Annotated in this window: 50 protein-coding genes; 23 read left to right on the top strand and 27 right to left on the bottom strand. The window is 70.6% G+C overall.

The features are described from left to right. Positions 1-52 precede the first annotated feature (52 nt). Genes VFV67_RS33625 through VFV67_RS33605 form a run of 5 tightly spaced genes read right to left on the bottom strand, consistent with a single transcriptional unit; the run spans position 53 to position 4,148 of the window. Positions 53-1,078, bottom strand: a complete 1,026-nt coding sequence (locus VFV67_RS33625; RefSeq protein WP_326474751.1) for a hypothetical protein — start codon at positions 1,076-1,078, stop codon at positions 53-55. A 15-nt stretch (positions 1,079-1,093) separates the two neighbouring features. Beyond that, positions 1,094-2,146 (bottom strand): ABC transporter ATP-binding protein, encoded by a 1,053-nt coding sequence (locus VFV67_RS33620; protein WP_326474750.1) that lies wholly within the window; start codon positions 2,144-2,146, stop codon positions 1,094-1,096. Further along, positions 2,143-2,958 carry a molybdate ABC transporter permease subunit gene (modB, locus tag VFV67_RS33615; protein ID WP_326474749.1) on the bottom strand — a complete coding sequence of 272 codons (816 nt, stop codon included), beginning with the start codon at positions 2,956-2,958 and terminating at the stop codon, positions 2,143-2,145. The genes VFV67_RS33620 and modB overlap by 4 nt, the downstream gene beginning before the upstream one ends. Then, a complete protein-coding gene (gene modA, locus VFV67_RS33610; protein WP_326474748.1) occupies positions 2,955-3,749 on the bottom strand; it encodes a molybdate ABC transporter substrate-binding protein in 795 nt (264 codons plus the stop codon). The genes modB and modA overlap by 4 nt, the downstream gene beginning before the upstream one ends. After that, positions 3,750-4,148 carry a helix-turn-helix transcriptional regulator gene (locus tag VFV67_RS33605; protein WP_326474747.1) on the bottom strand — a complete coding sequence of 133 codons (399 nt, stop codon included), beginning with the start codon at positions 4,146-4,148 and terminating at the stop codon, positions 3,750-3,752. A gap of 121 nt (positions 4,149-4,269) precedes the next feature. Here VFV67_RS33605 and VFV67_RS33600 point away from each other — a divergent pair, with 121 nt between their 5' ends. Beyond that, a complete protein-coding gene (locus tag VFV67_RS33600; protein WP_326474746.1) occupies positions 4,270-5,430 on the top strand; it encodes a VanZ family protein in 1,161 nt (386 codons plus the stop codon). Here the strand turns inward: VFV67_RS33600 and VFV67_RS33595 are convergent. Continuing rightward, entirely contained in the window at positions 5,331-8,414 is a 3,084-nt protein-coding gene (locus VFV67_RS33595; RefSeq protein ID WP_326474745.1) for an AfsR/SARP family transcriptional regulator, read from the bottom strand. The genes VFV67_RS33600 and VFV67_RS33595 overlap by 100 nt on opposite strands. Positions 8,415-8,696: 282 nt before the next feature. Between VFV67_RS33595 and VFV67_RS33590 the strand changes: the two genes are divergently transcribed. Both VFV67_RS33590 and VFV67_RS33585 read left to right on the top strand, forming a co-directional pair. Beyond that, positions 8,697-10,646, top strand: a complete 1,950-nt coding sequence (locus tag VFV67_RS33590; RefSeq protein ID WP_326474744.1) for a hypothetical protein — start codon at positions 8,697-8,699, stop codon at positions 10,644-10,646. After that, entirely contained in the window at positions 10,633-12,423 is a 1,791-nt protein-coding gene (locus tag VFV67_RS33585; RefSeq protein WP_326474743.1) for an alpha/beta hydrolase family protein, read from the top strand. The genes VFV67_RS33590 and VFV67_RS33585 overlap by 14 nt, the downstream gene beginning before the upstream one ends. Positions 12,424-12,471: 48 nt before the next feature. Here VFV67_RS33585 and VFV67_RS33580 read toward each other — a convergent pair whose 3' ends face one another. After that, positions 12,472-13,572, bottom strand: a complete 1,101-nt coding sequence (locus VFV67_RS33580; protein WP_326474742.1) for a hypothetical protein — start codon at positions 13,570-13,572, stop codon at positions 12,472-12,474. A 181-nt stretch (positions 13,573-13,753) separates the two neighbouring features. Next, positions 13,754-14,308, bottom strand: coding sequence for a hypothetical protein (locus VFV67_RS33575; protein WP_326474741.1), 555 nt, complete (start codon positions 14,306-14,308; stop codon positions 13,754-13,756). Between the two features lie 429 nt (positions 14,309-14,737). On the opposite strand from VFV67_RS33575, the gene VFV67_RS33570 reads away from it, so the two are divergent. After that, the gene (locus VFV67_RS33570; RefSeq protein ID WP_326474740.1) at positions 14,738-15,166 is read left to right on the top strand and encodes a hypothetical protein; all 429 of its coding nucleotides are present in this window, start codon (positions 14,738-14,740) and stop codon (positions 15,164-15,166) included. Positions 15,167-15,244: 78 nt separating this feature from the next. Here VFV67_RS33570 and VFV67_RS33565 read toward each other — a convergent pair whose 3' ends face one another. Then, on the bottom strand, positions 15,245-15,541 hold the full coding sequence (locus VFV67_RS33565) for a YiaA/YiaB family inner membrane protein (protein WP_326474739.1): 297 nt from the start codon (positions 15,539-15,541) through the stop codon (positions 15,245-15,247). Positions 15,542-15,877: 336 nt separating this feature from the next. On the opposite strand from VFV67_RS33565, the gene VFV67_RS33560 reads away from it, so the two are divergent. From VFV67_RS33560 to VFV67_RS33540, 5 genes are all read left to right on the top strand, one after another. Next, on the top strand, positions 15,878-16,639 hold the full coding sequence (locus tag VFV67_RS33560) for a DUF2306 domain-containing protein (protein WP_326474738.1): 762 nt from the start codon (positions 15,878-15,880) through the stop codon (positions 16,637-16,639). A 281-nt stretch (positions 16,640-16,920) separates the two neighbouring features. Then, positions 16,921-18,375: an MFS transporter gene (locus VFV67_RS33555; RefSeq protein WP_326474737.1), complete on the top strand. Its 1,455-nt coding sequence runs from the start codon at positions 16,921-16,923 to the stop codon at positions 18,373-18,375. A gap of 13 nt (positions 18,376-18,388) precedes the next feature. Beyond that, on the top strand, positions 18,389-19,603 hold the full coding sequence (locus VFV67_RS33550; RefSeq protein ID WP_326474736.1) for a cytochrome P450: 1,215 nt from the start codon (positions 18,389-18,391) through the stop codon (positions 19,601-19,603). 24 nt (positions 19,604-19,627) lie between these two features. Next, a complete protein-coding gene (locus tag VFV67_RS33545; protein WP_326474735.1) occupies positions 19,628-21,268 on the top strand; it encodes a hypothetical protein in 1,641 nt (546 codons plus the stop codon). A 43-nt stretch (positions 21,269-21,311) separates the two neighbouring features. Next, complete coding sequence (locus tag VFV67_RS33540; RefSeq protein ID WP_326474734.1) at positions 21,312-22,877, top strand: carboxylesterase/lipase family protein; 1,566 nt, start codon at positions 21,312-21,314, stop codon at positions 22,875-22,877. Between the two features lie 59 nt (positions 22,878-22,936). Here VFV67_RS33540 and VFV67_RS33535 read toward each other — a convergent pair whose 3' ends face one another. Beyond that, entirely contained in the window at positions 22,937-24,187 is a 1,251-nt protein-coding gene (locus tag VFV67_RS33535) for a S8 family peptidase (protein ID WP_326474733.1), read from the bottom strand. A 106-nt stretch (positions 24,188-24,293) separates the two neighbouring features. On the opposite strand from VFV67_RS33535, the gene VFV67_RS33530 reads away from it, so the two are divergent. Further along, a complete protein-coding gene (locus VFV67_RS33530; RefSeq protein ID WP_326474732.1) occupies positions 24,294-25,274 on the top strand; it encodes a class I SAM-dependent methyltransferase in 981 nt (326 codons plus the stop codon). A gap of 50 nt (positions 25,275-25,324) precedes the next feature. Continuing rightward, a complete protein-coding gene (locus VFV67_RS33525; RefSeq protein WP_326474731.1) occupies positions 25,325-25,789 on the top strand; it encodes a helix-turn-helix domain-containing protein in 465 nt (154 codons plus the stop codon). On the opposite strand, the gene VFV67_RS33520 is transcribed toward VFV67_RS33525, so the two are convergent. The 7 genes from VFV67_RS33520 to VFV67_RS33490 form a co-directional block, all read right to left on the bottom strand. Then, positions 25,758-26,381 carry a DUF6239 family natural product biosynthesis protein gene (locus VFV67_RS33520; protein WP_326474730.1) on the bottom strand — a complete coding sequence of 208 codons (624 nt, stop codon included), beginning with the start codon at positions 26,379-26,381 and terminating at the stop codon, positions 25,758-25,760. The genes VFV67_RS33525 and VFV67_RS33520 overlap by 32 nt on opposite strands. A gap of 16 nt (positions 26,382-26,397) precedes the next feature. Further along, positions 26,398-26,973, bottom strand: coding sequence for a hypothetical protein (locus tag VFV67_RS33515; protein WP_326474729.1), 576 nt, complete (start codon positions 26,971-26,973; stop codon positions 26,398-26,400). Positions 26,974-27,098: 125 nt separating this feature from the next. Further along, the gene (locus VFV67_RS33510; RefSeq protein ID WP_326474728.1) at positions 27,099-27,827 is read right to left on the bottom strand and encodes an AraC family transcriptional regulator; all 729 of its coding nucleotides are present in this window, start codon (positions 27,825-27,827) and stop codon (positions 27,099-27,101) included. Further along, complete coding sequence (locus VFV67_RS33505) at positions 27,820-28,665, bottom strand: helix-turn-helix domain-containing protein (protein WP_326474727.1); 846 nt, start codon at positions 28,663-28,665, stop codon at positions 27,820-27,822. Before VFV67_RS33505 ends, VFV67_RS33510 begins: the two co-directional genes overlap by 8 nt. A 104-nt stretch (positions 28,666-28,769) precedes the next feature. After that, positions 28,770-30,005 (bottom strand): bifunctional 3,4-dihydroxy-2-butanone-4-phosphate synthase/GTP cyclohydrolase II, encoded by a 1,236-nt coding sequence (locus tag VFV67_RS33500; protein WP_326474726.1) that lies wholly within the window; start codon positions 30,003-30,005, stop codon positions 28,770-28,772. After that, positions 30,002-30,439 carry a hypothetical protein gene (locus VFV67_RS33495; RefSeq protein WP_326474725.1) on the bottom strand — a complete coding sequence of 146 codons (438 nt, stop codon included), beginning with the start codon at positions 30,437-30,439 and terminating at the stop codon, positions 30,002-30,004. The genes VFV67_RS33500 and VFV67_RS33495 overlap by 4 nt, the downstream gene beginning before the upstream one ends. A gap of 22 nt (positions 30,440-30,461) precedes the next feature. Further along, positions 30,462-32,000 carry a hypothetical protein gene (locus VFV67_RS33490; protein WP_326474724.1) on the bottom strand — a complete coding sequence of 513 codons (1,539 nt, stop codon included), beginning with the start codon at positions 31,998-32,000 and terminating at the stop codon, positions 30,462-30,464. A 171-nt stretch (positions 32,001-32,171) separates the two neighbouring features. Between VFV67_RS33490 and VFV67_RS33485 the strand changes: the two genes are divergently transcribed. The 5 genes from VFV67_RS33485 (at position 32,172) to VFV67_RS33465 (ending at position 36,884) form a co-directional block, all read left to right on the top strand. After that, positions 32,172-32,756, top strand: coding sequence for an FHA domain-containing protein (locus tag VFV67_RS33485; RefSeq protein WP_326474723.1), 585 nt, complete (start codon positions 32,172-32,174; stop codon positions 32,754-32,756). Positions 32,757-32,839: 83 nt separating this feature from the next. Next, positions 32,840-34,459 carry a beta-propeller fold lactonase family protein gene (locus VFV67_RS33480; protein WP_326474722.1) on the top strand — a complete coding sequence of 540 codons (1,620 nt, stop codon included), beginning with the start codon at positions 32,840-32,842 and terminating at the stop codon, positions 34,457-34,459. Between the two features lie 73 nt (positions 34,460-34,532). Beyond that, on the top strand, positions 34,533-35,963 hold the full coding sequence (locus VFV67_RS33475; protein ID WP_326474721.1) for a cation:proton antiporter: 1,431 nt from the start codon (positions 34,533-34,535) through the stop codon (positions 35,961-35,963). Positions 35,964-36,015: 52 nt separating this feature from the next. Next, positions 36,016-36,267: a hypothetical protein gene (locus VFV67_RS33470; RefSeq protein ID WP_326474720.1), complete on the top strand. Its 252-nt coding sequence runs from the start codon at positions 36,016-36,018 to the stop codon at positions 36,265-36,267. Beyond that, positions 36,264-36,884, top strand: a complete 621-nt coding sequence (locus VFV67_RS33465; RefSeq protein WP_326474719.1) for an RNA polymerase sigma factor — start codon at positions 36,264-36,266, stop codon at positions 36,882-36,884. The genes VFV67_RS33470 and VFV67_RS33465 overlap by 4 nt, the downstream gene beginning before the upstream one ends. Before the next feature lie 68 nt (positions 36,885-36,952). On the opposite strand, the gene VFV67_RS33460 is transcribed toward VFV67_RS33465, so the two are convergent. After that, the gene (locus VFV67_RS33460) at positions 36,953-37,387 is read right to left on the bottom strand and encodes an SgcJ/EcaC family oxidoreductase (protein WP_326474718.1); all 435 of its coding nucleotides are present in this window, start codon (positions 37,385-37,387) and stop codon (positions 36,953-36,955) included. Positions 37,388-37,406: 19 nt separating this feature from the next. After that, positions 37,407-38,591 (bottom strand): acyl-CoA dehydrogenase family protein, encoded by a 1,185-nt coding sequence (locus tag VFV67_RS33455; RefSeq protein WP_414636397.1) that lies wholly within the window; start codon positions 38,589-38,591, stop codon positions 37,407-37,409. A 219-nt stretch (positions 38,592-38,810) separates the two neighbouring features. On the opposite strand from VFV67_RS33455, the gene VFV67_RS33450 reads away from it, so the two are divergent. Together VFV67_RS33450 and VFV67_RS33445 are read left to right on the top strand one after the other, a co-directional pair. Further along, the gene (locus tag VFV67_RS33450) at positions 38,811-39,554 is read left to right on the top strand and encodes a DUF2306 domain-containing protein (RefSeq protein ID WP_326474717.1); all 744 of its coding nucleotides are present in this window, start codon (positions 38,811-38,813) and stop codon (positions 39,552-39,554) included. A 41-nt stretch (positions 39,555-39,595) separates the two neighbouring features. After that, positions 39,596-40,822: a cytochrome P450 gene (locus VFV67_RS33445; protein WP_326474716.1), complete on the top strand. Its 1,227-nt coding sequence runs from the start codon at positions 39,596-39,598 to the stop codon at positions 40,820-40,822. A gap of 3 nt (positions 40,823-40,825) precedes the next feature. Here the strand turns inward: VFV67_RS33445 and VFV67_RS33440 are convergent, their stop codons facing one another. Together VFV67_RS33440 and VFV67_RS33435 are read right to left on the bottom strand one after the other, a co-directional pair. Then, positions 40,826-41,197 carry a VOC family protein gene (locus VFV67_RS33440; RefSeq protein WP_326474715.1) on the bottom strand — a complete coding sequence of 124 codons (372 nt, stop codon included), beginning with the start codon at positions 41,195-41,197 and terminating at the stop codon, positions 40,826-40,828. A 62-nt stretch (positions 41,198-41,259) separates the two neighbouring features. Further along, entirely contained in the window at positions 41,260-42,639 is a 1,380-nt protein-coding gene (locus tag VFV67_RS33435) for an aspartate aminotransferase family protein (protein ID WP_326474714.1), read from the bottom strand. Positions 42,640-42,842: 203 nt separating this feature from the next. Here VFV67_RS33435 and VFV67_RS33430 point away from each other — a divergent pair, with 203 nt between their 5' ends. The 3 genes from VFV67_RS33430 to VFV67_RS33420 are packed head-to-tail and all read left to right on the top strand — an operon-like array spanning position 42,843 to position 46,605. Continuing rightward, complete coding sequence (locus VFV67_RS33430) at positions 42,843-44,411, top strand: GMC family oxidoreductase (protein ID WP_326474713.1); 1,569 nt, start codon at positions 42,843-42,845, stop codon at positions 44,409-44,411. A gap of 28 nt (positions 44,412-44,439) precedes the next feature. Further along, on the top strand, positions 44,440-45,165 hold the full coding sequence (locus tag VFV67_RS33425; RefSeq protein WP_326474712.1) for a DUF2306 domain-containing protein: 726 nt from the start codon (positions 44,440-44,442) through the stop codon (positions 45,163-45,165). A 30-nt stretch (positions 45,166-45,195) separates the two neighbouring features. Then, the gene (locus VFV67_RS33420; protein ID WP_326474711.1) at positions 45,196-46,605 is read left to right on the top strand and encodes an FAD-dependent oxidoreductase; all 1,410 of its coding nucleotides are present in this window, start codon (positions 45,196-45,198) and stop codon (positions 46,603-46,605) included. Between the two features lie 61 nt (positions 46,606-46,666). Here VFV67_RS33420 and VFV67_RS33415 read toward each other — a convergent pair whose 3' ends face one another. The 3 genes from VFV67_RS33415 to VFV67_RS33405 form a co-directional block, all read right to left on the bottom strand. Next, the gene (locus VFV67_RS33415) at positions 46,667-47,368 is read right to left on the bottom strand and encodes a phosphotransferase (protein WP_326474710.1); all 702 of its coding nucleotides are present in this window, start codon (positions 47,366-47,368) and stop codon (positions 46,667-46,669) included. 137 nt (positions 47,369-47,505) lie between these two features. Further along, positions 47,506-48,960: an MFS transporter gene (locus tag VFV67_RS33410; protein ID WP_326474709.1), complete on the bottom strand. Its 1,455-nt coding sequence runs from the start codon at positions 48,958-48,960 to the stop codon at positions 47,506-47,508. A 65-nt stretch (positions 48,961-49,025) separates the two neighbouring features. After that, positions 49,026-49,817, bottom strand: a complete 792-nt coding sequence (locus VFV67_RS33405; protein WP_326474708.1) for a TIGR03084 family metal-binding protein — start codon at positions 49,815-49,817, stop codon at positions 49,026-49,028. A gap of 150 nt (positions 49,818-49,967) precedes the next feature. On the opposite strand from VFV67_RS33405, the gene VFV67_RS33400 reads away from it, so the two are divergent. Next, positions 49,968-50,720 carry a class I SAM-dependent methyltransferase gene (locus VFV67_RS33400; RefSeq protein ID WP_326474707.1) on the top strand — a complete coding sequence of 251 codons (753 nt, stop codon included), beginning with the start codon at positions 49,968-49,970 and terminating at the stop codon, positions 50,718-50,720. Between the two features lie 110 nt (positions 50,721-50,830). Further along, the gene (locus VFV67_RS33395; RefSeq protein WP_326474706.1) at positions 50,831-51,301 is read left to right on the top strand and encodes a UDP binding domain-containing protein; all 471 of its coding nucleotides are present in this window, start codon (positions 50,831-50,833) and stop codon (positions 51,299-51,301) included. A 36-nt stretch (positions 51,302-51,337) separates the two neighbouring features. On the opposite strand, the gene VFV67_RS33390 is transcribed toward VFV67_RS33395, so the two are convergent. The 3 genes from VFV67_RS33390 to VFV67_RS33380 all read right to left on the bottom strand — a co-directional run bounded on the left by VFV67_RS33390 (position 51,338) and on the right by VFV67_RS33380 (position 54,550). Beyond that, positions 51,338-52,879 carry an acyl-CoA carboxylase subunit beta gene (locus VFV67_RS33390; RefSeq protein ID WP_326474752.1) on the bottom strand — a complete coding sequence of 514 codons (1,542 nt, stop codon included), beginning with the start codon at positions 52,877-52,879 and terminating at the stop codon, positions 51,338-51,340. A 110-nt stretch (positions 52,880-52,989) separates the two neighbouring features. After that, positions 52,990-54,024 (bottom strand): NAD-dependent epimerase/dehydratase family protein, encoded by a 1,035-nt coding sequence (locus tag VFV67_RS33385; protein WP_326474705.1) that lies wholly within the window; start codon positions 54,022-54,024, stop codon positions 52,990-52,992. Between the two features lie 10 nt (positions 54,025-54,034). Continuing rightward, positions 54,035-54,550 carry a flavin reductase family protein gene (locus tag VFV67_RS33380; protein WP_326474704.1) on the bottom strand — a complete coding sequence of 172 codons (516 nt, stop codon included), beginning with the start codon at positions 54,548-54,550 and terminating at the stop codon, positions 54,035-54,037. Between the last annotated feature and the right edge of the window lie 158 nt (positions 54,551-54,708).

The raw sequence follows: 54,708 nt of genomic DNA, 5'->3' as shown, positions 1-54,708 counted from the left end.
GCGCGCGCCGGGGCCGGGCCGCGCTGCGCGCGGCCCGGCCCCGGCTTGGGTGTCATGGGGTGGAGGTCGATGACAGGTAGGACCAGGCGGGGGTGCCGGAGGCCAGGTGGGTGCGGGTGCGGCGGTAGGCGTCGACTTCGTAGGTGTCGGCGGCGGCGAGTTCGGTGGTGGTGAGGTGGAGCAGGGTGCCGGGGGTGGTGTCGGCGGGGTTGCCGGTGTTGCGGACGATGGGGTGGCGGTCGGTGCCGCTGGTGGTGATGACGGCGGGGTCGGTGATGGTGATCCAGTCGGTGCGGTGGCCGGGCAGGGCATCGGGGGTGCCGGTGAGCCTGCGGCCGAAGCGGTCGAGTTGGACCTGGGGGAGTTGCAGGGTTCCGTAGGAGAACAGGGCGACGGTGTCGTTCTTGGTGCCGCCGATGCGGTGCAGGAGCGGGTGGTCTAGGTCGTCGTTGGCTACGACGATGGTGGCGTTGGTGGCGGGGTCGTGCTCGTCGAGGTAGTGCCGGCAGGCGGCGTGGTAGCGGTTGGCGTAGGCAGTTTCGGCATTGGCGAGGCCGCCGAGGAGGGTGGCGTCGCGGTGGGTGCCGCGGTGCCGGGCGATCGGGAACGAGGTGTCGAGGAACAGGGTTTCGTCCCAGAGGCCGGCGAGGCGTTGCAGGAAGCTGCCGTCGACGAGGAGGACGGTGTCCGGTGTGGCGCGGATCGGGGGTTCATCGATGGGTTCGTCGGTGGCGAGGTCGAGGATCCCGGCGCGGTAGGTGCGGTCGCCGCCGGGGCCGAGTGGGGTGAGCACGGTGTGGGCGAAGGTGTCGAAGTCGTAGGCGTCCTGGTAGTAACCGATCGCCGAGTTGCGGCCCTGGCGGTGGCGGTGGGCGCGGCGGTGATGGAAGCCGTCCATGGACAGGTGCACCGCGGGGCGGCCGCGGGTGCGGATGGCGGCGGTGAGTTCGGCGGCGAGCGTGGTCTTGCCGGCGGCGGTGATGCCGTCCACCGCCACCCGCACCGGATGACCGAGTCGTTGTGCCGCCAGATGATCGGCGACGCGGCCGATCACCCGGGCCCGGTCGGAGTTGATCATCAGTCGATGGTAGTGCTAGGCGGGGTAGGCGGTTGTTTCGGTGGCTTTGACGGTGGCCCAGAGTCGGGTGCCGGGGGTGAGGCGGAGTTCGGCGAGGGTGGCGGGGGTGATGTCGGCGAGGACGGAAGGGGTGCCGTCCAGGCGGACGCGGATGGTGTGGGCGTGTTGCTCGATGGTCGTGATGGTGACCGGCCAACTGTTGCGCGGGCTGCCGGCCGGGTTTTCCGGGTGCAGGCTGACCGCGGACGGGGGGAAGGCGACGTGCACCGGGCCGGTGCCGGGTTCGGCGATGGTGAGCGTGCCGCCGTCGCGCAACCGCACGGTGGTGCCGTCCGCGGTGCCGCGGTAGAGGTTGAGGCCGACGAGGTGGGCGACGTAGTCGGTGCGGGGCTGCCGGGCGATCTGGGCGGGGGGTCCGGTTTGGACGACGGCGCCGTCTTCGATGATCACGAGATGGTCGGCGAGGACCATGGCGTCCAGCGGGTCGTGGGTGACCAGCAGGGTGTGGCCGGGGTAGTCGGCGAGGTGGTGGGCGAGGTCGGCGCGGATGTGGATGCGGGTGCTGGCGTCCAGGGCGGCGAGGGGTTCGTCGAGCAGCAGCAGGGCCGGGTCGGTGGCCAGGGCGCGGGCCAGGGCGACGCGTTGGGCCTGGCCGCCGGACAGCGCACGGGGCCGGGTGCCGGCGTGGTCGGTGAGGCCGACCTGGTCGAGCCAGCGGCGGGCGGTCGCCCGCGCGGTGGTCCGGTCGGCGCCGCGGGCGCGGAGTCCGAACGCGACGTTGTCCAGCGCGGTCAGGTGGTTGAACAGCAGGTAGTCCTGGAAGACCACGCCGATCGGCCGGTGTTCGGCGGGCACGAACACCTCGGGTGGCCGGTCCCAGATGTGCTCGTCGAGCCGCACCAGGCCGGCCGAGATGGGCAGCAGCCCGGCAAGGGCGCGCAGCGCGGTGGTCTTGCCGGCGCCGTTCGGACCGAGCAGGGCGAGGACCTGGCCGGGTTCGATGCGCAGGTCCAGCTCCAGCTGGAAACCGGAGTCGCGGGCGATGGTCAGCTCGGCGTGCAGGGTCATGACGGCGTCGAGATCCAGCGGTCGCGCAGGCTGACCAGGACGGCGATGGACAGCACCAGCAGCACCAGGGACAGCACGATCGCGGCGCCGGGATCGGTTTCCAGGGCGAGGTAGACGGCCAGCGGCATGGTGGTGGTCCTACCCGGGAAGTTGCCGGCGAAGGTGATGGTGGCGCCGAACTCGCCGAGCGCGCGGGCCCAGCACAGTACGGTGCCGGCGACCAGGCCGGGGGCGATGGACGGCAGGGTGACCCGGCGGAAGGTCAACCAGCGGGAGGCGCCCAGGGTGGCGGCGGCGTCCTCGTAGCGCGGGTCGGCGCCGCGCAGCGCACCCTCGACGGAGATCACCAGGAACGGCATGGCCACGAAGGCCTCGGCGACCACGACACCGGCGGTGGTGAACGGCAGCGAGATGCCGAACCACGCGTCCAGGTACTGGCCGATGATCCCGCGCCGGCCGAGCACCAGCAGCAGTGCCACCCCGCCGACCACGGGCGGCAGCACCAGCGGCACGGTGACCAGGGCACGCAACACCCCGCGCCCGGGCAGGTCGCCGCGAGCGAGCAGCCAGGCCAGCGGGACGCCGAGCACCAGGCAGATCGCGGTGGCCAGGCTGGCGCAGACCAGCGACAGCACCAGCGCCTGGCCGACCGCTGGGCTGAACAACTGATCGGTCAGGGTGCCCCACGGTGCCCGGATCAGCAGCCCGGCCAGCGGGACGACCAGGAACGCCAGGCCGACCAGCGCCGGGACGGCGAGGACGAGCGGGACGCGCCGTCGCCGTCGGCCGCCGCGCCGGACCGCGGTCGTCACGGAGCTGCGAAACCGGCCTGGGTCAACACGGCCGTGCCCTTGTCGGAACGTACGTAGTCGACGAACGCCTTGGCGCCCGCGGAGTTGGGCGCCTTGGCGCAGGCGGCGATCGGGTAGTCGTTGACCGCCTGGTCGGCCTCGGCGAACGGCATGCCGGCGACCTTGTCACCGGCGGCCTTGACGTCGGTCCGGTACACCAGCGCGGCGTCCACCTCGCCGAGCGAGACCTTGGTCAGTACCGCTTTGACGTCCTGCTCAAGGGTGTCCGGGGCGGGGGTGATGCCGGCGATCTGGAACACCTTCCTGGCCGCGGCGCCGCACGGCACCTGCTCGGCGCACAGCGCGATCTTCAGGTCCTGCTTGGCGAAGTCCGCCAGCCCGGTGACCTTGCCGGGGTTGCCGGCCGGGGTGGCGATCTCCAGCTTGTTCCTGACGAAGACCGCCGGGGTGTCGGTGATCGCGCCGGTGTCGGTGACCTGCTTCATGTTGGTGGGGGCGGCGGAGGCGAACACGTCGGCCGGGGCACCCTGGTTGATCTGCTGGGCCAGTGCCGAGCTGCCGGCGAAGTTGAACGTGACCTTCGCCCCGGGGTTGGCCGCCTCGAAGTCCTTGCCGATCCGGGTGAACGCCTCGGTCAGCGAGGCGGCGGCGAACACCGTGATGTCCCCGCTGACCGTCGGCGCGGTCGAGCCGGAGCCGGCCGGCGCGGCCGGGGTGTCGGTGCCGCCGCACCCGGCCAGCGTGCCGGCGGCGACGGCGGCCAGGGCGAGCGCGCGGAACGAGCGGGACATTCACGCCTCCGGTATCTCGACGACGACATGGGTGGACTTGATCGAGGCGACGGCGACGCTGCCCACCTCGAGGCCGAGTTCGTCGGCGGCCTCCCGGCTCATCAGCGAGACGATCCGGAACGGCCCGGCCTGCATCTCGACCTGTGCCATCACCCCGTCCTTGCGCACGCTGGTCACGATCCCCCTCATCCGGTTCCGTGCGGACCGGGCGACCACGACCCCGGACTCCGGGGCCTCGGCCTGCCGCTGCACGAACGCGGCCAGCTCGCTGCCCTCGACGGCCATGCGGTTGTTGTCCCCCTGCACGGCGGGCAGCCGCCCCTGGTCGACCCACCGGCGCACGGTGTCGTCGCTCACGCCCAGCAGGGTGGCGGCCTCGCTGATCCGCAGCTTCGGCATGGTTGGCGAGTCTAGTCACGCAGACGCGGTAATCAACGTATCGGATGGGAGCTGTTGCGGATCCGTGCCCGGATGCGTGAGGGGCGGCTTGGACCGAGCGTCCACTGGGTACTAAGAGCGCGTGATCGAGACGTTTCTGCTGCCGGTCACCACGGCGCTCCTCTGGTTCCCCGTGGTGGTGCTGCTGGTGATCCTGCCGGTGGCGGTGCTCAGCTACCGGCGCCGAGGGCGGGCCGGTGGGTGGACGACGCTGGTGGTGTACGGGTTTCTGTTCTACCTGCTGGCGGCGGCGTTGCAGACGGTGATTCCGTTGCCGAGCAACCCGAACGCGTACTGCGCGACGCAGACGTATGCGAGCACGCCGCAGCTGCGGCCGTTCTACTTCGTGGAGGTGGTCTCGCAGCGGGCCCGGGGGGACTGGAGTCCGGCGGCGTTGCTGCGGAACGCGCCGCTGATGAGCACGGTGCTCAACGTGGTTCTGCTGGCGCCGTTGGGGTTCTTTCTGCGGTATGTGGGCAGGGTTCGGTTCCTGGCGGCGACGGCGATCGGGTTCGGGGTGTCGCTGCTGTTCGAGCTGTCCCAGCTGACCGGGTTGTGGGGGATCTATCCCTGTGCCTACCGGTTGTTCAGTGTGGACGACCTGATGCTCAACACGGTGGGGGCGGCGTTGGGGTGGGGGGTGGCCGCGGCGACCGGGCGGTTCCTGCCGGAGTTGGATCACGAGCGGGAGCGGCTGCGGTACGGCGGGCGGGTGACGCCGAGCCGGCGGCTGTTCGCGTTGCTGACCGATGTGGTCGGGTGCGCGGTGCTGATCGGGTTCGTGCTCGGGCTGATCATTCTGTTCGGGGGTACGCCGGTGGGCAAGGCACCGGTGGTGGCGGTGCTGGCCGGGATCTGGTTCCTGGCGGTGCCCATGGTCACCGGTACCACGCTGGGCAAGCGGGCGATGCTGCTGCGGATCGGGCGGACCGATGGCCGGCCGGCGGGACCGCTGTCCGTACTGGTGCGCAACGGGGTGCTGTTCTCGCCGGTGTGGTTGGGCTGGATCGCCCTCCAGGTCGAGCACTGGTCGGTGTTCGAGCGGCCGAGCCAGCTGCTGATTCCGTTGGGCCTGCTCGTGTCCGGGTTCGTGGTGGGGATCTGGTCGCCGCTGGCGGTGTTCTTCGGCGACGACCGGGCGCCCTACGAGCGGCTGTCCCGGACGGTGAACGTGGCGGTGTCGTCCAGGGCGGAGCGTTCGGCGCGGATGGACTCCACGATGGTCATGCCCAGCTCGGCGTAGGTCTCGGTGGCCTGTTCGTAATGCCGGCGGGCTGACGAGAGGTCGTCGGCGGCGCGCGCGGCCCGGGCCAGACCCAGGTGCGCGCGGGCCTGCTGGTGCCGGGCGCCGGTGCGGACCGACGCGTCCAGCGCGTCGGCGTGGTGGGCGCGGGACCGCTCGACCTGGCCGGCGGCGCCGCAGGCCTCGCCGAGGCCGTTGAGCGACCAGGCCTCACCGTCCCGGTCGCCGTTCTCCCGGAACAGGGTCAGCGCCTGCTGGTGCAGGGTGGCGGCGCGGGTGTAGCGCCCGCGCAGGGTCTCGGTGATCCCGAGGCCGTCCATCGCCCAGGCCTCCGAAGTCCGGTGGCCGAGCTGGCGGAACAGGGCCAGCGCCTGGCCGTGCAGGTCGGCGGAGCGGTCCAGCCGGCCGGCGCCGGCCTCCAGCTCGCCGAGACCGGCGAGCGCCCAGGCCTCGCCGAACCGGTGGCCGGCCTGCTGGTGCAGGGCGAGCGCCCGGCGCAGGTGCTCGAGCGCGGCGTCCTCCCGGCCGAGGCGGGCCTCGACCGCGCCGAGCCGGGTCAGCGCGTGCGCCTCGCCGGTCCAGTCCCCGGTGGCGCGGAAGCCGGGCAGGGACTGCTCGAGGTGCTCCGCGGCCGGCCCGTACCGGCCGGTCCGTTCGTCGACCTGGCCGATGTTGCCGAGTGCCCGGGCCTGGCCGAGCTGGTCGTCGGTCTCCAGGAACAGCGTGTACGCCTGCCACAGGTGCACCTCGGCCAGCTCGTGCCGGCCGGCCTGGGCGTGCGTGCCGCCGACCGCGATCAGCGCGACCGCCTCGGCGCGCCGGTCGCCCAGTGCCTTGGCGGCGTCCCTGGCGTGCTCGTGCAGGGTCAGCGCCGAGGTGGTGTGGCCGCCGTCCAGGTAGCGGAACAGGATCGCGGACAGCCGCACGGTGTGTTCCGGCCAGCCGTGCGCGACGCTGTGCGCGGCCGCCGACTCCAGGTTGGCCAGCTCGGCGTCCAGCCAGTTGCGCGCGGCCACCGGATCGGCCAGGTCCGGCGCCGGGGTGGCCGGCGCGGGCACCGCGGGCCGCCGGTCCGACTCGCCCGGGTGCAGCCGTTCCATCGCCAGCGCCGCGGTGGCCAGGTAGTAGTCGTGCCAGCGGCCCAGCGCGGCCCGGGCGTCCACGTCGATCGGATGCGGCCGGTCCGCCGGGGTGCCGGCCAGGTGTGCCGCGTACGCCCGGAGCAGGTCGTGCATCCCGTACCGGTCCGCACCGGCCGGGTGCACCAGGTGCGCGCGGGCCAGCGCGTCGAGCAGCCTGCGCACCTCGGGCAGGTCGCCGTCCAGCAGCGCGGCCAGGGCATACACATCGAACGTGGGTGCCGGATGCACGCCGAGCACGACGAAGGCGCGCGCCGCCGCCGGCGTCAGATGCTGGATGGACCAGGAGAACACCGCGCTGATCGCGGCCCGCCGGTCGCTGCCGCCGCTGAGCAGGTCCAGCCGGCTCTGCTGCTCGCCCAGCTCGGCGACCAGATCGGCGAGCGCGGTGGCCGACCGGGACACGGCCAGCTCGGCGGCCAGCCGCAGGGTCAGCGGCAGCCGCACGCACCGCTCGGCCAGGGCCGCCGTCGCGGCCGGGTCGGCGTCCACCCGCTGCCCGATCAGCCTGCGCAGCAACGTGATCGCGTCCGGCACCGGCAGCATGTCCAGCCCGACCCGCCGGGCACCGTGCAGCGCCACCAGCCCGGCCAGCGAGTCCCGGCTGGTCACCACCGTGACGCAGGTTGCGGTGCCGGGCAGTAATGGCCGCACCTGTTCCACGGTGGCCGCGTTGTCCAGCACGATCAGCATCCGCCGGCCGGCGATCTCGGTGCGGTACCAGGCGGCCCGCTCCTCGAGGCCGAGCGGAATCTCCGGCCCGTTCGGCGCCACCGCGGACAGGAACGCGGCCAGCCCGTCCCCCGGCGGCACCGGCGCCTCCGGGTCGTAGCCGCGCAGATCGAGGTAGAGCTGCCCGTCCGGGAACCGGTCGGCGACCCGGTGACCCCAGTGCACCGCCATCGCGGTCTTGCCGACCCCGGCGGTCCCGGTGATGCACACGATCACCGGTGCCGGCGGTTCGGCGCCGCCGCCGCCGAGCAGATCGTCCAGTTCGGCCAGTTCGTCGCTGCGGCCGGTGAACGCGGCCACGTCGCCGGGCAGTTGGGCCGGCGCCGGCCGCTTGGCCAGCACCGGCGCGGTCCGCGGCGGGGCGCCGACGACCATCGCCAGGTCGTGCCGGAGCACACCCTGATGCACCATGTGCAGCTCCGGGCCGGGGTCGGTGCCGAGCTCGTCGCGCAGGCTCTTCCGGATCCGGTCGTAGTGGCTCAGCGCGTCCGACGGCCGGCCGGCCGCGTACAGCGCGCGCATCAGCGTCGCCGCGGCCACCTCGAGCAGCGGCTGCTCGTCGGCCAGGTCGGTGAGTGGGCCGACCGCGGCCACCGCGTTGCCGATCCGGATCTCCGCGCGGGCCCAGGACACCACGGCGTCGATGTACTCCTGCTGCAGGGTTCGGCGCACCCGCCCGGCCCAGGTCCCGCCCACCCCGGACAGCGGCTCGCCCCGCCACATGGCCAGCACCTCGCGCAACCCGGCCGCCCTGGCATCGTCGGCGAGCTCGACCGTCCGCCACCGGGCCAGCTCCGCGCGGAAGCGCAGCAGGTCGACCCGGTCCGGGGCGATGTCCAACCGGTAACCGCCGGCGTCGCGGACCAGCGAGCTGTCCCCCTCACCGGCCTGCTCGAGTGCCCGCCGGATCCGAGCGATGTGCGCCTGCAGCGAGCGCCGGACCTGGCGCGGCGGCGCCTCCCCCCAGACCCGGTCCACGAGCGCGTCCACACTCACCGTTCGCCCGGCGTCGACCAGAAGCACGGCCAGGACCGCCTGCTGACGCGGCTCGCCGACCGGGAAGCTACGCCCGGAGGCCCATATCTGAACGGGTCCGAGTAGTCGGAACTCCACTCCTGCCGCCCCTCCCTGAGCGAGCAACGCCGCAATGGTACAGCTCGGGCATTCTGCCCAGAACGTTCCAGCGCCGGGCCACAACGTTTCCACAACTTCTTCGCGTGACCCGGCTGCGAGACTTCCGTCCGGATCGAGGGGGATAGGCAACCGTCACCGTCGGTCCAAGGGTTTCCGCACAGCGGCGGACAATGGGAGCCGCCGCTCGTACCCGCCGCTGTGTGGGAATCCGTTTGCCGCCGCCAAAGCTTGTTTCCACGAGGGGAGAGAGGGGCGATCGCCGTGCGGCGGGGGGACCATGCCACCGAACCGATCCGCGAACTCGCGGTCGGACTCGCGACCGGGTGCGCATCGTCCGCCGCTCCGCACGGCGATCGGGTCGCGGTGGAAACCGGGCTGGACGACGTGCTGCGCAGTGACTACGACTCGCCTGCGTTGCACATCGCGACCCGGCCGTCCGAGGAGACCATCGGCAGGGTCCGGTCGTTCGCCGGCCGGGACGACGTGCGGTACTACCTCGCGGCCGGCTCGCCCGGTTTCCACCGTCCACTGTGGTCGATGCGACCCTGGACCGGGTCCGCCCGGGTGCCCCGGTGGGGCCCGGGCATGGCCGGCCGCGTGCTGTCCGGCGCGGACGAGCGCAGCGCCGCCGTCGAGCGGGAGATCGAGCTGACCGAGCGGTGGCTGGGCACCGGCACCACCTCGCCCCGGCTCCTGGTCACCGAGGTGTTCGGCCGGCCGAACCCGCGCGACGTGCGGTTCTGGCAGACCTGCCTGACCCGGCTCGGCCGGCGCCGGCTGTGGCCGCCGCGGCTGCTGGTGCTGCGGCACGAGTGTGCGCCGGCCGGACCGGTGCGGGACGGCGCGTCGGACCGGCAGGACGAGCAGATCCTGATCGCCCTGCTGCTGGCCGGCGGGTACGCCTGGCGACCGGAGTTCGACCGCTGGACCGCGCGGCTGGGCTGGACCGGGGACCGGATCGACGCGATGACGTCCGTCCGGGACTGTCCGGAGGAAACGCTGTACACCTACCGGGACGCCCACCGGTGGGCGCAGGCCCGGGCGGCGCACGCGGCCGCCGGCCGGGAAACCGTGGCCGAGCTGGCCGCGGTGGTGGTGACGGCGGCGCCGAACCCGCTGGTCGCCACCGCCGCCCTGGCCACCGACCCGGCGGTGATCCTGGCCGCCTGCAAGGGATCGGGCTTCGCCGAGGCGGAGCCGGAACCCGGCGAGCTGCTCCGGTACGGCCGCACGCTGTTCCGGGCCAGCCGGGCCGGCGGATGGGCGGCGGTGCCGCGCGGCACCGCCGGTGCGGTCTACCTGGCGACGCTGGTCGCCGGGCTGGACGAGGTGTCGCCCGCGGTCGCCGAGCTGGCCCTTGACAGCGCCGACCGGCTGGGGATCGAGCCGGACGTCCGGGCTCAGCTGGCCTACCAGCTCGGGCTGGTGCTGGCCAGGGGGCACACCGCGCAGGCGTGGGCGGCCAGCGCCCGGTGCTTCGCGGCGGCCCGGGAAACCCTTGCCGCCACACCGAAGCCGGACCCCGAGACGACCGGCGACCGGGTCGCCGCCGCGTTCAACGGGGCCGCCCTCGCCGCCTACCGGGCCGGCGACCACGCCGAGGCCGTGCGGGCCGAACTTGCCGCGCTCGACGCGCTCGGCGGGTCGGGCCGGTCGAGCGTGGTCGAGCACCGGGTGCTGATCCTGGCCAACCTGGCCACGGTGTACGGCCGCGAACCGGACGCCCGGGAGCGTGCGCTGGCCGCGTTCCGGCAGGCCTGGCGGCTGGCCGCCGGCGCCGGATCGCTGACCGGGATGGGCTATGTCGCAAGCGGTATGGTCCCGGCGCTGATCGAGGCCGGCGGGCACGCCGAGGCCGAGGACGTCACCAACGACCTGTTGCGCCATTACGACGCGACCCCGGCGCCGCCGCGCGCGGTCGAGCGCGCCCTGGTCGCGTCCTGCTGGCGGCTGGCCGACGTGCGGCTGGCCGCCGGAGCGGTGCGCACGGCGGCCGGCTGGTACGTCACGGCGGTCCGCCGGATGCGGCGCGCGGCCCCCGGGGTGGTGCGCACGGTGCTGCGGGACCTCAACGCCGAGCCGCCCGACGGCTGCCCGGGCTTCGCCCGGGAGGTGCTCACCGAGGAGCTCGCCGCGCACATCACGCTGGCCACCGACCTGGCAGCGCTTTCGTCCTTTGTGGAGGGTGGGGAACGGGATGGCCGAGGGTAAGGTTTCCGCCTGGAACCTCAGCCCGCAACGGACGCTGATCGCGTTGCGGCTGACCGGAGAGCACGTCCGGATCGGCTGCTGGTGGCTGGACCCGAGCGGCCGGATCCCGGACTCCGCCCCGGTCTGGACGCTGACCGACGAACAGGCCGCGGCCTGGGAGGTGCTCGGCTGGGCCGGTCCGACCCTGCTGGTGCTCTGGCGCCGGCACCCGGACCGCAACGAGGTGCGCATCGTGGACCAGCGCGACGGTTCCGAGACGCTGCGGCTGGACGTGGTCGGGCGGCCGGTCGCCGCCCGGGTGAACCGGTCCGGCCGGGTCGAGATCCTGCTCGCGGTGTCCGACGGCCGGCGGCCGGTGCTGTGCGCCTTTCTGCCGGACAGTGACTCCTACCTGGTGCTCGCCGAGACCGACGGCCTGCGCGACCTGGCCGCGTGGGACGCCGACGCCGGCCATCTGGTGGTGAACATCGATCCGCGCTACGACGCCACCGACGCGGTCCGGCTGTTCCGGTGGGACGGCCACGGTTACGCGCGGGCCGACGTCGGCTGGCCGGACGGGGTGATCGCGGCGCGGGCGGCCGGGCACGGCGGCGACGTGGTCGGCCTGACCGGCACCGGCGCCGGCGGAGCATCGGTGCCGGGCCTGCTGCACCTGCCGGACCGGACCGTGCGGTGGTTTCCCGAACACACCGGCTACAGCACCGTCGACGTCGCACCGACCGGTGCCCATGTCCTTGCGGCCACCTGGATCGACGAGGGGTTCCGGTACCGGATGCTGGACGGGGCCGGCACCCGGACCGGGGAGCTGAACTCGTTCGCCGGCCTGGCCACCTCCCTGTCCTACACGCGGGACGAGCTGCACCTGATCGGTTCGTTCCAGTCACCGGTGCTGCGCCCGGCGCTGGGTCGCTGGCTGTGGCGCGACGGCGACTGGCTGCCGCTGCGCGCCGAGAGTGGCCGGACGCCGACCGGTGACATGCGCTGGGCGCACCGGTGGATTCCGCACCAGGGCGACCGGCGGCTGCCGGAGTGGGTGTTCGAACCGGCCGGCGGCGGCAGCCGGGGCACCGTGCTGTACCTGCCCGGGGGGCCGCGCGGCCGGCTGAACCAGGGCTACGAGCCGGTGATCGCCGCGCTGGTCGATCGCGGTTGGTCGGTCGTCGGCATGAACTACCCGGGCAGCACCGGGTACGGGCCGGAGTATTCGGAGCTGTCCCAGGGGGACTGGGGCGGGGTGGACGCCGAGGCGGTGGAGCGCCGGGCGCGGGCGCTGCACGCCGAGACCGGGGGCCCGCTCTGCCTGTACGGCCACGGCTACGGCGGCTACCTCGCGCTGCTGGTGGCGTCCCGGGTGCCGCGGCTGGTTTCCGGCGTCGCCGTGCTGTCCCCGATGGTGGACCTGATCCGGCTGCTGGCCACCGCGACCGGGGCGCGCAGGCGCTGGCTGGAGGACGAGCTCGGCGAGCTGCGCTACCGGCCCCGGGAGCTGCTCGCCCGCAGCCCGGTCAGCCGGCTGACCGAGCTGGCCGAGCTGCCGCTGCTGGTCGGCCACGGCCGGCGCGACGAGCGCTGCCCGGTCGCCCAGTCCCGGCAGCTGGTGCGGCTGCTGGAGATCACGCCGTCCTCGGGCATCGGCCAGGTCCGGTACCTGGAGGACCCGGACGGCACGCACGTGCCGTCGAGCTGGTGCCGGTGGATCGAGGCGGTGCTCGCCCACTTCGAGCCGGCCGCACCGCGGCTGGCGATGTCCGCGGGCGGGGTCGCGGGCAACTCCTGAGCGGTCGTGGCCCGGCCGGGGGAGCGGCCGGGCCACGGTGGGACCCGCTCAGAGCAGAGTGGGCTTCCAGATGGCCACCGCGTCGGCCGGGTTGTGCGTGCCGATCTGCAGGTTCGCCGGAACGTTGGCGACGCTCTGCACGGTGCTCGCGGCCTGCGTGTCGTGGGACTGGTCGGTCGGGTCGATGTCGACGACCAGGTCGTGCGCCGCGGTGGGCCACGACGCCTTGCTGGATCGGGGCTGCATGCCGTCGCAGATGATCGCGTAGCCGCCGATCTGCGCCTCGACGCCGTAGGCCGGCTGCAGGGACATCCCGCACGAGGTGACGAGGTGCACGTCGATCTCCGGCCAGGTCGGGAAGCTGGTGCGCAGCGCGCGCAGGATGCCGAACTGGGGAACCTGCCCGGCGTAGGCCTTCACGTGCTCAAGGCACACCTCGAGGCCGAAGACCAGCGGGTGGCCGGTCGGGCCGTTGACGCCGTGCACCTTGAAGGTGTGCCAGCGCCACCATTCCCAGTCGCCGAGAATCGGCTGGAACATCGGGTTGATCGCCGCGTCCCACTGCCGGTTGTCGATGTTGAGCGCGTAGTCGATGCGCGACATCAGCGCCTTCTGGTTGGTGGACGAGGGTCCCATGGTCGGCACGGTCATCGGGTCGGCGTTGGCGTTGCGCTCCTCGGGGGTCAGCGCGGTGTCCGTGCCGCCGTGCAGAGCCAGCACGGTGTTGAAGTAGGTCGGATGCGTGGTACCGGAGTCCTGGGCCGACTTGTGCCAGAACATCGTCCCCGGGATGATCAGCCAGTCGTTGTACTCCTTCTTGCCGAAGCGCGGCTTGAGGATCTCCTCGTTGACGTTCGGCAGCAGCAGTTCCCCGTTGGGGTAGCTGTCCTCGAGGGTGTTGGGCGGGTCGGACGGGCCGCCGTAGCGGAAGTAGAACTCCGGCGCCACGAACACCTTCAGGGTGGACGGGTCGGACAGCGCCGCGGTGTTGTTGGTCCGCACCCAGTCGGCGACGTCGCACAGCCGGGTGGCCCGGGCCCGGGCGTCGGCCGTGTAACTGTTCGGGGCGGCGGTGTCGGGCAGGATCTGGGTCGGTGCCGAGGTGACCACGCCGTAGGCGATCAGCTGGACGTTCTTGTAGTTCGGCATGGGATCTCCTTTCGGGGAACGGGGTTCCGCAGGGCGGGGCGCGCGGTCATGGGATCCGGGGGGACCGCGCGCCCCGCAGTGATGGCGGCCATCGGGCCGGCGCCCGGAGGACAGGACGGGCTGCGGCGGCCGCCGCCATCACCTCCGGGGTGCGTCCAGGGCAGAGACGCACCGCAGGGGGTTATTCGGCCGCGGAGCTGGACACGGTCCAGTTGTTCTGCGAATCGAGGACGGCCGACATCGCGAACGTCGCGTCGAACGGAACCCCCACCTCGTTGGTGATCTGCTCGATGTCGAGCACCTCGCCGTGGGTGAAGGTGCCGGCCGTGATCCAGTACTCGGGGTGCGGGGTGAACACCAGGTTGGTGTTCGGCTGCGCCGGCACGGCGAAGGTGCCCGCGTTGGACATGCCGATGCCGACCATGGCGGTGTTGGCCGGAATCCCGCTCAGCTCACGGATGTAGAGCGAGCCGAGTTGCGGGGTGCCGATCGCGTTGCCGGGCAGGAAGGTGAAGGCGTTCTGCAGGTAGTCGAACTGGATCTGGTTGGAGTTCAGGCTCTCCGGGTCGGCCGGCCGGATCTGCTGGGCCCGGAACACCACGCCCGGTTTCAGCGTGCCGGTCTGCGACCACTGGAAGCTGTAGTCCAGGGTCCACTCGAACGTCACCGTGGTGCCCGGCCAGGCCGGCGCGACCAACCACGCCAGCGACACGGCGTTGGGCACACCGAGGTCCACCTGCTTCTGGTATACACAAAGGTCTTGGAACTGGGTTGAATTGTTCGTGACGACGAGAGAGTACTGTGTGGACATGATGATTGCTCCAATTAGAGGTGCTATTTTCGGCTGGTCGAGACGTGTGGCGGTGTTCCTCGACGACCGAAGTAGACAGTCGCAGGCGGCGCGGTGCCGACCGGGGAGTTCGCGGTATGGCTGCTGGATTGCCGCTGGCGCCTATGCGACCTGTGCGGATTTGATAACCGCTGGGCAACGTTTTCATTTGGTAGCGAACTCGTTCGCCACTTCAGTAGACTCGACAGGTGTGGCCGAGTCAAGGAAAATGAGATCGCACGATCGGGCAACGTTCTTTGGTACGCAATGTAGCTTCAGACCGGCGACGCAAAGCAATTCCGTAACGCGTCTCAATGCCCGAAGGTAGCGGCCCCATTGCTCTGTTTACAGTGTCATGCCCCGCTGGAACCGGCCGCATCCGGCCGTCCCCGCCTGTACTGCTCCTCGCGCTGCCGCCAGCGCGCCTACCGGGAACGCGCCCGCACGGGACCCGGCGACGACGGCGGCGAACTGGTGACCTTGGCCAGGCATCTGCGGGACAACGTGGACCGGTTGTGGATGCTCGCGCAGGGCTGGCATCCGCCGCCCGATGACCACGGGCTGGCGTCGATTCCGGACCTGGCCGCCGATACCGCCCAACTGGCCGCCCGGCTCGCCGATCTCGACGAGTTGCACCTGCCAGAACCGAGAACCGGTGACGAAACCCACGACGAAACCCGCCCGCGGCCATCACCCGACCGGGGAGGGGACGCGGCCCGGCCCTGTGCGGGCGACTCCTATGAGCCGGGCTTCGGCCTCGACTGAGGGGTGCGACGCCGACCGGGCCGCCAACCCCGCCTGGACGGGATTTGCGGCCCGGTATCGATTTGCCCGCAGTCTGGCTCAGCCGACCTCGAGCTTGAACGGATCGTGCTCGGCCAGCAGCTTGTCGACCCTGGCCCGGTCGACCCGGCTGTGCACGAACGCCTCCTCCTGGCGGTCCCGCACCACCTTCGCCAGCGTGAAAGCCGAGGACACGGTGTAGAGAACGCCTAAGCCGAGGAATGCTCGCACCCAGGGATCCACGGGCAGGTAGATGATTCCGATGATGACGGTGATGCCGGCGATGCCGAACGAGATGGCGGCCTGCGCGAAGAAGGCTCCGGTGGTCGGGGACTTGGCATGCACTGGAGAGGTCATGGCATCAGGATCGCGCCGGAGCGGCCGCGTGTCGTGAGTACCTCTACTCAACCCGAATCACGAAGCGGTCACCGGCTGAACCGGTTCCCGTGACGACGGCGTAATGCGGTGCATGAGGTGGCTGTCGGTTTCCGAGTAAGGGGGAAGCGCCCCGGCCGCGGGGATCAAGGCGGATGCCGCGGCCGGGGCACGCCCTGCCGGCTGGTTCTCCTGGTTTGCCCATTTCCGGTGGCGCACTGTGCAACATTGCTTCACGTTCCGGCGCGCTGCACCGTGAGTGGCAGTGCTCAGCACAGCGGAGATTTCCTGCCCTCCAGCCACAGATCGGAACCAGCCGTGACGCTAACCCCGGAGATGGCCCGGACGCCGAACCAGGCCGAGATTCCAGCCCCACCGCAGGCCGACCGCAAGCCATGGTGGCGCCGCCCTTGGGTGGTGCCCGTGTGGATCATCGTGATCTCGTTCATTCTCTACGCGGTACCCAACTACCTGACCTTCGACCCGGCGACGGCGGACATTCCTTATCTGCGACAGGACCTCCCGCTGCACTACGTCATGCTGGTCGGGCATGTCTGGTTCGGCACGCTCACGATGCTGACCATGTGCATCCAGATCTGGCCGTGGGTGCGCCAGCACCATCCCGCGGTACACCGGTGGTCCGGCCGGGTCTACGTTTTCGCCGGAGTGATTCCCACCGGACTGCTCGCCCTTGCCATCGTTCCGTTCGCGGCCGGTCCGCCCGGAAACGCCATCGGTGGTCTGTTGTGGCTGGCCGCGACGATCGCCGGGTTCCGCGCCGCGCGCCAGCGCCGGTTCGCCGCGCACCGCCGCTGGATGATCTACAGCTTCGCGCTGACCCTGCAGATCGTCTGGGGTCGCGTCCTGCTGCTCGTGTTGCCGCTGGTTCCCGGCTACGACGCCGCCGACCCGCACACCCAGGACATCGTGGTCGAGGCGATCAGCTGGCTCGGCTTCGTGATCAACCTGCTCGCCGCCCAGTTCTGGCTGGAATGGACGGCGCGCAAGGAACAGCGCAAGGCCGCGCTGCTCGAAGTCGGTGCGCACCACGAGGAATCGCCCGCCCGTGCGGCGGTCTGACCCCCTGCCGGACCACATCGTCGGCGCGGATACCGGGAATCACCTGATCAGGGGACGGGTTCGGGGCCACACCGCAATCTCGAAGATGCATGGCCCAGGCCCCGGCTGGCACGTTCGGATCGTTCGGACGTTGGCCGCGCAGGCGGCTGGAAACGATACGGAATCATGTGCCATAACAGCTGCGGTCAATTCCCCGTTCCGGATCACCGCGACCGGTTGAGAACCCGATTACCGAGCCCGGTCGCACCGGTATCCGCACGCTATCAACGACAGGAGGGGAAATGACCGACACGATCAATACCGCTGCCTCGACCGGCGAGGCCGCCCATCGGAATCTCGATCCACGCCGGTGGAAGGCCCTCGCGCTGCTCTGCTCGGCTTCCTTCATGGTGATTCTGGACGCCCAGATCGTCATCCTCGCGGTGCCGTCGATCGAGGCGGAGCTGGGTTTCTCCAAGGGTGGCGCGCAGTGGGTGCTGAGCGCCTACCTGCTCACCTTCGGCGGCCTGCTGCTGCTCGGCGGCCGCTCGGCCGACCTGCTCGGCCGGCGCCGGATGTTCATGATCGGGACCGGACTGTTCCTGGTCTCGTCACTGGTCTGCGGGCTGGCCTGGACCAGCGGCCTGCTGGTCGCGGCCCGGGCGGTGCAGGGTGTCTCGGCGGCGATCATGGCCCCGACCGCACTGTCCATCCTGTTGACCACATTCGAGGACGGAGCCGAACGGAACAAGGCACTCGGCATCTGGTCCGGCATCGGCGGAGTCGGTGCCACCGCGGCGCTGCTGATCGGCGGCACGCTCACCGACGGCCTGGGCTGGGAGTGGATCTTCTACATCAACGTTCCGGTGGCCGCCGTGCTGATCGCGCTCAGCCCGGTGCTGCTGCGGGAGAGCCATGACCGCGACCGCACCCGCTCGTTCGACGTCGCCGGCGCGGTGACCGTGACCGTCGCCGCGGTGCTGCTGGTCTACGCTCTGGTCGAGGCGCCGGAGGTCGGCTGGCTGGACATCCAGACGGTGGGCCTGTTCGCGGTGGGTGCCCTGCTGATCGCGCTGTTCCTGCGAATCGAGCGCCGGTCGGTGTCCCCGCTGGTCCCGCTGCGGATCTTCCGGTCCCGCACGCTGGTCGGCGGAAACCTGGGCATGCTGATGCTCGGCACCATCGGCTTCGGCTCGTCGTTCCTCGTTTCCCTGTACGCACAACAGGTGCTCGGCTACTCGGCCATCCTGTTCGGGATCGGCACGGTCGTGATGACCGGCATGGCCGTGGTCGGGTCGTACACCGGTCAGGCGCTGGTGACCAGGATCGGCACCCGGACGGTCGCGGTCGTCGGGTTCACCCTGTGTGCGATCGGCCTCGTCCTGCTGATCGGCGTGTCGGTCGGCGGCACCTACTTCGGTGACATCTTCCTCGGTCTGCTGATCTTCGGGCCTGGCCTGGGAATGACCTATGTGGCCGGCTCGATCGCCGCGCTCACCGGGGTGGTCGAGAGCGAGTCCGGCCTGGCCTCCGCGCTCAACACCGCGGCGTTCCAGTTCGGCGGTGCGATCGGCGTTGCCGTCCCGTCGACGATCGTGGTGGCCTACACGGCCGGTTCCGACGGGCTCGACCCGCTGAACACGGCGCTGCAGGCCGGCTTCGTCACCTGTGTGATCTTCGCCGTGCTCGGCGGTCTGATCACGCTCGGACTGCTGCCGCGGCGCCGGGCCGCGGCACCGGAAACCGTTGCCGGATGAGATAAGGACCTCAATGGACAGACGTACCCTGCTGCGCGGCGCCCTGGCACTGTCCGGGTTGAGCCTGCTGTCTGCCTGCGACTCGCTGCCGGCCTCGGCCGGTCGCACCGTCGGTCTGGTGTCGTTCAGTGAAAAGTACGGCGTGTTCATCGCCTCTTCCTATGCGGACGTGGCGAAGGTCCTGCACGGCGAGGGGTGGAGCAACGACATCAGGACCAACCTGGCGTTGCTCGACGCGGTCGGCGGAGCCGGTGGGTTGCCGCCGGTGCTGACGAAGATGGCGCTGTTCTCCGATGCGCCCGCCCACACCCGATTACGGGAGCTGGTCGCGCCGACGGTGACCGGGGACGCCCTGGCGCGGTTCCGGCCGCGTGTCGTGTCCATTGTGGATTCGGTGCTGGCCGGACGCTCCGGCCGGATCGACGTGCTCGCCGAACTGGGCTATCCCATCTCGACCGCGGTGTCCACCGAGCTGTTCGGTCTCGGCCCGGCCGGCGCGGCCCTGATCAGCAAGGAGTTACCGCGGCTGAGCGGCATGCTGGAGCTGGGCGCCGGCAAGCCGATCCTGCTCGAGGCGATGGACGCGGTGGGCGCCTTCACCCGGTTCCTGATGCCGATCGTCGCCGAGCGCCGGGCCCGCCCCGGTTCCGATCTGCTGAGCGACATTCTGACCGCGGCGAACGGTGGTGACCGCCTCGATGACGAGGAGGCGGTCGCCACCGTGCTGCTCATGCTGCTCGGCCAGGAGACGACCGCCCAGGTGATCGGCAACGGCGTCTTCGCCCTGCTCAGTTATCGAGACCAGCTCGAGTTGTTGCGCCTGCGGCCGGAGCTGGCCGGCCCCGCGGTCGACGAGATCCTCCGGTTCTACGGGCCGGTCAAGATCAGCGGCCGGACCGCCCTGGTTGACCAGTACGTCGGGGAACAGCACATCAGGCCCGGGCAGCCATTGCTGCTGGACATCTTCCGGGCCAACCGCGACCCGGATCGGTTCCCCGACCCCGACACGCTGCGGATCGATCGCGAAGACGGGATGAGCGTCGGGTTCGGCATCGGGCCGCACCTGTGTCTCGGCCGGGCGATGGTGCACCTGCAGGTCGAACAGACGCTGCTGCGGCTGTTCGGCCGCTACTCCGGCATCAGGCTGCCCGGCCCGGACGAATGGCAGCCGGCCTGGCGCGACTCGACCGCGTTTCGCTCACTGACGGAGCTGCCCGTGCTGCTGTGAACCAGCGCGTTGGAGGAGGATCTCGTGGCACAAGTTCGGAAACTGACCGTAACCCTGGCCCTGACCGGCCTGCTCGGCGGCGCACTGGTCAGCGCGGAGAGCGCGGCGGGCCAGAACGACGAGGGAGCAGCGATCGCGGCGAGCGGCCGGGGGAGCGGCACCGCCCGGTTGGTCGACCAGCGGGCGAACCCGCCGGCGCCACCGGTGGCCGCGACCGCAGGGCACGGTCCATTGGGGATGGACGGAAAGCCGCCCGGCGCCGCCGCTGCCGGGCGTCCCCGGAGTGACAAGACGGCCGGCCTGACCGCGGACCCCAACGGCGCCGGCCGGACCGTCGGCAGCCCGAACAGCAACGGCCCGACCCGGCCGGGTACGGGTCTGCCGAGGCTCGCCGTCAACGCCAACTTCATCGGCATCGTGCAGTCCGGCAGCGGCGGCACCAACGCCGATGCCAGCTCGAGCGTCGGCACCACCCAGATCATGCAGACCGCCAACGGACGGGTCACGGTCTTCAACAAGGACGGCACCGTCCGGTGCGGCAACACGCTGGCCGCCTGGCTCGGGGCGGGCTCGACCGAGGTGTTCTCCCCGCGCACCCTGTTCGACAGCCACGCCGGCCGGTTCGTGATCATCGCCAGCACCCCGGGCCGGGCCGGCGTCGCGCCCCGGCTGTTCCTGGCCGCCACCACGACCGTGGACGCCTGCGAGGGTTACCACGTCTACGACCTGAGCTTCGGCGGCTCGATGTTCCCGGCCGGCGCCCGGCTGGACTTCCCGTACCTCGGCCAGGACCAGCGGGCGATCCTGTCCTCCACCAACAACTTCAACCCCGGCTACGTCGGCTCGGCGGCCTGGTCGGTGGCCAAGGAGAAGCTCTACGCCGGTGCGCCGCTGGACTTCCCCGCGTTCACCGTGGCGTTCTCCGCCGCGCCGGTCACGGTGACCGGGATCCCGCTCGGTCCCACCACCAAGTCCTACTTCGTGGCAGCGGTTCCGGACTTCGGCTACCGGCTCTACCGGATGACCAACACCGCCGCCGCGCAGCCGAGACTGGTGCTGCAGGCGTCGATCCCGGCGGCGTTCGGTTCGCCGCCGCGCCGGGTGAGCCAGTGCCCGGAGGCGGGCGAGAGCGTGCTCGACCCGGGCGACGGCCGGCTGGCGGCGCCGCCGGTGCAGGCGGTCAACTCCCCGTTCATCTGGTACGCGCACACCGTCGACCTGCACGGCTTTCCGACCGTGCGGTACGGCGTGATCAACACCGAAAGCAACACCGCGTACAGCACGGTCGCCTTCCACGGTTCGACCAGTGACGACTTCAACCCGTCCATCGGCGCGTTCGAGGAGACCCCCAACGGGTTCTACCTCTGGCTCAACTGGGCCTACACCGACACCGGCGCCACGCCCTGCGTGAGTCCGTCCGCCACCATGAACGCGGTCAGCCCCGGCGCCGGAGTACCCGCACTGATCAACAGTGACCTCCCGCTGGTGCAGGGATCGCCCAGCATGGCAAGCGGCCCGTTCGGCGGCTTCTCCAGCGTCCATGTGGACTCCGCCCCGGTCGGTCCGCCGGCCGCCCGGACCGCCGTGCTCACCCAGCCGTACTTCGTCGGCGGCAACCAGTGGGGCACCCGGATCGCCCGGGTCAGCTTCGTTCCCGGCAGCTGAGTCCCGTGCACCGGAACCACCAACAACCCTTATGGAGCAAGAGATGAGCTGGCGTCGAAGCATGCTCGCCGCCGCGGGCGCGATAGGCCTGCTGCTGACCGGGGCCGCGGTACCGGCCACCGGAGCCCCGACCGGTTCCCGCAACGTTGTGCAGACCGACCGGGGTCCGGTCCGCGGTGTGCTGGGCGAGAACTACCGCGCCTTCAACGGAATTCCCTACGCGGCGGCGCCGGTCGGCGAACTGCGCTGGCGCTCGCCGCAGCCGGCGCCGCGCTGGCGGGAACCGCTGGACGCGTCGGTGCCCGGGCCGGACTGCGCCCAGACGCCGTTCTTCAGCCGGCCGGCCAGCGACCACGAGGACTGCCTGTTCCTCAACGTGGTCACGCCGCGCCGGGCATCCGGCCGGCTTCCGGTGCTGGTGTGGTTCCACGGCGGCGGCTACACCAACGGCAGCGGCGCGGAGCAGGACGGGCGCACGCTGGCCGCCGCCGGCGACGTCATCGTGGTGACCGTCAACTACCGGTTGGGAGCGCTGGGTTTTCTGGCCCTGCCGGCGCTGGACGGTGAGCGGCGCGGGGCCGAGTCCGGCAACTTCGGCATCGAGGACCAGCAGGCCGCGCTGCGCTGGGTGCGCCGCAACGCCGCGGCGTTCGGCGGGGATCCGGGCAACGTCACCATCTTCGGCTCGTCGGCCGGCAGCGGCAGCGTGTGCATGAACCTGATCTCGCCGGCCGCCGCCGGGCTGTTCCACAAGGCCATCCTGCAGAGCTTCACCTGCGGCTGGCCGATGACCCCGCGGCCGGACGCCGAGGCGGCCGGTGCCACCTTCGCCGCCGGCATCGGGTGCGCCGATCCGGCCACCGTGCTGCGCTGCCTGCGGGACAAGCCGGTCGGGGACCTGGTGGCGGCCTGGCCGGGCGGCTTCCCGGTGATCGGCGGCCGGTTGCTGCCCATGCAGCCGCCGGACGCGCTGCGCGCCGACCGGTTCCACCACGTGCCGATGATGCTCGGCAATGCCAAGGACGAGATGCGGCTGTTCGTGAGCCTGCAGCACGACGGCGCCGGGCGACCGGTGGACGCCGCCACGTTCGAGCAGATCGTGCGGTCGAGCTACGGTGCCGATGCCGAGCAGGTGCTCACCCGCTATCCGCTGTCGGCCTACCCGACTCCGGGCATCGCGCTGGCCACGGTGCAGACCGATGCCCCCGGTCTGCTGTCCACCTGCAGCCATCTGGGCAGCTACCGCACCTTCGCCGCCCGGCCGTTCCCGGTTCCGGTGCACGCCTACCAGTTCGCCGACCGGACCGCGCCGCCACTGGTCGACGTGCCGGGCTTCGACGAGGGCGCCGAGCACTCGGTCGAGCTCAACTTCCTGTTCCCGGGCCACCATGAGCTGTCCGCGCCGCAGCAGGCGCTGGCCGGCACGATGATCGGGTACTGGGCGAACTTCGCCCACCGCGGCAACCCCAACGGACCCGGTCTGCCGGACTGGCCCCGGTTCCGCACCGCGGCCGACGTGCTGACCCTTGACCTCGGGCCGGGCGGGGTTCGGCCGGTGGACATCGGCGCGGCGAGCAACTGCGCCATGTGGGAGTCGATGGGCGGCTGACCCGACACGCGACGGAGGCCGGCGCCTGCCGCGCCGGCCTCCGTCGGATCACCGGTCGGTTAGACCGGGACCATCCCCATGAACAGCAACAGGTTGGGCGACCCGGCGCCGGGGTTGATCACCACGCCCGGGGTGGCGTTGGCGGCCAGCGCGGTGGCTACCTGGTCGGCGTTGTCGGCCGGGAACTTGTGCCGCCACAGTGCCGCGGTGCCGGCGGCGTGCGGGGCCGCCATCGAGGTGCCGCTGGCCACCGCGTAGGCGGCGGTGCCGGCGTTGGAGGCGGAGAAGATGTTCTCGCCCGGGGCGAACACGTCGAGGCACGGACCGAAGTTCGAGAAGCCGGACCGGTTGTCGGCGATGTTCGTCGAGCCCACCGTGGTGGCCCTCGGCGTGGCGGCCGGGGAGAACAGGCATGCGTTGGCGTTGCTGTTGCCGGCCGCGACCGAGTAGTGCACGTTGGTCGCGATCGAGGCGGTGACCGCCGCGTCCAGCGGCGCGAACGCGCCGCCGCCGAGGCTCATGTTGGCCACGCTGCGCTGGGCCGGGTTGAGTGACTGGGACAGCGTCACGAAGTTCACGCCGGCGATCACCACGGCCGCGGTGGTCGTGCCGGTGCAGTCGAACACCCGCACCGAGACGATCCGCACGCCCTTGGCCACACCCACGGAGCGCCCGCCGATGGTGCCGGCCACGTGCGTGCCGTGGAACTGCGCGACGCCGACCGGGCACGGCAGGCAGCCGCCGAGGTACGGGTCCCAGCCGCAGATCGCGCGGCCACCGAACTCCTGGTGGTTCAGCAGGATCCCGGTGTCGATCACGTAGGCGGTCACCGAGTTGGCGGTGTTCGGGTAGTGGTACTTGTTGTCCAGCGGGAGCGACCGCTGGTCGATCCGGTCCAGGCCCCAGGACGGCGGGTTGACCTGCACGCTGAGGGCGTCGGGAGTGATTTCGATGTCCTGGGCCACGTATTCGACCGCCCGGTCCCCGGCCAGCCGGGACGCGGTGTCGGCGCTGGCCTCGAGGGAGAAGCCCTTCATCGCGGCGGTGTAGGTGAACCCCTTCTTGCCGCCGTAGCGGGCGGTCAGCTCGCCGGCCAGCCGGTCGACGTCGTCGCCCGGGGTGTTCGCGCCGAGCGACACGATGTACCGGTCGGGTACGGCACGCGCGTCGTCGGCGTAGAGCACCCGGCCGGGTGCCGGCGCCGATGCTTCGGCCGGCACCTGCGACGCGGCCGGCGCGACGAACACCAGGCCGGCCAGCCCGGCGAGCAACGCCGAGCCGAGCACCCGGCGCGATAAGCGAGAGATCATGTGATCCTCCAGGTTGAGGTGGGACGCACAGTCCGGATCCCAGCGCAGCCGTGTTGGAGAAATGTTGGCCTTTTGTTGGCCTTGGGCCGATTGGCATGATGCGGGCATGTCCTACCGGATCATCACGACTGACCCGCCGCAGGACACGGTGCGTCACCTGACGTTCGTGCCGTTTCTGCCGGACGGCCGGTGCGTCGCGCTGCCCGGGCCGCGGCTGGCCGCCGGCGAGGTCGCGCCGGGCGAGCACTACCTGCTGGACTCCTCCCTGCGCATTCCCCTGGAGACGTTGGGATACCGCCGGCAACGGGTGCACCCGTTCGCCGCCGACGGCGACCGGCTCTACATCTGGCTGGACGGCGACCGGTACACCGGGCGGCGGCCGCACGCCACGATCGACCCGGTCGTCGACTCCGCGGAGGCGCTCGCCGCGCGGCTCGATCCGGTCGCCGCCAGGGCGGTGCTCGACGGCGCGGCCGCCTACCGCGACCAGTCCGATGCCGACTACTACGCCGGCAACACCCGGTTGCTCGAACCGGCCTACCTGCTCGGCCGCACACCACAGGAGGGTTCGGGTTTCGGCGGCGACGCGGCACAGTGGCGAGCCCGCCGCTCGATGATCGTGGACGGCATCGACCGGGACGGCACGTTCCTCGACATCGGCTGTGCCAACGGGCTGTTGATGGAATCGGTGCGCGACTGGGCGGCCGAGCGCGGCTACGCCATCGAGCCGTACGGGGTGGACATCGCGCCCCGCCTGGTCGAGCTGGCCAGGTCCCGGCTGCCGCACTGGGCCGGCCGGATCGAGGTCGGCAACGGCATCGACTACGCACCCGGTCGCCGGTTCACCTTCGTGCACACGCTGCTCGACGCGGTGCCGGTGGCCCGGCGCGCGGACCTGATCCGGCACGCCCTCGCCGTCCTGGTCGAGCCGGGCGGCCGGCTGCTGGTCAGCCACTACAAGAGCGCCGCCGGCACCGACCCCACCGCCGCGGAACACCTGCGCCAGCTGGGTTTCCCGGTCACCGGCAGCTCGGCGGAGGCCGGCGGCGGCACCGGCGCCACGACGGCGTGGATCGTGGCAACCTGACGGGTGCCGTTGGTCTGGTCAAGCAACCAATATGCTAGTACTCTGAAGTCATGCTCGGACGTACCTATGATCAAGTCTGCTCGGTGGCGCGGACGTTGGAGATCGTCGGTGAGCGGTGGACGTTCCTGATCATTCGGGACGCCCTGCTCGATGTCCGCCGGTTCGACGGGTTCCTCTCCCGGTTGGGAATCGCCCGCAACGTGCTCACCGACCGGCTGAACCGGCTGGTGGAAAACGGAATTCTCGAGCGGGTGGCGTACCAGGAGCGGCCGCTGCGGTACGAGTACCACCTGACCACCAAGGGCCGCGAGCTGGCCCCGGTCATCATCACGATGATGGAGTGGGGCGACCGCCATCTCGCCGACGAGGCCGGTCCGCCACGGATCGCCGAACACAAGGACTGCGCCGGCCATGTGGTCGCTCAACTCGCCTGCGAGGAGTGCGCCCGGCCGGTGCCGGTTGGCGAGGTCACCACCCGGCCGGCTAGGGCGCCGCTGTCCGGAGTGGCAGGGTGAGCGCCAGGCCGTAGGCCGAGGCGAGCAGTGCGGCGTTGGCCAGCAGCGCCGCCTGGATCCGCACCAACATTCCCGGGTGGCAGATGGTGAACCAGGCCAGCCCGACCAGCGCCAGCACGACGCCGGTGCGCAGCGGCACCGGTGCCCAGCCGCCGGCCAGCGCCCGGACGAACTCGACGAACGCGAGGGCCGCGCACACCGAGACCACCAACGGGGCCAGCCGGCACAGCCGGGACCTGGTCCGGTCGAACCGGTGATCACGGGACAGGACAACGAACATCGGGGCGGCCAGCAGGGCACCGACCAGCGGCACGGTCTGCACCGGGAGGTCGATCTCGTTGGCCACCATCAGTTCCAGCAGGACCGCGACCGCGGCGGTACCGGCCACAAGGGCCGCGGCGCGGCGGTCCGGTTCCGGCAGAAAGCCGCGCAGCATGGCGAACGCGGCAACCACCGGCACCGCCACCAGCAGCACCACCCGCAGGATGAGCGGTCCGATGGTGACCGGCAGATCGATCTGGTGGTCATGGCCCGGCTGGGCCAGCGACCACGCCAGGACGTCGTGCTGGGCGCCGACAAGCCCGGCGCCCATCACGACACCATGCCGCTCAGACCGAAGCCGAGGTGCGGGTCGAGGCGCAGGTGCACTTCATCAGCTCCCGTTCCTCGGGGCGCGGGCGCATGTGCAGGATGACGGCGACCACCATCGGAATGAACACGATCGCGTTGTAGAACAGGTGCAGTTCGACGCGGGGGAACACCAGCTGGGCGATGCTCGTCGGCGCCTTCTGGCCGAGCAGGTAGGTTCCGGTGAGCGCCTGCAACAGCAGCAGCAGGTGTTCGAGGTGGTGCCAGACCTGGATCCACAGCGCCGCGGTCCACCAGCTCCGCGCCCGGCCGGTGAACGCGGGCCGCAACATGATCAGGCCGACCAGCATCACGATGGCGAACCCGTAATGCAGCCATTCGGACGTGACCAGCCACGGAAACGCTAGTCCCAGCGCGCCTTTGGCTTCCGGCCGGGCCCAACCAAGGGCGTAGATCTGTACCGCCTGGGTGATGTGCTCGACCCAGTGCGCGATCACGATCAGCATGAAAACGTTCAGCGCGATCTTATGGCCGCGCCCGTTGAGCCATCCGCGAAATGTCTGTGCGCCACTTGCCGGAACATCGACTGTTGCCATGCGACGGCCTCCTCAGGCTCTTACCGGTCTTCAACCGATACCACGGAACCAATGCGAAGACCAGGCATGGATCCGGATCAAGCGTCCACGCGGCACGGTGCCGCCGCACCTTTCGAATTGCGGTGTCAGGAGGCCGCTTTGGTGAGCGCGGCCGGCGGCCCGTCGTGCATGGCCATCAGAACCGGCGGATCGAGTGTGCTGACCGGACGCAGGTAGATGTCGGCGATCCGGGCGGTAACCTGAGCATGAATGGAGATCGTGCCATGGTTGCCGACCTGCGGAACCGGATCCGTCGGGGCGTGGGCGAGCAGATGCCAGGTGCCGGGCGGCACATCGTGCAGTGTGTACGGGCCCGGCTGGCGCAGCAACGTGGTGCGAATGGCCGACGCCTCAAGGATCCGGCTGGGAAACAGGCCGACGAAGATGAGCTTGGGATGGGTGTCCGGCGGGGCGATCACGGTGCCCCGGACCGTGCCCCGGGCCCCGGTCGCGGGCTGCTCGTCCACCGGCAGCGCGGTCGGGCTGCCGGCGAACTGGCGGTAGGTGGTCGGGGAAACTCCGACGCTGTGCCGGAACCGGGAGCTGAACGTGCCGACGCTGTTGTAGCCGACCCGGTGGCTGATGTCCGCGACGGTGAGGCCGGTGGTCAGCAGCAGCCGCTTCGCCTCCTCCAGCCGCATGGCGGACAGGAACCGGCCGGGCGAGACGCCGGTGATGCGCTGGAACACCCGGGTGAAGTGGAACTTGCTGAACATCGCCGAGCGGGCCAGGTCGTCGATGGTGAGCCGATCCCCGAGGTTGGTCCGCATCGTGTCGATGGCTCGCTCGACCGCGCGTACGACGATTTCATCCATGGCCGTGCGTGGCGGTCCGAGGAAGCTGGAACAGCTGGGTGAACAGACCGAGCAGCGCCGAGTCGCCCATCATCCGGATGCTGCCGCCGGTGATCGCCGCGGCCGGGGTCAACGCACCGGTCATCAGCTCGCGCAACGCCAGACCGGGCTCGAGGACCAGGTCGGCGTCCGGCACCTGTCCGGCTCCGGCCCGCAGCGTGCCGTCCTCGATCCGGGCATGCACGACCACGTCGAGGATGTGCAGCTCGAAGGTCGCCCGCACCCCGGCGGCGTGCTGCGGCTGGAAGGTGGCCCGCAGTGCCATCACCAGCGAGTCGGGGGTGACGATGTCCTCCGGCCTCGGGTCGCCGAGCAGCTGCGCGCCCCAGCGGCCCAGCCGCAGCATGATGTCCTCCAGCTCGCGGCCGTACGCGGTCACCTCGTACACCACCGACTCGGCGGATCCACCGGCCGGCACCGGAACGGAGCGGCGGCGTACCACGCCGGTGTGCTCCAGCTCGCGCAGCCGGGTGCTGAGCACGGACTCGGCCATCCGCGGCAGACCCTTCTGCAGGTCGCCGAAACCCTTCGCGGACACCAGAAGATCACGAATGATCATGGGCGCCCAGCGCTCGCCGAGGATCTCCATGGCGCGGGCCAGCCCGCAGTACTGGCCGTAGGTCCGCCTCGTCATCGCCTCCAACTCGGACACGATCTCCTCCATCTCGGCCGACTCCGCCAACCCGAACACCGCCTCGTCCGCCGCGAACTTCTGCGGTGCGGTCGTCAACCGGAACCGGTCGCCGGCAATGGTCACGCCGTCCTGGTCAACCGACAGCCTCCACCGCGCTTCGCTCATCGCGCCACATCCCATCGATATCCCCTACGACAAGCACAAATGTCCCAAACGCCCGACCGATCCGGCAGTGAGCCGCACATCGGGGACTTATGAAATTCGCATGGTTACCGCGCGATCCGGTGTTCGTGCGGCGGGATGTCGAGGCGGTGCCCGAGCCGGTCGCGTTTGGCCGAAAGATAGGTGATGTTGTGCGCGGTCGCCTGCGTTTCCAGTCCGATCGTGCCGGCCATGTCGAGACCGGCGGCCAGCAGACCATGATATTTCTCGGGATTGTTCGTCATCAGTTGGATTCGGCTTACCCCGAGGTCACGCAGGATGTGCGCGGCGGTGCCGTACTCGCGGCCGTCGACCGGAAGGCCGAGGCGCAGGTTGGCGTCCACTGTGTCCAGTCGCTCGTCCTGCTGCAGCTGGTAGGCGCGCAGCTTGTGGGCCAACCCGATCCCGCGACCCTCGTGCCCGCGCAGGTAGACCAGCACGCCCCGGCCGGCCTCGGCGATCCGCCGCATGGCCAGGTCGAACTGCCCGCCGCAGTCGCAGCGCAACGAGCCGATCACATCGCCGGTCAGGCATTCGCTGTGCACCCGCACCAGCACTTCGGTCCCGTCGCCGACGTCGCCGAGCACCAGTGCCAGGTGCTCGATTCCGTCCACCGTGGACCGGTAGGCGATGGCCCGGAAATCGCCGAGCGGTGTGGGAATATCCGCCGCGCCGGCCCGCTCCACCGGCCCACCGGCAGCCCGCAGCCGGCCGACCAGCTCGGCGATGGTGACCAGGGGCAGGCCGTGCCGGGCGGCGAACTCCTCGATCGCCGGGCCGCGCATCATGCCAAGCCGGTCCGGTGTGACCAGCTCGCACAACAGCGCCGCCGGTCGCACGCCGGCCAGCCGGCACAGATCCACCCCGGCCTCGGTGTGCCCGGCGCGCACCAGCACGCCCGGTTCCCGCGCCAGCAGCGGCAGAATGTGGCCCGGCCGGGCCAGGTCGGCCGCCGTGGTCGTCTCGGCGGCCAGCGCCGCGACGGTCGCCGCGCGGTCCCCGGCGCTGATCCCGGTGCTCGTGCCGTGCCGGTAGTCGACGCTGACCAGAAACGCCGTGCCGTGGCTTTCGGTGTTGTGCCGGACCATCAGCTCCAGGTCCAGCTCGCGGGCCCGGGCCGCGGTGATGGCCACGCACAGGAACCCCGACGTGTACTCCAGAAAGAACGCCACCTTCTCCGGGGTGGCGTGCTCGGCGGCCATGATCAGGTCGCCCTCGTTCTCCCGGTTCTCGTCGTCGACCACGACCACGATTCCGCCGTCCGCCAACCGGCGGACGGCGGAATCCACGGATGTGCCGGTCATACCAACCGGCCACCGTTGAACCGCCAATGGACGAACGGCACCCGCATGGGACCTTGTCCGACCAGCCAGACGGCGATCCAGACGGTGCCGAAGTGGATCGCGAACGCCCCGAGCGGAACCGGGCCGGGCAGCCAGGGCAGCAGGTTCAGCCCGGCCAGCGCGCCGAGCAGGATGCCTTCCGGGATCATCGTGAGCAGCCCGAAGATCGTCGGCCAGTCCTTCTCCCAACGCCACTGCATGATGAGGTGGTAGATGAGCTCCCAGCCGATGCCGAGCACGGCGACCCCGGCCAGCACGACGAACGTGGCCGTGTAGCGCGCGCTCATCGGGCCGTCCACCGGGAGCAGCGGGGTGATCAGCGCGGTCAGCGGCCCGCCGATCACCAGCAGCAGGAACAGCCGCGTCTGGATGCGACCGAGTACGGTTGGCACCATTGTCTTGTTCGCCTCCCGAGGGTCAGATCTGCCGGTTGCGGGCCCACTTGAGCCACTCGACGGTCGAGCGGAGCGGTCCCATCCGCCGGCACAGGTTGCGCCGGGCGATGTCGTCCACGACCTCCTGGGCGGAGATCTGCAGCCCGAGGAACGTGTCCACACCGGGGAAGTAGCCGCCGAACGAAGCCGCCCCGGTGACGTAGACCCGGCCCATCCCGCTGGCCGAGCCGCGCAGCTCGAAACTCGGCTCCACGTCCAGCCGGCCGAGCGGGTTGCGTCGGGCTCCGCCGTGGTGCAGCAGGTCGCCGAGCACCCGGTGCTCGGCCACGTCGGCGTCCAGCCCGGTGCAGTCGATCACGTAGTCGGCGCGTAGCCGGCGATCGCCCTCCGGGCTGTGCAGGGTGGCCTTCACCTGGCCGTTGGAAGCAAGGCCGAGGCTGTCCAGCTTGCCGGAGTACGCGGTGTACCAACCCTCCCGCCGGCCGTTCTGCAGATGGTGCTGCCAGAGCCGGCGCAGCGGCGTGGTGGTGCCGCCGATCTCGTCGTACATCTGTACCCGGTCGGCACCCTCTCGCCGGCGCATCCGGGCCTTGAGCTGCCCGCCCCACGCGGACTTCGGATAGTTGAAGCCCTGGTAGGCGAAACCGTGCGAGCCGGGCCGCCGCGACCACGCGTGCCGGCCGTGCGCGCCTTTGACGTAGGTGCGAATGATCTGAACGATCCGGGTCTGCGCCCCGTGGTGCAGCCGGTCGCAGATCAGCCGCTGCAGCACCGCCGAGGTCACGATCCCGCTGCCGCGGATCAGCACGGTTCCGGGCCGCCGGCGCAACGACTCGTAGACGTGCTCGTGGTCCTCGTACCCGTTCACCACATGGTGGTAGTCGTTGTGCTGTTCCCGGAAACGTTGCAGGTCCGGCAGGAAGCGCAGTCCGGTGTAGCCGACCGCGACGTGCACGTCCCGGCAGCGGTACGCGATCAGCCCGCTGGCCGGGGCGTTCGGCTGGTTCGGGCGGGGCGCCTGCACGGCGAAGTAGCCGCCACCCGCGCGCCTGCGCACCGTGCGGACCTCGCCCTGCACCAGCATGTCCCAGTACCGGATGCGCTGTGCCTCCCGGCGCATGCTGTCCAGCACCATGCCGAGCAGCGGGGTGTAGAAGTCGGCGAACACCGGCTCGAGCAGCACCTGCTTGACCGGCTTGACGGTGCGGTCCCGGACGGCCTCCTGGATCGCGTAGGACGGGAACCCCCACAGGTTGTCCGGCCGCGAGGAGGAGTCCGAGCGGATCCGCCTGCTGCGTGGCAGTTGGGAGACCCGGGTCAGATATTCGTAGGTCTGCCACGGGTGGCTGAGGTTGGACAGGACGCGAATGTCCGATGCCGGCACGCCGCCGGCCACCCGGAGGTAGTCGACCGTGACGAACGAACCCATCCCGCCGCCGACGGACACGAACGGGACGTCGTACATCGGAATGCCGGCCCGGAACACCATCTCGTCGGTCCACCAGTCGGCCTGCTCGAGTTCCGGCGGAAGCACCGTGAGCGGCGGCGCTACATCGATCATGTTGGTCACACCCGTCAGTGGCTCCATTGCCCCGGTTCCGTTACAAGATCACTTGTTCCAGATTGCTCGAACCGGCCCGTGCCCTCCGCGCCGCGCACGCGAGAAGAAGGAGCACGCAATCGATCCTGTGAGGATGAAGCAGCCCATTGCTGAGACGGTGGAGAGCGGGACATGGACAACCGGACCGGAACGAACGGCGCGCCTGCGGAGGCGAGAAACCTCGTCCACGGCGTGTACTGCAGGAGGTCGCACTTCAACGACCCGAGAATGAATTACTGCACTGTTTGTGGGATCTCCATGACTCAGGCGACCCGGTTGCCGGTACTCGGTGAACGGCCGGCGCTCGGCGTGCTCGTGCTCGACGACGGGACGATGTTCCCGCTCGACCGGGAGCATGTCCTCGGCCGCGGTCCCGAGACGGATCCGGCCGTGCGGGACGGCTCCGCGAAACCGGTTCGCCTGACGGATATGTCGGTTTCTCGGGTGCACGCCAGGATCGTGCTGAACGATTGGGACGTCAAAGTTACCGACGTTGGCTCGACCAACGGCACATTTATTTGCCCGCAAGGGGAATCGGAGTGGACCCGGATATTACCCGGTAACCAAGCGGCACTTCGCAGCGGCGCCATGGTCGTGCTCGGCCGGCGCCGTTTGCGTTACCACTCCCATCGTGCGCAGTCGGAGGACTTCTCCGAACTGGAGAACGCCTGGGTGTTGGAGAACTCGTACAAGCAACGGCCAAGCCAGGCCGCATGAGGCGGGACTGTCCAGCCAGGATGGTCACGGTGTTCGGAAACAACCAAAAGGAGTGCCAAGCGGCACAATCTTGAGGAGTCAGCATGAGCGACGAGAACAAGCCGGCGTCGCCGTCCGACGCCGACGGCGACAGGAAGCCGGTGGCGCCGGACCCCGTAGAAGAACAACTGGCGGAGTCGGACGAGTACGACTACAACCCGCCGACCGAGGACTTCCCGGCCTACGAACGGCAGCCCGCCGGTGGCTATCCAGGGCAGCCACAGTGGTCCTCCGCCCCCGCGCAGACGGTCGTCCGACTCCGGCTGCGTGACCACCTGCTGGTCGGACTCAGCATGGTGCTCGCCCTCACGATCGTGACGGCGGTCGGCTACATGTGGTCCGGTGGGTCGCTGCTCGCGGTCCAGCAGACCGCGAACGACCAGTCGGCCCCGGCCGGCGACGGCTCGGCGCCCGCAGGGAACGCCGAGGCCGACACCGGTGCGGTTGATCTTCGGCAGGGCGCCGTCTTCGTGATGTCCAATGATGCCAAGGGCAACGAGGTGGCGGCGTTCTTCCGGAACCAGGACGGTGCGCTGACCGAGGTCGGCCGGTACCAGACCGGCGGCAAGGGCAGCGGCTCGGTCGAGGACGTGTCCCAGGCGCTCGTCGTCGGCACCGCCGATGGCGAGGCGAGCCCGACCAACGTGGTGAACAAGGCCGAACTGCTGTTCGTGCCCAACATGGGCAGCAACTCGATCTCGGTGTTCCGGATCAAGGCCGACGGCCTCGAGTTGGCATCGAAGGTGCCGTCCGGCGGCGAGAAGCCGGTCAGCCTGACGGTGAGCAAGGGCCTGCTCTACGTCCTGCACAGCGGTGAGTACGACGATCGGCTGTGGGTGGGCGAAGGCCTCCTGGAGAACTGCACCACCGGTCAGCTTCCTTCGGTCAACGGCTTCCGGGTCGCCGCCGACGGAACGCTCACCCAGATCGAGGGCTCGACCCGTCCGCTGACCGAGGAGCGTGACTCCGGTTGCGCACAGATCGGGTTCAGCCCGGACGGCAAGACGCTCGTCGCCACCGAGCGGCGGGCCGGGAAGACCGATGAGGCCACCGGTTTCCCCAAGGGCGCCATCCTCACCTTCGCGGTGCGGGAGAACGGCACCCTGGCGCCGCCCGTGGTGAACGAGTCGGCCGGCAACGGGCCGTACGGCTTCACGTTCACCAAGGACGGCACCCTGCTGATGGCCGAGCAGAACGGTGCGGACCGGGTCGAGGGTGTCGGTCAGGTGTCCAGCTACTCGCTGGCGCCGGACGGCACGATCAAACTGATCAAGGGTCCGGTCGCCACCGGGCAGACCGACACGTGCTGGATCGTGGCGCACACGAGCAAGAACATCGCGTTCGCCTCGGCCCCGCTCGCCAACGGAACGATCAGCTCGTTCAGCCTCGCCAAGGACGGCGGAATGTCGCTGCAGCACGCGGTCGCGACGGCCGAGGACGGCGTTGACCGGGTCAACGACAACACGGCCATCGGCTTGCTGGACATCGGGCTCAGCGGGGACAGCCGGTTCCTGTACGGGCTCGACGCCTTTGCCGGTGGGGTCTACGCGTTCCGGGTCAACGACAACGGAAGCCTGACCTCGCTCGGTCGCAAGCAGGTGTTCGACTACCTGCCGATCACCGAAGGTGGACACGGCGGATCGAACGGCATCGCCACGTTCTGATCCCGCCATCGACGCACCGTGGCCCGGAAGTCCGGGTCACGGTGCGTCATCCCGACAATCAAGGAGCGAAAACATGGCTGCCAATGGCTCGCGCACCCGGTTACGCAACCGGAACGCGCGAGCGATTCTGATCTACGTCGTCATGGTGATCGCCCCGGCGCTGGTCGCGATCGCGTTGCTGACCGGCGCGAACAACGACTCGTCGGCCCCGTCGACGGCGAAGATGATGGTCGGCCATCCACTGGCCCAACTGCTGCTCGCGGTGGCGGTGGTGGTGGGCGCGTGCAAGGCGGCCGGCTGGCTGGTACAACGACTCGGCCAACCGCCGGTGATCGGCGAGATCACCGCCGGCATCCTGCTCGGTCCCTCGGTGCTTGCCGCGCTGTGGCCGAGCGGCGCCGCGGTGCTGCTGCCCAAGGCGGTCGTGCCGCAGCTCAACGTCCTGGCCCAGCTCGGCGTGATCCTGTTCGTGTTCCTGACCGGGCTCGAGCTCAACACGAAGCTGTTGCAGGGCAGGGGACAGCTCGCGCTCCTGGTCAGCCATGTCAGCATCTCGCTGCCGTTCCTGCTCGGCGTCGCGCTGGCCGTGTTCGCCTACCTCAAGTTCGCCCCGGAGGGAACCGGCTACCTGGCGTTCGCGCTGTTCTTCGGGGTGTCGATGAGCGTGACGGCATTGCCGGTGCTGGTGCGCATCCTCCAGGATCTCGGACTGTTCCGAACCGAGGTCGGCGTCGTGGCGCTGACCTGTGCGCTGATCGACGACGTCACCGCATGGAGCCTGCTCGCGCTGGTCGTCGCGCTGGTCACCGCGTCGTCGATGATGGGGGTGTTGCTCACCATCGGCCTCACCATGGTGTTCGCCGCGCTGATGTTCTTCGTCCTGCGGCCGTTGCTCGCCAGGTGGGTCACCCGGATGAAGCCGCACCACGTGCGCGGGATCGCCCCGCTCGCTCTGGTCGCGATCCTGTTGTGCGCCATGGCCACCGAGTGGATCGGTGTGCACGCCATGTTCGGTGCGTTCGTGTTCGGCATGATCTTCCCGCGTGACAACCTGATCGAGGAGTGGCTGCACGACAAGGTCGGTGGGCTGACCGCCGCGCTGCTGCTGCCGCTGTTCTTCGCCTACAGCGGGTTGCGCACCGAGATCGGCCTGCTCGGCGCGAACCTGGAGCTGTGGCTGTGGTGTGGGCTGATCCTGGTGGTCGCGGTCGCCGGCAAGCTGGTCGGCTCGGCCATGGCCGCTCGGGCGGTGGGGGAGAGCTGGAACCACTCCTGGCAGGTGGGCTCGCTGATGAACTGTCGCGGCCTGACCGAGTTGGTGGTGCTCAACGTCGGGCTCGACCTCGGCGTGCTGTCGCCCACCCTGTTCACCATGCTGGTGATCATGGCGCTGATCTCCACCGCCATGTCCGGACCGATGGTCGTCTGGTTGCGCCGCAAGGATCAGTCCAGTGTGGTCCAGGCCGACTTCTCCGTATCAAGAACCGATCGCAAGGCAGCCTGAGCTTGGCCCGCGATTCAGTGCGCCTCGCGCGGGAGGAATGAGAATTGTGAACATGAAGTCCATCGACTGTATCGACCTGGTGGAGCTGGTCACGGACGCGCTGGAGGACGCCCTCGACAACGAGACTCTGCTGTCGATCCTGGACCACCTGCCGTTCTGCAAAGGCTGTGACGACTACTTCAACCAGGTCCTGGTGACGGTGAAGGCGCTGTCCCAACAGCCGGCGACCACCATTCCGCCCAGACTCGAGGCCAGCCTCATGAAGCTGTACCGGGAATGGGCAGAAAGAAGTGTTGTGGCATGACTGACGTGGATCTGCACGCCCTGCGGCGGGGGGACGAGCGCGCCTACCGGGCGATGGTGAAGGAGTACCACTCCGCACTGTTCCGGCTTGCGCTGATCTACTCGCCGAGCCGGGCGATCGCGGAGGAGGCGGTGCAGGAGACCTGGTTGGCGGTGCTGCGCGGGCTGGAGGGCTTCGAGGGCAAGTCGTCGCTGCGCACCTGGATCTGCCGGATCCTGGTGAACGTGGCACGCAGGCGGGCCGGCCTCGAGTCGCGGACCCTGCCGTTCTCGGTGCTGGAGACCGAGGGGGAGTTCGCCGCGGTGTCACCGGACCTGTTCACCCGGACCGGACCGTGGCCCGGACACTGGAAGGCCGAGACGGACGACTGGTCCCGGCTGCCGGAGGACAAGCTGCTGTCCCGCGAGTTACAGGACGTCGTCACCGACGCGGTGGCGCAACTGCCCCGCACCCAGCGCGAGGTGATCACGCTGCGGGACATCGAGGGGTGGAGCGCCGCCGAGGTGTTCGAGGTGCTCGGCATCCAGGACGGCAACCAGCGGGTGCTGCTGCACCGGGCCCGCAGCCGGGTGCGGCAGCTGCTGCAGGATTACCTCGCCCCACCGGTGCTCAACTGAGATCCCGTTGCGGGAACGACGAATCGGGCGCGACACCAGCGGTGTCGCGCCCGAAGTGTCCGGCAGGGCTATGAACGGCTGCCCGGCACCGGCAGCGTCCGGACCGCGGGGCTGTTCTGGTAGCCGGCCAGCCGCCACTCGCCGTCCTGCTTGACCACCAGCCAGGAGGCCCGGATGGCCTGGTCGTCGGAGACCGCGCTCTCGCCCGGCGCGAGCACGCCGCCCTGCGTGATCAGCACGCCGGCCTCGGAGCCGAAGAACCGGATGTCCAGCGGGCGACCGGTGACCTGGGTGCCCTTGTACTGGTTGTCGAAGGCGTCCTTGAGGTACTCGCGGATCTCCTCGCGGCCCTTCCTGTACAGACCCGGCAGGATCATCGTGCCGTCCTCGGTGAAGACCTCGGCGAACGCGTCGGCGTCGTGGTAGGCCCAGGCCGCGATGACCCGCTGGGTGAGAGCTGCCACGGCGGCCGCGTCGGCGGCGTTCTCGGGACTCGTGGTCATGTGCTTTCCTTTGCTCGTACTAGATGTAGAGGGTGTTGGGTTCGAGGCCACACAGCACCCGGCCGTACAGCTCGGCGTTGGTGTTCGGGTGCATCAGGGCGTGCAGGTTGACCGCCTGGACGTCCCGCAGGACGCGCTGGATCGGCACGTCGCTGTAGATCGACGCACCGCCGCTCGCCGCGGCGTAGATCTCCACCGCCTCCTTGGCCAGCCGCACCACCGCGCCGAGGTCGGCCCGCGCCCGGGCCCGCTCCTCCAGCTTCCACGCCGTGCCGTCCACCCCCTTGGTGTCCACCAGGGTGGCCAGCCGGTGGGCGTGGAACTCCGCCTGGTCGATCTTCATGGCCGCCTCGGCGACCTGCAGGTGGGTCAGCGGCGCCTCGCGCTGGCTTTCGTAGGCGGTGTACGTGATCTTGCGGTTGGGCAGCCGCTTGAAGAAGATGTCCCGCGCCGCGTTGGCCGCGCCGAGCAACGTGCCCACCGACGACGCGGAGGCCACCGGCAGCAGCGGCGCCCGGTAGATCGGACTGTCCGCATTGGACTTCGAGGCGTGTTGGCCCTGGAGCACCATCGGCAACGGCAGCACCCGCTGCTGCGGGATGAACAGGTTCTGCGCCACCGTGCTCACGCTGCCGGTGCCCTTGAGCCCGGAGGTGTGCCAGTCGTCCACGATGAGCAGCTCGGAAAGCGGGACCAACGCCATGATCGGGTACGGCTCACCCTCCGGCGGGATCAGGATCGCGATGACCTCCTGCCACTGGGCGTGCAGCGCGCCGCTGATGAAGCCCCACTTGCCGTTCACCCGGACGCCGCCGTCGACCGGGGTGGCGGTGGCGCTCGGGCTCAGCGTCCCGCAGACCCGCGCGTTCGGCACCGAGAACACCTCGTCCTGCACCTCGTCCGGGAACAGGCAGGTCATCCAGGTGGGGATCCAGTACACCGAGGCCACCCAGGAGGACGACGCGTCGCCGCGGCCCAGCTCGGTGGCCACGTCGACCAGGGTCCGGGTGTCCGCCTCGTAGCCGCCGTACCGGGTCGGGGTCCGCAGCTTGAAGATGCCGGCGTCGGCCATGGCCTCGACGGTCTCCTCGTGCAGCCGCCGGTTCTCCTCGGTCCAGGCCGCGTGTGCCCGGAGCAGTGGCACCAGCTCCGCCGCCCGCCTGACGAGTTCGGCGCGGGTCGGCGCCTGCGTGTTTTCCACCATGTCCTCCTCGGGAAAAACGAGATAAATAGTGGCGAGGGCGAATCGGGTCATGCGGGATCAACTTAAATCCTGGAACCGTCAACAGACGGTCGCATCTTCTGAAATGCCTTGTTAGGCGGCGAAGTGCGGACATTGCAATGTTCGGCTGTTAATCTTGCCGCTGGCGAGTGCGGGTGCTCGGTAAGAGCGGAAGATCTCATATGGGAGAGGGGATCAGCCGTGCCAAAGTCCAATGCGGTGATGGCCCGGCCGGACGAGGAGCTCACCGGGCGGCGATCATGGTGGACCCGCCCGGGAGTGGTCCTGGTCTGGGCCGTCGTGATCTGGTTCATCTGGTTCTCGGTGCCGCCGTACCTCACGCTGGACCCGGCCACGGTGCGGATCCCACGGCTGCGCACCGACATTCCCGCCCATTTCCCGCTGCTGGTCGCGCACATCTGGTTCGGAACGCTCACCCTGATCACGGTGTGCGTCCAGGTGGTTCCGGCGATCCGCCGGCACTTCCCGGCCGTGCACCGGTGGAGCGGGCGGGTGTACGTGTTCGCCGGGATGCTCCCGACCGCGCTGGCCGCGCTCGCGATCGTGCCGTTCTCGGCCGGGCCCGGCGGCAACGCCGTGGCCGCGATCCTGTGGCTGATCACCACGTTCGTCGGCTTCCGGGCCGCGCGGCGCCGCGACTGGGCCGGGCACCGGCGGTGGATGATCTACAGCTTCGCGCTCGCCCTGCAGATCGTGTGGGGCCGGGTGCTGCTGCTGACGCTGTCCCTGTTCCCGAGCTTCACCTTCGCCGATCCGAACAACGCCGCCATCGTTCTGGAGACGGCGACCTGGATCGGGTTCGTCATCAACCTGCTGGCCGCGCAGGTGTACCTGGAATGGTCCGCGAAACGCGCCGCGCGGGCCCCCGAGATCAGACCCGCCGGCATCGGGACGGCCGGCGAGCCGACCGTCCGGGCCGCCTGAAACCGCCCTGTACGAACACAATCCGAGTTCGGAGGCATCCGATGGAGGACCGCTGCCCCGTCACGCTGGACACCACCGGCCGGGACATCCACGCCGAAGCCGCCAGCCTGCGCAAGCAGGGGGCGGCCACCCCGGTTCTGCTGCCCGGCGGGGTACCCGCGTGGTCGATCAACAGTCACGCGGCCATCAAGGCCGTGCTCACCGATTCGCGGGTCACCAAGAGCGCCCGCAACCACTGGCCCGCGTTCATCAACGGTGAGATCCCGCCGGACTGGGAGATGATCAGCTGGATCGCCATGGACAACATGGTGACCGCGTACGGCAAGGACCACGTCCGGTTACGCCGGCTGGTCGGCAAGGCGTTCACCCCGCGGCGCACCGAGGCCATCCGGCCCCGGATCGTCGAGTTGACCGAGGAGCTGATGGCCGGTCTGGCCACCGCCGCTCCGGGTGAGGTGGTGGACCTGCGCGAGCGGTTCGCCTACCCGCTGCCCGCCCGGCTGGTGGCCGACCTGATCGGCATGTCCGAGGAGGCCAGGGTGTCCACCGCCAAGGTGATCGACATGATGGTGGACACCACGGTCACCCCCCAGCAGGCCCAGTCGGTCCTGATGGGCTGGCGCGGCGCCATGGCCGATCACATCGCCGCCAAACGCGCCAACCCGGGCGAGGACATCACCAGCGACCTGATCGCCGCCCGCGACGAGGACGGCTCCCGGCTCTCCGAGCAGGAGCTGACCGACACCATCTTCGCCATCCTCGGCGCCGGCTCCGAAACCACCATCAACTTCTTCGACAACGCCATCACCGCGCTGGTCTCCCACCCCGAGCAGCTAGAGGCGGTGCGTGCCGGACGGTCCAGTTGGGACGACGTGATCGACGAGGTGCTCCGCATGGAGTCCCCGCTGGTCCAGCTTCCGCTCCGGTACGCCGTCGAGGACGTCACCCTGGACGGCGTCACCATCCCCAAGGGCGACGCCATCCTGGTCAACTACGCGGCGGTCGGCCGGGACCCCGCCCTGCACGGCGACAGCGCCGACGTCTTCGACATCCACCGGGCGGACAAGACCCACCTCACCTTCGGCCACGGCCCGCACTTCTGCCTCGGCGCCGGCATCGCCCGCCTGGTCGCCAACATCGGCCTGTCCACCCTGTTCGCCCGCTACCCCAACCTCGCCCTGGCCGTCCCCAAGGACGAACTGCTCCCGCTGCCCACCTTCATCATGAACGGCCACCAGACCCTGCCGGTCCGCCTCACTCCCGCCTGACCCTCACTCCCGCAACACGGCGAGGACATTGCCCGCCGGATCCTTGAACCACGCGATCCGCAGCTCCCCGCTGACATGGATCCCGCGTTCGTCGGTCCGCAGACCCGGCAGGTCGTATTGTTCGAACACCACGCCGGCCTCCCGCAGGCCGGCGACGGTGTGCTCCACGTCGTCCACCGGAAAATTGAGCACGGTGTAATCGGCCGGCGTGTGGTTCTCCCGCGGGTAAAGCTCGATCCTGGCCGCCCCCGCCCGCACCCACAACGATTCACCCTGCTCGGTGACATCCAGCCCCAGAACGGTTCCGTAGAACCGTCGCGCGGCCGCGAGATCGTTCACGGCAATGGCGCTGTACGCCGGACTGTCTTTCAGCATGACCCCGAGCCTAGCGGCGGGGGCGGTGCCCTTGGCACCGCCCCCGCCGTCAGGATCCGGGTTCAGCGCGGAGCCAGGTTGCCCTGTCCGTCCAACCGGGACAGTACGTTCACGATCGCCGTTGTGGCGCGCCGGGCCTGGTCCTCGTCGAGGACCAGCGGCGGAGCGAGCAGCAGCGAGCTGCCCTCGTTGCGCACGATGACGCCGTCCACCGTGCGCAGGTCGTCAGCGATGATCTCGGTGACCACCGGGTCCAGCCAGGCGCGGGACTCCTGGTCGGACACCAGCTCGATCGCGCCGAGCGCGCCTGCGATGCGGACCTGGCCGACCACCGGCAGCTCGGTGACGGGTGCGAGGCCTTCGGCGAACCACCGCCCGATCGCGTGCGCGCGGTCCAGCAGGCCCTCCTTCTCGATCAGATCGAGATTGGCCATCGCCACCGCGGTCGCCACCGGGTGGCCGAACCAGGTGTAGCCGTGGAAGAAGCCGTGGTCGCCGGGCAGCTCGTCGCCGATCTCCGGGCGCATCAGCACCGCGCCGAGTGGCTGGTAGCCGCTGGTGAGACCCTTGGCCGTGATGACGATGTCCGGCCGCATGCCCTGGGGCACCGACTCGAACCAGTTGCCGGTGCGGCCGAACCCGGTGACCACCTCGTCGGCGATCATCAGGATGCCGTTGCGGTCGAGCACCTCGCGAATCCGCGGCCAGTAGTCCTCCGGTGGGATGATCGTTCCGCCGGCGCCGATGATCGGCTCGCCGATCATGGCCGCGATCCGGTCGGCGCCGATCCGCTCGATGGTCTGCTCCAGCTCACGCACCAGGAAGTCGGTGCAGTCCTCGCCGCCGTAGAACTCCGTGCGGTACGGGTAGGGCGGGCTGAGGTGCTCGACGTGTGGCAGCGTCGGCCCGACGCCCACGTGGAAGAAGTCGAACCCGGTGATCGAGCCGGCGCCGAGCGTCGAGCCGTGGTAACCGATCTTGCGGGACAGGATCCAGGTGCGCCCGGGCTCGCCGCGCCGGTTGTGGTACAGCCGGGCGATCTTCACCGCGGTGTCCACGCCCTCCGAGCCGCCGCTGGTGTAGAACACCTTGCCGATGCCCTCGGGGGCCAGCTCGACCAGCCGTTCGGCCAGCCGGATCGATCGGTCGTTGGAGAACTCGCGCAGCGAGGTGAAGTACTCCAGCTCGGCCATCTGCGCGGCGGCCACCTCGCCGAGCTCCGGCCGGCCGTGCCCGACCTGACCGAGGAACAGCCCGCCGCCGGCCACGTCGAGCAGCTCGTTGCCGTGCGCGTCCCAGAGCAGGCATCCCCGGCCGCGCACGATCACGCAGCGGTTCTTGCGCTCCCAACGGTTGTACGGATGGATCAGGTATCGCCGGTCCATTTCTTCCAGTTCCGACGCGGACGGCGAGAACGTCGGCAACGAGGGGGAGATCGACACGAGTCTTTCCTATCGTGAGTGCGACGCTGTGGATCAGGTCAAACCGTAACGACGGGTCAGACCGGTCATGTTCTCCGCGCGTGCGCAATTCGACCGGCGGCCGGGGCACGCGACGGTGTTCCGCATTTCTGAAGATGGTGTGTCACGGCACCGGATCCATCCTTTGTGAGGAGCCGAGGAGGTCCCGGAAAAAGGAGAAACGGATGTACGACTACGTGATCGTCGGCGCCGGCTCGGCCGGATGCGTGCTGGCCGCCCGGCTGAGCGAGGATCCGGACGTCACGGTCTGCCTGCTCGAGGCCGGCCCGGCGGACACCTCGGACAACATCCACATTCCCGCCGCGTTCGCCAAGCTGTTCCGCAGCCAGGTCGACTGGGACTACGACACCCACGACGAGCCGGCCTGTGACGGGCGCCGGATCTACCTGCCGCGCGGGCGGGTGCTCGGCGGGTCCAGCTCGATGAATGCCATGGTCTACACCCGGGGCAACCGGCTCGACTACGACGAGTGGAACGTGCCGGGCTGGCGCTACGACGAGCTGCTGCCGTACTTCAAGCGGGCCGAGGACAACGAGCGGGGGGCATCCGAGTTCCACGGCACCGGCGGCCCGCTCGCGGTGTCCGACGGGCGGTCCAACAACCCGATGTCCGGCGCCTTCGTCGAAGCCGCCGTCCAGGCCGGCTACCAGAGCAACGACGACTTCAACGGTGCGCACCAGGACGGGTTCGGCTTCTACCAGGTGACCATGAAGGACGGCAGGCGGTGCAGCACGGCGACCGGCTACCTGCACCCCGCGACGGCCCGGCCGAACCTCACCGTGGTGACGAACGTGCTGGCGCACAAGGTGGTCATCGAGAACGGTCGGGCCACCGCGGTGGCCGCCGAGCGGTTCGGCGAGGTGACCGAGTTCCGGGCCGCGCGCGAGGTGATCCTGGCCGCAGGCGCGTACAACTCCCCGCAGCTGCTGATGCTCTCCGGTGTCGGACCGGCCCAGCTGCTCGGTGCGCTTGGCATCGATGTGGTGCTGGACGCTCCGATGGTGGGCCAGAACCTGCAGGACCACCCGCAGGTCCCGCTGGTGTTCACGCACGACGAGCCGATCAGCCTGCTGGTCGGGGGCGAGCCGCACAACGTGCAGCAGTACATGACGAGCGGCACCGGTCCGCTTGCCTCCAACGGTCCCGAGGCGGGCGGCTTCGTCCGGTCCACTTCGGACCTCGCCGCGCCGGACCTGCAGTACCACGCCGCTCCGGTGATGTTCGCCGACGGCGGGCTCGGTTTCCCGACCGCGCACGCGATCTCCTACGCGGGCTGCGTGCTGCGCCCGGCCAGCCGCGGCATGGTCATGATCGCCTCGGCGGACCCGACCACCCGGCCGCAGATCCGGCACAACTTCTACACCGAGGACTCCGACATGGAGTTGCAGATCACCGGGCTGCGCATCGGTCTGGAGATCGCCCGGCAGAACGCGCTGCGGCCCTACACCGGCACGCTGGCCAACGCGCCGGCCTCCGACTCCGACGCCGACCTGCGCGCCTACATCCGGCGCTGGACGCAGACCGAGTACCAGCCGTCCGGCACCTGCGCGATCGGCAGCGTCGTCGACGCGGACCTCAACGTGCTCGGCATCGAGGGCCTGCGCGTTGTCGACGCCTCCGTGCTGCCCACCCTGGTGCGCGGCAACATGAACGCGCCGACGATCGCGGTCGCCGAGAAGGCGGCCGACGTGATCCGCGGCGTCGCGGCCCTGCCCTCCGCGGCCGCCGCGTGACCCGGTGTCCCGTGAGGAGGGAATGATCGTGACCCAGATCGGTCAAACCGGAGAGTTACGGCGGAGTGCTCCGGCCCGCCCGTGGTGGCGGCGCCCGTGGATGGTGCCGCTCGGCATCATCGTGATCGCGTTTCTCGCGTTCTCGCTGCCGCCCTATCTGAGCCTGCAACCCGCTCAGTCCCGGGTCCAGCTCGAGGCGAACTACCCGTTCCACTACCTGTTCGTGCTCGGCCACGTGTTCTTCGGCACGGTCGCGATTCTGACCGCGTGCCTGCAGGTCTGGCCGTGGCTGCGCCGGAAGTACCCGGTGGTGCACCGGTACAGCGGCCGGGTGTTCGTGTTCGGCGGAATGCTGCCCTCGGTGATCTGCGCGGTCGCGCTCACCCCGGTCTCGGCCGGCCCGTTCGGCAACGCGGTCGCGGCGATCCTGTGGGGTGCCACGACATTCGTCGGATACCGGATGGCCCGGCAGCGCCGGTGGGCCGAACACCGCCGGTTCATGATCTACTCCTTCGCCATCACGCTGCAGGTGATCTGGGCCAGGGTGCTGTTCCTGGGCGCACCGCTGGTCACCACGATCGACCTGAACGATCTGCAGCTGCTCCTGGAGGCGGCCACCTGGATGGGCTTCGTGATCAACCTCGTGCTCGCGCAGCTCTGGCTGGACCACACGGCCAGGCGCAGGCGCGCCGCCCGTGCGGCCCGGCCCGCACAACGGCAACAGCGGCCGCCGGCCCAACCGGCCGCCGCCTGATCTGACCATTCCCATGCAAGGAGGTGACCGATGAGCAGCACCGGAACTCGCGCGGTGGTGCTTGGCGGGAGCATTGCCGGACTGTTCGCGGCGAAGGTGCTCTCGGAGGCCTACGACGAGGTGCTCGTCGTCGACCGCGACGTGTTGCTCGGCGCGGACGGGCCGCGGCGCAGCTGCCCGCAGGGTAAGCACATCAACGGCCTGCTGGCCCGCGGCCAGAAGGCGATGGAGGAGCTCTACCCCGGGATCACCGAGGAGCTGTTCGCCGACGGCGTGCCCACCGGCGACCTGGCCGGCGACGTGCGCTGGTACTTCAACGGCCGGCGGCTCAAGCCGCAGAGCGCCGAGCTGGTCTGCGTCGCGGCCAGCCGGCCGATGCTGGAGAAGCACATCCGCAACCGGACCAACGCGGTGGAGAACATCACCTTCCAGCAGGAGACCGACATCCTCGGTCTGGAGACCACTCCGGACCGGCGCCGGGTGACCGGGATCCGCGTGCAGGGCAAGGCGGACACCGCCGAGCGGGTGATCTCGGCCGACCTGGTGGTGGATGCCACCGGCCGCGGCTCGCGCACCCCGATCTGGCTGGAGGACCTCGGGTATCCGCGGGTCGAGGAGGAGCGCAAGAAGATCGGCCTTGGCTACGTCACCCAGCACTACCGGCTGACCAAGGACCCGTACCACGGCGACCTCTCGATCAACCCGGCCGCCTCGCCCGAGGTGCCGCGCGGCGCGATCTTCACCAAGACCGACGGCGACCGGGTCGAGCTGACCGTGTACGGCCTGCTCGGCGACCACCCGCCGACCGACCAGGCCGGCTTCTACGAGTTCGTGAAGTCGCTGGCGATTCCGGACATCCACCTGGCGCTGCAGCATGCCGAGCCGTTGGACGAGCCGGTGGCGTTCCGGTTCCCGACAACGCTTCGGCGGCACTACGAGACGATGAGCCGGTTCCCGGACGGCCTGCTGGTCACCGGCGACGCGGTGTGCTGCTTCAACCCGATCTACGCGCAGGGGATGAGCGTCGCGGCGCTCGGCGCACTGACCATCCGGGCGCACCTGCACACCGGGGCGACACCGCAGCCGTTGCAGTACTTCCGTGACCTGGCAACGGATGCCATCGACGCCACCTGGGAGATGACCAACACGGTCGACCTCAGCTTCAAGGGGGTCGAGGGCAACCGCACGCTGAAGGTCCGGATGGGCCAGAAGTACCTGAAGCTGGTGCAGACCGCAGCCACCCGCGACGGGGCGGTCACCGCCGCCTACATGCGGGCCGCGGGTCTGGTCGAGTCGCCCGAGTCGCTGATGCGGCCGAGCATGGTTCTGCGCGTGCTGCGCAACGCGGTCCGCGGGCCGGCGGCCAACCCGCCGCTGCTCGAGCCCGCGCCCCGGGAGACGCCGAAGACCACCAGGAACACGCGCCGCAAGGCAGCGTGATCGCAAGGAAACAGGGAAAGGGTGGCGCGCCCCCGGCGCCACCCTTTCCCTGTGCGGTTTCCTATGCGGCCAGCCAGGCACGCAGGTGGGCCTGGGCACCGGGCTCGGCGGCCGGGAAGCGCACCGCCATCACCAGCCGCCAGCAGACGGCGAACAGCTCGCGCAGCCGGGCGCAGACCGCGACGCCGGCGGGCAGTGCTTCCGGGTAGGTGTCGAGCAGCGCGGGCGAGACGCCGTTCGGCGTGTCGGCGAAAGAGGCGAGATCCCAGGCCAGCGGGCCGCGCCAGGTGTCCTCGAAGTCGATCCACACCGGACCGTCCGACGTGGCCAGCACGTTTCCGGTGTGCGGGTCGCCGTGCAGCGGCTGGGTGGGCAGCTCGGCCACCGCCGCCCGGAGGCGGATGGCGGCCGCACGCAACCGGTGCAGGCCGGCGGCGTGCACCGATCCGCGCCGCTCCAACAGGTCCAGCGAGCGGGCGATGTCGCCGAGCGGGCCGTCGGCCGGCAGCTCGCCGGGATAACCGCGCAGCGCCGTATGCATCGCGGACAGCGACCGGGCAACCTCGGCGGTGTCCGGCACCGCGCCCGGATCGTGCGGGACGTACCGCCAGAAGGTGAGGGCCAGTTCGCCGTGCCGGTGCGGCCCGGCCGGCGGGTCGGTACACGGCAGGGCCACCGGGATTCCCCGGGCGGCCAGGTAGCGGGCCAGGTCGACGTCCCGGGCCAGCCAGGCGGCCACCCCGGGCCGGATCAGTGCGCTCACCGTGGCCACCCGGGCCACCACCGGCGCCGGCCGCAGGTGGACCAGAACGTTGCTGCCGTCGGAAAGGACCGCCGGGTCGGTGACCCGGACCCCGAACGTGCGCGCGACGCCGACGGCGGCCGCGATGGCCAGGTCGGCTATTTCGCCACCCCGCTCGGTTGCCGGCGGGGCTGGCGCAGCAGGGTGAGCGCGACGGCCACGCCGATGACCGCGAGGATGACACAGGCAAGGAAGCCCGCCCGGAAGCCGTCGGTGAGCGCCTCCGGCCCGTCGGCGCCGGCCACGCTGGCCACCACGACGGTGGAGCACACGGCCACCCCGATCGCGCCGCCGATCTGGAACGCGGCGGTGTTGATCGCCGACGCCAGGCCGGACTCCTGCTCCGGAACCCCGGTCAGCGCGGCGATGGAGACCGCGACGTAGCAGGCGCCGAGCCCCGGACCGAAGACCAGCAGCCCGAAGAAGATGTCGCCGAAGTAGCTGCCGTCCGCCGAGACCCGGCTGAGCAGCAGGCAGCCGACCGCGCCGAGGGCCAGGCCCACCGCGGCGACCATCCGGAAGCCGGTCCTGGTGACGATCGCCTGGCCGGCGAACGAACCGACCACGGCCATCACGGTCATGATGACCGTGCTCAGCCCGAACACGATCGCGGAGTAGCCGAGCACCTGCTGGGCGTAGAGCGAGACCACGAACGGCATGCCGAAGGCGATCGTGCCGAGCAGCACCATCGCGACGTTGCCGCCGACCAGCGCGCGGGACCGGAAGATGCGCAGCGGCACCAGCGGCGCGGCCGACCGTTCCTCGATCCGCAGGAAGATGTCGACCAGGATGGCGCCGGCCACGAGCAGGCCGAGGGTCGGCAGGCTGATCCAGCCCACCTGCGGCGCCTGGACGAGCGCGTAGACGAACAGGACGGCGGCGAGGGTGATCGTGGCCGCACCGGCCAGGTCGAACGAGCGGGTCCGCGCGGTGGCCCGGCTTTCCCGCAGCAGCACCGGGCTGAGCACCAGCAGGCCGATCGCCACCGGGATGTTGATGAAGAAGATCCACTCCCAGCCGAGCCAGTCGGTGATCGGGCCGCCGACCAGCAGCGCCGCGGTGGCGCCGATGCCGCCGATGCCGGACCAGATGCCCAGCGCCCGGTTGCGTTCGGCGTCGACGTCGAAGGTGGTCAGCACGATCGACAGCGCGGTCGGGGCCATGATCGCCGCGGAGACACCCTGCACGGCCCGGGCGGCGATCAGCACACCGGACGTCCAGGCCAGGCCGCAGACCAGCGAGGCGACCAGGAACAGCGCGGTGCCGATCATGAACATCCGGCGGCGGCCGAGCAGGTCGGCCGAGCGGCCGCCGAGCAGCAGCAGGCCGCCGAAGGTGAGCAGGTAGGCGCTGAGCACCCACTGCGCGGCGCCCGGGGCGAACGCGAGCTCCGCCTCGATCGACGGCAGCGCCAGGATGACGATCTGCGCGTCCAGGATCACCATGAAGCTGGCGGTGCAGAGCAGCGCGAGGGCCTTCCACCGGCGCGGGTCGGGTGGCGACGCACCAGCCGCGCCGGAGGATGCCTCGGTTCCCACGTTCAGTTCGGACATGATCCTCTCCTGGTTGTGCGGTCGACCGTGACAGGAGAGGCGCCGCGGCGCATCTTCCAGAGTGCTCAGTCGAACTGGCCGGGTGTGCGGCCCGGACCGGCCGGACCGCGGTAGGCCTGGGCGATGTCCAGCCAGGCGTCGGCCACCGATCCGGTGGCCACGACGGCGAGGTCGGCACGGTGCCGGCGCCGGGTGACCAGCAGGCAGAAGTCCTCGGCCGGGCCGGCGATCCGCTCGGTGGCGTCCTGCGGACCGAATGTCCACACGCGACCGGACGGTGCGGTGATCTCGAACCGGAACTCGACGTCCGGGGTGGGCAGGCCGCGGGCGATGTAGCCGAAGTCCCAGACCCGCACCGCGAATCCGACCAGATGGCCGATCCGGTCGGTGCGCACCGGCGTGACGCCGAGCGCGTCGGCGATGTCCTGGCCGTGCGCGAACAGCTCCATCATCCCGGCGCAGGCCAGCACGCCCGGCGGCAGCGGCCGGACCAGCCACGGCACCAGGTCGGTGGGCGGCACCGCGGCCAGCGCCTTGATCGCGGCGGTCCGGTCGGCGCGCCACCGGTTCAGCAGCACCTCGTCCGGATCCCCGACGTAGTCGGCCATCGCGGCCACCACGTTGGCGTCGAAGTCGTCGGACAGCCGGCTGGCCAGCGCCCCGAACGCGGCCGGGTCGGCGGCCGCCAGCCCGGCCAGCCGGAACGTCGCGGCCAGGTGTGCGATCTGATGCTTCACCGTCCAGCCGGGAGCCGGCGTCGGGGTGGCCCAGCCCCGCTCGTCCAGGTCGACGACGAGCCGGTCGACCTGCTCGCCCTCCGCGGTCAGGTCGGCGATCACATCCGGTTGCTGTGTCACGTCTTTCTCCCGGCTTCGGCTCCGCGGACAGGTTTGTCTCCCAGCATGTCCGGCACCCGAACCGGTTGTCCTCTCCCAGGATGCGGGCCGCGCGGCGAGCTGAGCAATGCCGAAGATGCCCGGCGACCGGCGACCCGCCAGGGTGGTGAGATGACCGAGGTGCAGGACCGGCCCGCGAGTGCGGTCGACGACCGGGCGCTCAGCGAGCTGCACGACCTGTTCCACGCCGGACGGGGACAGGACTTCGCCACCGACGCCGCGGTGCTCTCCGAGGTGGTGCTGGCCAGGTATCCGCGGGCGACCTCGCTGCTCGACGTCGGCTGCGGCACCGGCGAGCACCTGCGCGCGCTGGCCCGGTTCTTCCACGAGGTGGTGGGGCTGGAGCCGGTCCCGGCGATGTGCGACGTCGCAAGGGCGAAGCTGCCCGGTGTCCAGATCCACCACGGTGACCCGCGAACCTTCGACCTCGGCCGGACCTTCGACGCGATCTGTTGCCTGGCCGGCACCATCGGCCAAATGTCCACAATAGACGAACTGGTCGGCGTACTGCGCACGATGGCATGGCACCTGGAACCCGGCGGCGTGCTGGCGATCGACCCGTACTGGTCGCCGGAGAACCATCCGGACGGCCAGGTGGCGCACCACGCCGTGCGCGACCGCGACCGCACGGTGGTGCGGTTGTCCCGGTCCACCCGTCGCGGCGACGCGGTCCGGCACGATGCGCACTACCTGGTGGCCGACCGGACCGGGATCCGCCATCTCACCCATACCCAACCGCTGACCCTGTTCACCCGGTCCGAGTACCTGTCCGCGCTCGAGGCCGCGGATTGCACGGCGGAGCAACTGCCCGCCGCCGGCGGGTTCGCCGCACGCGGCCTGATCGTCGGGATCCGCCGGCACTGACGGTGGGTCGACGGTCGTGTTGCCCGGAGATCTCCGCACTCCAGAAGATGCGGCGCGGCCCACCCGGGTGCGACCGTGGTCATGACCGCCCCGCACGGTGGGAGCCGCGCATGCCCTTTCTTCCCGATCATGCCGTGGACCTGATCACCGGCGAGCTGGCCCGGTTCGGCAAACCCGCCGGCCAGGCCAAGATCGCCGTACTCGGTCTGACCACCCCCGACGGCGCCGACGTGCCGCACACCGCCCCGGCCCGGCCGGTGGTCGCCGCGCTGCGCAAGACCGGCGCCGAGGTCAGCATCTACGACCCGGTCGCCGACCCCGCCGATATCGTCGAGACCTTCGGCCAGCAGCCCGCCGGCTCCCTCCTGCACGCCATCGCCGGCGCCGACTGCATCGCGATCCTGGCCAACCACAAGGAGTTCCACGCCATCGACTTCCCCGCCCTGCGCGAGATGGTCGCGGTCTGCTGCGTCGTCGTCGACGGCCGCGCCGCCTACCCCCAGGAAACCATCGACCGCCTGCACCGCAGCGGCTACACCTACCGGGCCATCGACAACGCCGCGGAGCCGTCCCGGCCCTAGACCCGGCCGTGGTGTTCGATTCCCGCCGGCTGGCACCTACAACGGCGCGTTGCCGTGCTTGCGCTGCGGGCCGAGCTTTCGCTTGTTGCGCAGCATGGCGAGCGCGCCGGCCAGGACCGCCCTGGTCTGCACCGGGTCGATCACGTCGTCGACCAGCCCGCGCTCGGCCGCGTAGTGCGGGTGCATGAGCTGCGCGGTGTACTCGGTGACCAGCTCGGTGCGCAGCTGCGCCGGGTCGGACGAGCGGGCGAGATCCTTGCGGTACAGGATGTTCACCGCTCCCTCGGCACCCATCACGGCGATTTCGTTGGTGGGCCAGGCAACCGAGAGATCGGTGCCGACCGACCGCGAGTCCATCACGATGTAGGCGCCGCCGTACGCCTTGCGCACGATCACCTGCACCCGGGGCACGGTCGCCTCGCAGTAGGCGTAGAGCAGCTTCGCGCCGTGCCGGATCGCGCCGCCGTACTCCTGCTCGGTGCCCGGCAGGAACCCCGGCACGTCCACCAGCGTCACCAGCGGAATGCCGAACGCGTCGCAGAACCGCACGAACCGGGCCGCCTTCTGCGCGGCCGCGATGTCCAGCACCCCGGCGTAGACCAGCGGCTGGTTGCCGACCACGCCGACCACCCAGCCGTCCAGCCGGCCGAGCGCGCAGATCACGTTGCCCGCCCAGTTCTCGTGCACCTCGAGGAACTCGCCGTCGTCGAGCAGTTCGCCGATCACCGCGCGCATGTCGTAGGGCTTGTTCGGCTCGGCCGGCACGATCTCGGCCAGCAGCGGCCGCGGGTCGCCGGCCGCGTCCCGGCCCGGACCGTGCGGCGGCGGCTCAAGGTTGTTGGAGGGCAACAGGGACACCAGGTAGCGCACGTCCTCCATGCAGGCCACGACGTCGTCGTGCACGAACGAGGCCACCCCGGACCGGGTGCCGTGCACGTCCGCGCCGCCCAACTCCGCGTGACTGACCCGTTCGCCGGTGACCGCGGCCACCACGTCCGGACCGGTCAGGTACATCTGCGAGATGTCCCGCACCATGAAGGTGAAGTCGGTCAGCGCGGGGGAGTAGGCGGCACCGCCCGCGCACGGCCCGAGCACGATGCTGATCTGGGGGATGACCCCGGACGCCTCGACGTGCCGCCGGAAGATGCCGCCGTAACCGTCGAGGGCCATCACACCCTCCTGGATCCGCGCGCCACCGCTGTCGTTCAGCCCGATCAGCGGCGCCCCGTTGGCGATCGCCAGGTCCATCACCTTGTGGATCTTGGATGCGTGCGCCACGCCGAGCGAGCCGCCGAAGATGGTGAAGTCCTGGGCGTAGACGAACACCCGGCGGCCGGCGACGGTGCCCGACCCGGCGACCACCCCGTCGGTGTGCGGCCGGTTCGCGCCGATCTTGCTGTCGTGCGCCTGGTGCCGCACGTACATGTCGATCTCGATGAACGAGCCCTCGTCGAGCAGCAGATCCAGCCGCTCGCGCGCGGTCCGCTTGCCGAGCGCGTGCTGCCGGGCGATCGCGTCCGGCGTCCCGGCGGCGATCTTGTCCCGCATCCCGGCGCGCTGCTCGCGCAGCCGTGGCATGGAGCGCGGCGGTTGGTCCGGCGGCGGGTCGGCCGGGCGAGGGTTGACCGGGGAGAGGTGACGGCCCTTGGCCTTCTCCTCCGGTGGCGGGGGAACCGGTGCGGCGGAAGTCATGGGGCCGGCACCAGTTCCTCGACGGCGCCGGCCGCCCGGGCCGACACGTGCCCCGCCCGGCACAGCCAGCGCACCGTGTCCCGCATCGTCTCCTCGACCGGGCGGGCCGGGACGCCCGCGGTCGGCGCGGCACCGGCCACCCGGGTCGCGCAGGCGCAGGTGTAGATCGCGCCGTACTCCGCCGGGATGTGCCACGGCCATACCCGCTGCGCCAGGTTGGCCAGCAGCCCGACCGGAAGCATGGCCCGGGCCGGCAGAAACACCGCCGGCAGGCTCCGCCCGGTGACCCGGCGCAGGGTGCGCACGAACGCGCGGGTGGACACGTAGTGCCCGGGCCCGAAGTACCGCAGCGGCTCGGCCACCGCACCGGTGAGCAGCCGGGCGTGCAACTCCGCGGTGTCCCGCACGTCGCCGAGCGGAAACCCGCCGAGCGGCCAGATCGGGGTGAGCCCACGCAGCACGTCGCGCACCCGGGACACCTGGTCACCGAGCCTCGGGTCGTGCGGGCCGAGCAGGGCCGGCGGGTAGCTGATCACGACCGGCGCGCCGTCGGCGGCGTGCGCCCTTGCGATCCGGTCGGCGGCGGCCTTGCTGGCCAGGTACGTCTCCCGGGTGCGCCCGACCGGGCTGTCCGGCCCGATCACCCGGCCCCGGGCCGGAAACAGTGCACCCACGCTGGACACGTGCACGATCCGGCCGGCACCGGCCCGGCGGGCGGCGGCGAGCACCAACTCGGTGCCCCGCTCGTTGGTCCGCCGGATCCGGGCGTGCTGCCGCCGGTCGAACGAGTAGACCGACGCCGCGTGCAGCACCGCGTCGGCCCCGCGCACCGCCGCGACCACGCCGGCCTCGTCCAGCACGTCGCCGCCGGCGATGTCCACCGCACCGGGATCGACGTCCAGCGGGGTCAGCGCGGCGTCCACAGTGGACTCGTCGCGGACCAGCAGCCGGACCCGGTGCCCGGCCCGGGTCAGCGCGGCGACCGTGTGGGCGCCGACGAACCCGGTGCCGCCGGTGATGGTCACCAGCATGGGACCTCCCTCACGCGCTCTTCGCGGGCGGTAGCAGGTGGTGGAAGCCGCCGGCGTAGAACAGCAACGCCTGCCGGTCCGGGCCGCGGCTCGCGCTCAGCACCCGGCCGAGGAAGATCGAGTGATCGCCGCCCGGATACAGCTCGGCGAGCTCGCATTCCAGCCAGGCCAACGCTCCGTTGAGCAGCGGTGCCCCGGTGTGCGGCCCGAACTCGCAGTCGATCGCGTCGAACTGGGCCAGCCCGATGGGCCGCTGCTTGTTCGCGAAGTACCGCGCGGTCATCTGCTGGTCGGCGGCCAGCATGGACACCCCGAAGCCGCCGGCCCGCCGGATCGACTCGTGGATCCGTGCCGAGTGCGCCACACAGGCCAGCACCAGCGGCGGTTCCAGGGACACCGAGGTGAACGCGTTCGCGGTCATCCCGTGGCCGTGCTCGCCACCGGCGGTCAACACCGTGACGCCGGTGGCGAACCGGGACATCACGTCCCGCAGCGAGCTTTCGGCCATCCAGTGCGTCTGGCCCATCGAGCAACGCCTCCTATGCCGCGTCGGCGAACGTCTTGCCCGGCCGGCCGTCCGAGTAGGGCTCAAGCGCGCTGCGCAGCTCGGCCGGCACCCGGGACGGCACGGTCGCCGTGTTCGGCCCGCGCATGCACGCGATCCGCTGCACCCCCCGGGCCACC

This window comes from Actinophytocola sp. (assembly GCF_035762905.1).
Lineage (GTDB): Bacteria > Actinomycetota > Actinomycetes > Mycobacteriales > Pseudonocardiaceae > DASYTH01.
This window is presented reverse-complemented; position numbering and strand designations above follow the sequence as displayed.

Excerpts from the sequence above, each read along its gene's own strand:
- VFV67_RS33520 (WP_326474730.1), bottom strand. The coding sequence starts at position 26,381 with ATGGGCGCCGGGCTTGTCGGCGCCCAGCACGACGTCCTGGCGTGGTCG.
- VFV67_RS33400 (WP_326474707.1), top strand. The coding sequence starts at position 49,968 with ATGACCGAGGTGCAGGACCGGCCCGCGAGTGCGGTCGACGACCGGGCG.
- VFV67_RS33515 (WP_326474729.1), bottom strand. The coding sequence starts at position 26,973 with ATGGCAACAGTCGATGTTCCGGCAAGTGGCGCACAGACATTTCGCGGA.
- VFV67_RS33565 (WP_326474739.1), bottom strand. The coding sequence starts at position 15,541 with ATGACCTCTCCAGTGCATGCCAAGTCCCCGACCACCGGAGCCTTCTTC.
- VFV67_RS33605 (WP_326474747.1), bottom strand. The coding sequence starts at position 4,148 with ATGCCGAAGCTGCGGATCAGCGAGGCCGCCACCCTGCTGGGCGTGAGC.
- VFV67_RS33495 (WP_326474725.1), bottom strand. The coding sequence starts at position 30,439 with ATGGTGCCAACCGTACTCGGTCGCATCCAGACGCGGCTGTTCCTGCTG.
- VFV67_RS33490 (WP_326474724.1), bottom strand. The coding sequence starts at position 32,000 with ATGATCGATGTAGCGCCGCCGCTCACGGTGCTTCCGCCGGAACTCGAG.
- VFV67_RS33480 (WP_326474722.1), top strand. The coding sequence starts at position 32,840 with ATGAGCGACGAGAACAAGCCGGCGTCGCCGTCCGACGCCGACGGCGAC.
- VFV67_RS33525 (WP_326474731.1), top strand. The coding sequence starts at position 25,325 with ATGCTCGGACGTACCTATGATCAAGTCTGCTCGGTGGCGCGGACGTTG.
- VFV67_RS33620 (WP_326474750.1), bottom strand. The coding sequence starts at position 2,146 with ATGACCCTGCACGCCGAGCTGACCATCGCCCGCGACTCCGGTTTCCAG.
- VFV67_RS33470 (WP_326474720.1), top strand. The coding sequence starts at position 36,016 with ATGAAGTCCATCGACTGTATCGACCTGGTGGAGCTGGTCACGGACGCG.
- VFV67_RS33475 (WP_326474721.1), top strand. The coding sequence starts at position 34,533 with ATGGCTGCCAATGGCTCGCGCACCCGGTTACGCAACCGGAACGCGCGA.
- VFV67_RS33460 (WP_326474718.1), bottom strand. The coding sequence starts at position 37,387 with ATGACCACGAGTCCCGAGAACGCCGCCGACGCGGCCGCCGTGGCAGCT.
- VFV67_RS33410 (WP_326474709.1), bottom strand. The coding sequence starts at position 48,960 with ATGTCCGAACTGAACGTGGGAACCGAGGCATCCTCCGGCGCGGCTGGT.
- VFV67_RS33505 (WP_326474727.1), bottom strand. The coding sequence starts at position 28,665 with ATGAGCGAAGCGCGGTGGAGGCTGTCGGTTGACCAGGACGGCGTGACC.
- VFV67_RS33420 (WP_326474711.1), top strand. The coding sequence starts at position 45,196 with ATGAGCAGCACCGGAACTCGCGCGGTGGTGCTTGGCGGGAGCATTGCC.
- modA (WP_326474748.1), bottom strand. The coding sequence starts at position 3,749 with ATGTCCCGCTCGTTCCGCGCGCTCGCCCTGGCCGCCGTCGCCGCCGGC.
- VFV67_RS33385 (WP_326474705.1), bottom strand. The coding sequence starts at position 54,024 with ATGCTGGTGACCATCACCGGCGGCACCGGGTTCGTCGGCGCCCACACG.
- VFV67_RS33530 (WP_326474732.1), top strand. The coding sequence starts at position 24,294 with ATGTCCTACCGGATCATCACGACTGACCCGCCGCAGGACACGGTGCGT.
- VFV67_RS33465 (WP_326474719.1), top strand. The coding sequence starts at position 36,264 with ATGACTGACGTGGATCTGCACGCCCTGCGGCGGGGGGACGAGCGCGCC.
- VFV67_RS33380 (WP_326474704.1), bottom strand. The coding sequence starts at position 54,550 with ATGGGCCAGACGCACTGGATGGCCGAAAGCTCGCTGCGGGACGTGATG.
- VFV67_RS33500 (WP_326474726.1), bottom strand. The coding sequence starts at position 30,005 with ATGACCGGCACATCCGTGGATTCCGCCGTCCGCCGGTTGGCGGACGGC.
- VFV67_RS33555 (WP_326474737.1), top strand. The coding sequence starts at position 16,921 with ATGACCGACACGATCAATACCGCTGCCTCGACCGGCGAGGCCGCCCAT.
- VFV67_RS33550 (WP_326474736.1), top strand. The coding sequence starts at position 18,389 with ATGGACAGACGTACCCTGCTGCGCGGCGCCCTGGCACTGTCCGGGTTG.
- VFV67_RS33430 (WP_326474713.1), top strand. The coding sequence starts at position 42,843 with ATGTACGACTACGTGATCGTCGGCGCCGGCTCGGCCGGATGCGTGCTG.
- VFV67_RS33445 (WP_326474716.1), top strand. The coding sequence starts at position 39,596 with ATGGAGGACCGCTGCCCCGTCACGCTGGACACCACCGGCCGGGACATC.
- VFV67_RS33485 (WP_326474723.1), top strand. The coding sequence starts at position 32,172 with ATGGACAACCGGACCGGAACGAACGGCGCGCCTGCGGAGGCGAGAAAC.
- VFV67_RS33440 (WP_326474715.1), bottom strand. The coding sequence starts at position 41,197 with ATGCTGAAAGACAGTCCGGCGTACAGCGCCATTGCCGTGAACGATCTC.
- VFV67_RS33580 (WP_326474742.1), bottom strand. The coding sequence starts at position 13,572 with ATGCCGAACTACAAGAACGTCCAGCTGATCGCCTACGGCGTGGTCACC.
- VFV67_RS33455 (WP_414636397.1), bottom strand. The coding sequence starts at position 38,591 with ATGGTGGAAAACACGCAGGCGCCGACCCGCGCCGAACTCGTCAGGCGG.
- VFV67_RS33510 (WP_326474728.1), bottom strand. The coding sequence starts at position 27,827 with ATGGATGAAATCGTCGTACGCGCGGTCGAGCGAGCCATCGACACGATG.
- VFV67_RS33625 (WP_326474751.1), bottom strand. The coding sequence starts at position 1,078 with ATGATCAACTCCGACCGGGCCCGGGTGATCGGCCGCGTCGCCGATCAT.
- VFV67_RS33390 (WP_326474752.1), bottom strand. The coding sequence starts at position 52,879 with ATGCCACGGCTGCGCGAGCAGCGCGCCGGGATGCGGGACAAGATCGCC.
- VFV67_RS33540 (WP_326474734.1), top strand. The coding sequence starts at position 21,312 with ATGAGCTGGCGTCGAAGCATGCTCGCCGCCGCGGGCGCGATAGGCCTG.
- VFV67_RS33395 (WP_326474706.1), top strand. The coding sequence starts at position 50,831 with ATGCCCTTTCTTCCCGATCATGCCGTGGACCTGATCACCGGCGAGCTG.
- VFV67_RS33535 (WP_326474733.1), bottom strand. The coding sequence starts at position 24,187 with ATGATCTCTCGCTTATCGCGCCGGGTGCTCGGCTCGGCGTTGCTCGCC.
- VFV67_RS33585 (WP_326474743.1), top strand. The coding sequence starts at position 10,633 with ATGGCCGAGGGTAAGGTTTCCGCCTGGAACCTCAGCCCGCAACGGACG.